Genomic DNA, 57220 nt, shown 5'->3' on the forward strand with positions numbered 1-57220 from the left:
GAATATATCCACTACTACAACCATGATCGAATCAAACAAAAACTAAAGGGATTGAGCCCAGTGCAATACCGAACTCAATCCCTTCTGGTAACCTAATCAAACTGTCCAACTTTTGTGGGTCAGTTCATTACCTAGGGGCTTTTGCTTTTATTGCTTACTGCTTTTAATCCAAGTTCAGATCCGTTACTGCACCTTTGCTGGCAGTGCTTGCTAGGTAAGCGTATTTAGCGAGTAATCCACGGGTATAGCGTGGCTTAGGTTGCACCCAAGCGCCGCGACGCTTAGCAATCTCTTCATCGCTCACATTGAGCTGAATAAGTAGCTTGTGTGCATCGATCGTGACAGAGTCGCCTTCATGAATAAGGGCAATCACACCACCTACAAATGCTTCAGGAGCGACGTGACCAACGACCATGCCCCAAGTGCCACCAGAGAAGCGTCCATCGGTAATCAGGCCTACTGTCTCGCCTAAGCCCTGACCAACTAGGGCAGAGGTAGGGGCGAGCATCTCGCGCATACCAGGGCCGCCTTTAGGGCCTTCGTAACGAATCACCATGACATCACCATCTTTGATTTTTTGCGCCATGATGGCGGCCATTGCATCATCCTCAGAATCAAATACACGGGCAGGACCAGTAATGGATGGGTTTTTGAGGCCGGTAATCTTGGCAACGCAACCCTCAGGAGAAATATTGCCCTTCAGAATAGCGAGGTGACCTTGCTTGTACAAAGGATTGTCCAGGGTGCGGATTACTTTTTGATCGGCACGGGGAACGGATGGAACATCTTTCAATGTTTCAGCAATGGTTTTGCCAGTGATAGTCATGCAGTCACCATGCAAGAGGCCGCCGTCTAGCAAAATCTTCATGACTTGCGGAATACCACCCGCTTGATGAAGATCGGTAGCTAAATATTGACCAGAAGGTTTCATATCCACGATTACGGGAACGCGTTTACGAATGCGTTCAAAGTCATCAATTGTCCAGTCGATCTCGGCAGCGCTGGTGATCGCTAAGTAATGCAGAACAGCATTGGTAGATCCACCAACTGCCATGATTACGCTGACTGCATTCTCAATGGATTTTTTAGTGATGATGTCACGTGGACGTAAATTATTTTTAATGGCCTCAACCAAAACAATCGCAGATTCATGAGCGCTAGTGACTTTTTCAGCATCTTCATTAGCCATCGTCGAGGAGTATGGCAGGCTCATGCCCAACGCTTCAAACGAGGAGCTCATGGTGTTGGCGGTGTACATGCCACCGCAAGAGCCGCTGCCTGGACAAGCATGCTGCTCAACGCCTTTAAGATCTACTTCATTCATGCGTCCTGAAGTAAATTCACCAACGGCTTCAAATGCGGAAACAATATTGAGGTCCTTACCTTTGTAATGACCTGGCTTAATGGTTCCGCCATAAACATAAATACTCGGCACATTGGTGCGGGCCATCGCCATCATGCCACCTGGCATATTTTTATCGCAACCACCGATGACGACCACGCCGTCTTGCCATAAACCATTGACACAAGTTTCAATACTGTCAGCAATCACTTCACGGGAGATGAGGGAGTACTTCATGCCCTCAGTGCCCATGCCGATGCCATCAGACACGGTAGGGGTGCCAAACATTTGCGCTTTTGCACCAGCTTCTTCTAAGGCAGTTACCGCAGCATCTGCTAGTTTTTGTAAGCCGCTATTGCATGGGGTAATGGTGGAGTGACCGTTTGCCACGCCGACCATCGGCTTAACGAAATCCTTCTCTTGGTAGCCCATCGCGTAATACATTGAGCGATTGGGTGCGCGAGCAACCCCTTCGGTGACATTGCGCGAGCGTTCATTGAGGCGTTTCATGCTGATATTGACTCCAGAAAAGAATTTGTCGAAAAGCTCTATTGTGCCGTGATAGAAGAGCAAATGCAGGGGTTTTATATAGATTTGCCCCCAATTTACTAGTGCAGCGCAGCATCAATTCTTCCATTGTATTTGCTGGTAGATGAAGCTTATTAGCTTGAGAGCTAATATCCTTGTAAATAAAGCTGCAGTACATTGCCATATCTAATACTTTTTCCTTCAAATTCAATGACTAAAGTTGGCCATATCTACCTAATTGACGACGATGAGTCGATGCGCACCTCTTTAAGCAGAATGCTGAAGGAGGTTGGATACATTGTTGAGGATTTTTCATCTGCGGCGACATTTTTAGAACATTCATTACCAGTATCCCCTGCAGTCATCTTGCTCGATATGCAAATGCCTGATGCCACCGGCCTAGATCTTCAGGAAAAATTACTGCAATTGGGGCGTAAAACCCCGATTATTTTCGTCAGCGGACAGAGTCACCCCCATCAGATTGTTAAAGGTCTTAAGAAGGGCGCACTTGATTTCTTGTTTAAGCCTTTTAATTTAGAGGACATGCTCAAGGCTGTCGCTGATGCGGTGGAATTTGATAGATGTCAGCTTAAGCGGATTTCCAAAGAGGTGGAGACGAAAAAAGACTACGCAACCTTAACGCCACGCGAGAAAGAGGTTTGCTTCTGGTTGGTAAAGGGCTTGCTGAATAAGGATATTGCCGTCAAGCTGGGAACTACCGATGCCACCATTAAGGTTCATAAGGCTAGAGTCATGGACAAAATGCAGGTTGAATCAGTTCAAACTTTAGTTGCAAAGTACCTTGAATCCGATCTTGAAAATCTCCAAAATACCTAGCTCTTAGACTAATTTCCCTTGTAGTAGATAGGTACTATGATGAGGCAACATTTTGATATATAAATCATTTAAAATACTTTTGTGACTACCAACTCCAAACTTCCCGAGATTTGCAAGGAAGCCTTTGCTCAGGCTCGCGAAAAACTGGGCTTAAGTGCCAAGGATTTGGGTGGTATGGCTTGTCTATCTACTCGCCAAATTGAGCAAATTGAAAGCGGTGAGACGAGCTCCTTCTATGGCGCTCAAATTAAAGTCACCGCCGCCAAGAAAGTAGCAAAGCTTCTCAATTTAAGTGATGAGGAAGCATTTGACTTTGGTACTCATACCCCGGAAAAAATTAGTACATCTGCAGTTGAGTTGCCCATTGCAGAGGCTAAGCTGGTAAAAACCGCTGAAGCAGAGGCGAAAAAGAATGCCACTAAAGTAAGTGAGCAGGTGGAGGGGGCTGAGCTGCCCGCAGTGGTTGCCGCGGAAGAAAACAAAGAGCCGGCCAAAAAAGTCCAGGCTAAAGAGGGACCATTCGCCAGAACAGTTGCTAAGGCAAAGCCGTCTTCACGGAAAAAATTGTTTCTTTGGCTCAGCGTGCTTGCCACCCTAGTATTTTCAGTAATTAATTTACAGCCATTGTTTTTCGCAGATAAGCCCGAAGAAATCGTCATCGTCAAGGAAGAAGTAATTGAGCCTGCCCCGTCATCGGCACCAGTAGGCGCTCCGATTGAGTCAGTTCCTGCAGCCGCACCAGTTGTAGTGGCTGCAGCACCAGCTATTGCCACGGATGCCCCTGGAGCTTGCCCCGCTGAGGAAGGAATTATTAGCTATAAACCAGAGTCACCTCGTAAGCCAGCCGATTTGGTTTATGTGCAGACCAAATCAAAGCAGACTGTATGTGTGATTGATGCCTCCGGCAAGATTCAAAATAAACTGCTTGAGCCTGGAGTGGGCGCATCCTTTTATGGCAAACCACCATTCAAAGTGCTGACCACTGGCTTGAGCCAGGTGGATGTGTTCTTCCAGGGCGCGAAAGTGCGCTTATCTAATCCCAATTCAAAAACAGTGATTTTGGAGGCTGCTGAGGTGGTTGCTCCGCCTGCTGATGGGACGGAATCTCAGTTACGCTAACCCCGAGGGAGTTAGCGTCTTCTGCTGGCGGTTTTTATACCGCTGAGTCGTTGGTTTCGCCGGTGCGAATACGAATGGCTTGTTCAATCGGGCTAACAAAAATCTTGCCATCACCAATCTTGCCGGTACGAGCGGCTTTTGTAATTGCTTCAATTGCCGCTTCTACACGGTCACCAGCAACTACTACTTCTACTTTCACTTTAGGCAAAAAGTCGACCACATACTCGGCGCCACGATAGAGCTCAGTATGACCTTTTTGGCGACCAAAGCCCTTGACTTCGGTTACAGTAAGTCCAGTAACACCTACTTCAGCTAAGGCTTCGCGAACTTCGTCAAGCTTGAACGGTTTAATAATGGATGTAATTAGCTTCATATATTCCCCTTAATACAGTAATCATACCTAGAACTGAAACCCAACACCCAGTTACGCTCTAAATTGAGAGGTAATAGGATAGCGCCAGTCGCGCCCAAAGGCTCGTGTGGTCACGCGTACGCCAGGGGGCGCTTGGCGACGTTTGTACTCATTGAGCTTAATCAGGCGGGTGACTTTTTCAACACTCTCAGGATCAAAGCCAGCGGCAATGATTTGAGCGATAGATTGGTTTTGCTCCATGTAACGCTCCACAATCCCATCCAGTACTTCATAAGAAGGCAGACTATCTTGATCGGTTTGATCGGGGCGCAATTCGGCGGAAGGTGCACGCGTCAGAATCCGCTCCGGAATAATGGGGGCAATGCTATTGCGGTATGCGCACAGGCGATAGACCAAAGTCTTGGCAATATCCTTAATCACTGCAAAGCCGCCAGCCATATCGCCATATAGAGTGCAATAGCCTACGGCCATTTCACTCTTGTTTCCCGTGGTGAGAACTAGGCGGCCAGTTTTATTGGAGAGCGCCATCAGCAGGGTGCCGCGAACTCGCGCTTGAATATTCTCTTCAGTGGCATCTGGTTTTAAGCCTTTGAATTGCTCTGCCAATGCATGCTCTAAAGCATCCACAGGCTCACTGATAGGAATTTCATCATATTGAACGCTCAGGTTCTGCGCCATTTCTCTAGCATCAATCCAAGAGATATCAGCGGTATAGCGAGAGGCCATCATGACGGTACGTACTTTATCGGCGCCCAGGGCATCCACTGCAATGGCTAGCACCAGCGCAGAATCAACGCCTCCTGAGAGACCAATAATGACCCCTGAAAAGTGATTCTTTTGAACATAGTCACGCACACCTAAAACTAAGGCTTGATAGGCCTGAGCCTCAACACTGGAGGTGGGGACTATGGAACCTTGCTCTAGATCACCAGATGCATTGACACTCACAAACCCGAGGGCGGTTTCAAACTGCGGCATGGTCATCACTACTTTGCCTGCGCTATTTAATGCAAAAGATCCACCATCAAAAACGAGCTCATCTTGACCGCCTACCGCGTTTACATAAATCAGCGGCATCCTCGTAAGTGCAATTTGTTTACGCAGCATTTCAATGCGTAAAGATTCTTTTTGGAGGTGATAAGGAGAGGCGTTGAGTACCAGCAGTACTTGAGCGCCAGCAGCATGAGCTTGTTTTGCTGGGCTTGCATGCCAAGCATCTTCGCAAAGGATAAGTCCGTATTGGATACCAGCATTTTCAAACACACACGCTTCATTGCCCGGCGTGAAATAACGTACTTCATCAAACACTTCGTGATTGGGCAACTCTTGTTTTGCGTAGCCGGCAATGACCTTTCCGTCGCGCAGAACGGAAGCGTAGTTTTGTAAACCAGCAGCAGTCTTTTTTGGGTGCCCAACAACAACTGTCAGGCCTGGAAATTTTTGGAGCTCCAGCATTAAACAACTGAGCTCACGATCTGCGGCCTCAATAAAAGCGGGGCGCAAGAGTAAGTCTTCTGGGGGGTAGCCGGTGAGCGAGAGCTCTGGCGTTAAAACAATATTTACGCCTTGTACATAGGCATCGGCCGCGGCTTGAGAGATGAGCTGCGCGTTGCCAGGCAAATCACCCAGGAGAGGGTTGATTTGCGCTAAGGCGATTTTTTGCGAGCTCACTCCTGATATCAAGTTGAGACTTAGTTAACCCTGATGCGCTTTGTTGTAGGCCTCGATGCCTTCAAGAATTTCTTTATGGGCATCAGCAACACCACCCCAACCTTTAACTTTTACCCATTTACCTGGCTCGAGATCTTTGTAGTGCTCGAAGAAGTGTTGGATTTGGTTTAAGCGCAATGGATTAATGTCTTCTGGTTTTTGCCAGTGGGTGTAGATAGGCAAAATCTTATCTTCTGGAACGGCCAACAACTTAGCATCTTGTCCGCCTTCATCTTCCATCATCAATACGCCAATTGCACGGCAGCTCACAACTACACCAGGAATCAATGGGAAGGGAGTAATTACCAGTACGTCAACAGGGTCGCCATCACCAGCAATGGTTTTGTTAATGTAACCATAGTTACAAGGGTAGTGCATTGCAGTACCCATGAAACGGTCAACAAAAATTGCGCCACTCTCTTTATCTACTTCGTACTTGATTGGATCCGCATTCATAGGGATTTCAATAATGACGTTAAAGCTTTCTGGGATTTTTTTGCCAGGTTTGACGTTGTCAAGACTCATACATACTCCGGATAGTGATTAGTAAATACCCTGATCTTAAAAAGATCGTAGGCTGGTGATTCTGTTACATACTGATAGAGCTCTAGGCTCTAGTTTATCGCTTTCAGAGAACTATCCGACATAGGCGCTGGAAGCAAAACAATTTAGATCAAATTTTAAGGGGTTCAAGCATGAGTAATGTCACTTTAGGCTTGTATTTTGCCTTGGCTTGCGGTGTTTTAGCTGTGATTTATGGGTTTGTGATGCGTAGCTGGATTCTGAAGCAAAGCACGGGTAACGCCAAGATGCAAGAAATTGCCGAGGCGATTCAGCAGGGCGCAGCAGCTTATTTATCTCGCCAATACAAGACGATTGCCATTGTTGGCGTAATCCTGACGATCCTGATAGCGCTATTTCTGGATTTTGCGACGGCCCTGGGTTTTGTCATTGGCTCGGTGCTATCGGGCGCCTGCGGCTTTATTGGTATGAATGTTTCAGTGAGAGCCAATGTGCGCACTGCTGAAGCGGCTACTAAGGGGATGAACGAGGCCCTCAACGTCGCTTTTAAGGGTGGCGCGATTACCGGCATGCTTGTTGTCGGATTGGGCTTGCTTGGTGTCGGCCTTTTCTTTATGTTCCTCGTGTCGGTTGGTGTGGGTAGGGATCTCTCATCAGTTTTACATCCCCTCATTGGATTGGCATTTGGATCTTCTCTGATTTCAATTTTTGCGCGATTAGGCGGCGGTATCTTTACTAAAGGTGCTGACGTTGGCGCCGACTTGGTTGGCAAAGTAGAGGCGGGCATTCCGGAGGATGACCCACGTAATCCGGCGGTGATTGCCGATAACGTTGGTGACAACGTCGGCGATTGTGCTGGTATGGCGGCTGACTTATTCGAGACTTACGCGGTGACACTGATTGCCACAATGGTCTTAGGTGCATTGATGATTACTGGCGCACCAGTTGCTGCGATTGTGTATCCACTGGAATTGGGTGGGGTTTCGATCATTGCCTCAATTATTGGTTGCTCATTTGTTAAGGCAACGCCTGGCATGAAGAACGTGATGCCTGCGCTGTACAAAGGCTTGATTGTGGCTGGAGGCATTTCTTTAGTGGCATTCTATTTTGTTACTAATTTCATCATGCCGGATGACTCCTTAGGGATTCCGGGAAGTCAGTGGCGCTTATTTGGATCTACCGTGGTGGGCTTAGTGCTCACTGCTGGCTTGGTATGGATTACCGAGTACTACACGGGTACCCAATTTAAGCCAGTGCAGCATATTGCAGAAGCGTCAACAAAAGGACACGGCACTAACATCATTGCAGGCTTAGGCATCTCTATGAAGTCCACTGCCTATCCCGTGTTATTTGTTTGTGCTGCGATTTATGCGGCTTATTGGTTAGCTGGCATTTACGGCATTGCGATTGCAGCTACCGCCATGCTATCGATGGCTGGAATTGTGGTGGCTCTGGATGCCTATGGACCGATTACAGATAATGCCGGCGGTATTGCAGAAATGGCTGGCTTGCCTCAGTCGGTTCGCGATATTACCGATCCATTGGATGCGGTTGGTAACACGACTAAAGCAGTTACTAAAGGATATGCAATTGGCTCAGCAGGACTTGCTGCATTAGTTCTGTTTGCCGATTACACCCATGCATTGGAAGCCATTGGACAGCAAGTATCGTTTGATCTATCCAATCATATGGTGATCATTGGCTTGTTCATTGGAGGCATGATTCCCTACCTCTTTGGTGCAATGGCGATGGAGGCGGTTGGACGCTGTGCTGGTGCAGTGGTTGAAGAAGTTCGCCGTCAGTTCCGCGATATCCCAGGAATTATGGAGGGTACCGCAAAGCCTGAGTATGGTAAGGCAGTAGATATGCTGACTTCAGCCGCCATCAAGGAAATGATTGTGCCTTCACTGTTGCCGGTGGTAGCGCCTATTGCGGTAGGTCTCTTACTAGGACCTGCTGCTCTGGGTGGTTTGCTGATGGGTACGATCGTGACAGGCTTGTTTGTTGCCATCTCCATGTGTACTGGTGGTGGGGCTTGGGATAACGCGAAGAAATATATCGAAGAAGGAAACTTTGGAGGTAAAGGTTCTGAAGCTCATAAAGCAGCAGTTACTGGCGACACTGTTGGCGACCCCTACAAAGATACTGCGGGACCTGCAGTGAACCCGCTCATCAAGATTATTAACATCGTGGCCTTATTGATAGTGCCATTGCTACCAGTGGTGAGTCGCTAGCAATAAAGCTACTTAGCGCAATAAACAAAATGCCTAGCAATTGCTAGGCATTTTTTATCCCGAGGTCTTGACAGGGGTAGTTCATTGAACTACTATGGAGGCAATGGATTTTGAATGGGATTTGGCTAAAAGTAACTCATGCCAGATCTCTCGAAATTTTGATTTTGCATATGTGATATCAATTTTCAAAGATCCTACATTGCTTATTGAGCATGATCGGCGATGGGATTACGGGGAAGAGCGATTTCAGGCTCTTGGTGTAATAGATGGAAGAGTTTTCATGGTGATCTTTACTAGTAGATCAAAGGCCATCAGAATTATTTCGGCGAGAAGAGCTAATAGTCGGGAGGTTAAACGGTATGAAAAAAATCATTCGGGTTAGCGTAGATCGAAATGAGCCCAATAGTTTCCCTAAGGGATTCGTTAATAAAAAATTACTGGATGCAACAACGGAGCGCTTAATTAAGTTGCATCAACAGCAAGATGATGCGGAAGCAATGCTGGATGCCGCTCAATATGCAAAAGGTGTGCGCGAGAGAATTGGTTTATCTCAGCAAGAGTTTTCCAAGCGCATCGAAGTTTCTTTAGAAACTATTCGAAATTGGGAGCAGGGCAAGCGGAGCCCTACTGGAGCAGCCAAGGCTTTGCTGAAAATTTTAGATAGAGCTCCTGAGATTGCATTACTTGCGCTCAGTGTTTAGAGTTTGATATCCGCCCCGTTAATAAAAATGCCTAGCAATTGCTAGGCATTTTTACTTGATTCTTCGACTAAATCTGCGCTAAGCCAAAGTCTCCAAGTAGCGTTGGGCATCTAATGCAGCCATACAGCCTGTACCAGCGCTAGTGATGGCTTGACGGTAAATATGGTCTTGCACATCACCCGCTGCAAATACGCCTGGGATATTGGTGGCAGTTGCATTGCCCTCTAGACCTGAGTGGGTCTTGAGGTAGCCGTTGTTCATCTCAAGTTGACCAACAAAGAGTTCGGTATTTGGTTTATGGCCGATGGCTATAAAGGCGCCAGTAACAGCGATGGCTTCAGTGCTGCCATCTTCTTTTTTAATTCGTACACCAGTCACCCCTTTTTCATCGCCGAGTACTTCATCGAGAGTGGAGTTCAGTTTGAGCTCGACTTTGCCTTCGGCAACCTTCGCCATGAGGCGGTCATTCAGAATTGGCTCTGCACGGAATTTATCGCGACGATGAATGACGGTCACTTTCTTGGCAATGCCAGTAAGGTAGAGCGCTTCTTCAACTGCTGTGTTGCCACCACCGACAACGCAGACGTCTTGGTTGCGATAGAAGAAACCATCGCAAGTCGCACAGCCAGAAACGCCACGACCCATGAAGGCCTCTTCACTTGGCAGGCCAATGTACTGTGCAGATGCACCAGTAGAAATAATTAAGGCATCACAAGTGTAGGTGCCAGAGTCGCCAACCAAGCGGATAGGCTTTTCAGTTAGCGCAGCAGTATGAATATGATCAAAAATGATGTTGGTATTAAAGCGCTCAGCATGCTTTAAAAAGCGATCCATCAGCTCTGGCCCCTGAACACCATCAGGGTCGGCTGGCCAGTTTTCGACGTCAGTAGTGGTCATTAGTTGACCGCCTTGAGCAATGCCAGTAATCAGGGTTGGGCTCAGGTTGGCACGGGCAGCGTATACAGCTGCTGTGTAGCCAGCGGGGCCCGAACCGAGGATGAGGACTTTAGAGTGTTTTGGAGTATTTGTAGTCATACCCAAATTATAGGATTGCTTGTTTACAATCGGTAGAACATGGCTAGAACCGCATACCCGAAGTCCAAAACCCCTTTAAACCCCCAGCCCCCCGAGAATCAAGGGCAGGGCAGGATGCCCCGCCTCTTACTAGAAGCTCGCTGGTTCATCTCCTGCGGTCTTTGCCTGGGTTTATTTGCTATTTTATTGACCTATTCCAAGGCAGATCCAGCCTGGTCGCATGCCAGTTTTGAGGTTCCTAAGAACTTAGGTGGGCGTTTTGGTGCCTATTTAGCAGATTTATTGCTCTATATCTTCGGTATTTCAGCATTTTGGTGGGTTGCACTCTTTGGTCGCCGAGTTTTGAGTGGTTGGCGGGAGCTTTGGAGCATTCCACTGCCTCCAGACCCCGATGCCAAACCAGATTCGTTGGTAATGCGTTGGTTAGGCTTTGGGCTGACTTTGCTAAGCAGTATGGGTCTTGAGTCTATTCGATTGCATTCGTTGACCTGGGAGCTTCCAAGGCCACCTGGAGGCATTTTGGGTGAGCTGATCGGTGATCCCCTGCAAATGTCTCTTGGATTTACCGGTTCTACCCTGGTTTTGCTATTTACCCTTTGCGCCGGCCTTTCTTTATTTCTCCATTTTTCTTGGTTAGATGTTGCCGAGAAAGTCGGGCGCTCCCTTGAGCTTGCCTATAACCGTTTGCGCGAGCGTCGCGATAGCGAAGAAGATAGGAAGCTGGGTGAAGCTGCCGCCGAAGAGCGTGAAGAGTTTGTTGAGGAGTTCCGTGGGCGCGTTGAAATTGCTAAACCAGTTCAAATTGTTCGCGCTCCAGTAGAGGTTGTGAAAAGTGCGCGTGTTGAGCGCGAGAAACAGCAGCCTTTATTTGTAGATATTCCGGATTCAGAATTGCCACCACTGGCATTGCTTGATCCAGTACCCGAAGCAAAAGAAACCATTTCAGCCGATGTGTTGGAATTTACTTCTCGCTTAATTGAGCGCAAGTTGGCTGAGTTCAATGTTGAAGTTAAAGTGATTGCTGCCTACCCAGGCCCAGTGGTCACTCGCTATGAAATTGATCCTGCCGTTGGTGTGAAGGGTAGTCAAATCGTTAACCTTTCTCGTGACTTGGCTCGCTCTCTAGGCGTAGTCAGCATGCGTGTCGTGGAAACCATTCCTGGTAAAACTTGCATGGCCTTGGAGTTACCAAACCCAACGCGTCAATCGGTTTACCTCTCTGAGATTTTGACTTCGCAGATCTATAACGATAGCCACTCTTTATTGACGCTTGCCTTAGGTAAAGATATTTCTGGCAGTCCCATGGTTGCTGACTTGGCGAAGATGCCGCACTGCTTAGTTGCTGGTACTACGGGTGCTGGTAAGTCGGTTGGTATTAATGCCATGATTCTCTCTATTCTCTTCAAGGCTAAGCCAGATGAAGTGCGCTTGATCATGATTGATCCGAAGATGTTAGAGATGGCAATGTATGACAAGATTCCGCATCTCTTGTGCCCAGTAGTAACGGATATGAAACAGGCTTATAACGCGCTCAATTGGGCCGTGAATGAGATGGAGCGTCGCTACAAACTGATGAGTAAGTTTGGTGTGCGTAACCTTGCTGGCTTCAATAAAAAGATTTTAGAAGCGGAAGAAAAAGGTGAAAAGCTCACTAATCCGTTTAGCCTAACCCCAGATGATCCAGAGCCAATCTATAAAGCACCGGTAATCGTAATCGTGATTGATGAGCTGGCTGACTTGATGATGGTCTCTGGTAAGAAAATTGAAGAGTTGATTGCGCGGATTGCGCAAAAGGCTCGTGCTGCAGGTATTCATTTGGTATTGGCTACACAGCGTCCTAGTGTGGATGTGATCACCGGCCTAATCAAAGCTAACGTACCAACCCGTATTTCTTTCCAAGTCAGCAGCAAGATCGATAGTCGCACCATTCTGGATCAACAGGGTGCTGAAGCGCTGTTAGGTATGGGGGACATGCTCTACATGGCTCCAGGCACTGGCTTACCCGTTCGCGTTCATGGCGCCTTTGTATCTGATGATGAAGTTCATCGTGTCGTTGAGTGGCTCAAAGAAAAAGGCGAAGCCAATTACATTGACGGCGTTCTGGAAGGTGCTGATGAATCGAATATTGATGCATTGACTGGTGAGGGCGGCGGTGAAGCTGATCCTTTATACGATCAGGCAGTTGCTATTGTTTTAGAAAATAAACGCCCATCGATTTCTTTAGTGCAGCGTCATTTGCGAATTGGTTATAACCGCGCAGCACGCTTACTCGAGGATATGGAAAAAGCAGGGCTTGTTTCGAAGATGGGCAATGGTGGTAATCGTGAAATCCTCCATCGTCCTTCTGAATAAGGCGCTTACTTTGCAAAGATTCTTATCGGTAGTCGCTGCAGTTATCTTGGGCATCACGCCCCTTTGTTTCTCAAGGGCTGCATTTGCAGATGGCGAAAGTGGCGCTGAACAGTTGCGTCAATTTGTGCGTAACTCCAAAACTGCTGAGGGTGAGTTTGTGCAGCAACAGCTACGCTCACCTAAAGCTAGCGAACCACAAGACAAAGGCTTAAAAGTGGTTCGTCAAACTCAGGGACGTTTTGTATTTCAACGTCCAGGACGCTTTATCTGGGAAACCCAAAAGCCATACGAACAAAAGCTGATTGCTGACGGTAAGCAATTGATTTTGTGGGACAGGGATTTATACCAGGCTACATTTAGACCTGCAGGGCAGGCTTTGGCTACTACACCTGCTGCCATTCTGTTTGGTGAGACCTCTTTGGATCAACACTTTGATTTGGTTGAGGGTGAAGATCGCCTGGGTATGAAATGGGTAGCCCTGGCCCCCAAGAAAAATCCCAATGCAAAAAATGGCAATGATTTGCCTTATACCAAGATCTCAGTGGGAATGGTCAACGGCCTGCCTAAAGCACTGGAGCTCATTGATGGTCTGGGCAGTGTTGTTTTGGTGACTTTAGATAAGATCCAACTCAACGTCAATTTACCTGCCAATCGTTTTATCTTTACGCCACCTGCTGGCACTGAAGTCTTACGCTTAAACTAGAGTCTATAAATCTCATTCAGACGCAATTTAGTACAAACCGAATATAAAAACTGAGCAATATATGATTGATCCGCAATTACTCCGCAAAGATATCGCAGCCGTTGCTGCACGTTTAGCTACTCGTAAATTTCAACTCGATGTTGAGAAATTTAACACCTTAGAGTCCGAGCGTAAATCCTTGCAAACTCGTACTGAAGAGTTGCAAGCTAAGCGCAACCAATTGGCTAAAACCATTGGTATGAAAAAAGGCAAAGGCGAGGACGCTGCTGCTGAGATGGCCGAGGCAACCCAGATTAACGTGGATATGGAATCGGGCGCTGCGCGTTTGGCAATCTTGCAAGCAGAGATTGCGGATTTCTTGATGGGCATTCCCAATCTTCCGGATGAAACTGTGCCGGTTGGAAAGGATGAGAAAGAGAACAAAGAGGTAAAACGTTGGGGCACCATTCCTGAGTTTTCATTTCCCGTGAAAGATCATGTGGACTTGGGCGCGCCATTGGGTCTTGACTTTGAGTCTGCTGCAAAGATTAGCGGTTCACGTTTTGTAGTTCTTAAGGGCCCTATTGCTAGATTGCATCGTGCTTTGGCGCAATTCATGATCGATCTGCATACAACTCGACATGCTTACGAAGAGCTTTATGTTCCCCTGATGGTGAACTCCGCCTCTATGCGTGGTACCGGTCAGTTGCCTAAGTTTGAGGAGGACTTATTTAAGGTTCCTCGCCAGATGGGTGGTGAAGATGGGGCAGGCGAAGCAAAAGTTGAAAACTTCTATTTGATACCGACAGCAGAAGTGCCTGTGACGAATTTAGTGCGTGACACCATTACGGCGGCGGAAGATTTGCCATTGAAGTTTGTTGCCCACACGCCATGCTTTAGATCCGAGGCAGGAAGCTATGGACGTGATGTACGTGGCATGATTCGTCAACACCAGTTTGAAAAGGTGGAGCTTGTTCAGATTGCAAAGCCAGAAGAGTCAATGGAGTTACTTGAGGAGTTAACTTCTCATGCAGAAAAGGTTTTGGAGTTACTTGAACTGCCTTACCGAAAAGTATTGCTCTGCACTGGTGATATGGGTTTTGGTAGCACCAAGACATATGACTTAGAGGTGTGGATCCCATCGCAAAATGCTTACCGTGAGATTAGCTCTTGCTCCAATATGGGTGACTTCCAAGCTAGGCGCATGCAGGCAAGATATAAATCTGGGCAAGGTAAGCCTGAGTTAGTGCATACCTTAAATGGTTCCGGTCTTGCAGTAGGCAGAACTGGCGTTGCCCTTCTTGAGAATTGCCAACAGGCCGATGGCAGTATTGCTATTCCAAATGCGCTGCAATCGTACTTGGGTGGCTTAAAGGTATTAAAGCCACTTTAAGCTGAGTTCAGGAAGAACCAAGGAATACCCGAAAGCTATAATTGCCATTCGGTTCGGAGAGATGGCAGAGTGGTCGAATGTACCTGACTCGAAATCAGGCGTAGGGTCAAACCTACCGTGGGTTCGAATCCCACTCTCTCCGCCATATACGACAGCAGAGCCTCTAACCATGGGGCTCTTTGTTTTTTTGGGCTCCTCTACCCACCACCAAAACCGTGTCTCACTTCAGCTCTAGCGCTTACCAAAACGTTTAGCCAGATAGCCAGACATAAAAGCCCAATAATTAGCATACCAAGCAGTAGAGTCACCATCATGATCGCTGGGATTTGAACAAATGTACCAACCTTTCATAACCAATCGTATGAACCCAGTCTCTAAAAGTAGGGTGCGCTCGAGCTTGGTTAGATCTATTGACTCGATTACCCCATGATGTTTATCTTGCAGCTTTTTTAAGGCCTTTAAAGCTTCGGAAAGTCTTTTAGAATTCGAACTTTTTTTACTTGACTGAGTTATCATTTTTTTATCTAAAGTATTGATTTAAATGGTTTTAAAAAAGAAAATTACTTGGTTATTCGGTAATAATTTACTTGGTTATTCCCTCACAATAACTATGTAATGTATGTAGTCCAATAGAGGGTCTAGGCGGACTATGGGCATTAATAAGGCTTCTGCCAGTACAGCTAAACCGAACTAGACAGTCAGCCTCAATAGGCATAGGATTGCATCAAGTGTTTCCCTCATGAAGGTCTTTAGGATTTCACAAGAAGGAGTGGCTTGATGAAGATATATCCAATTTCTCTTGAATTAACCGTGTGGTTTGATCTTGGCATTAATCAGTATGAAATCACTATTGATGAAAAATCATCGGTTTCGGTCAAGCGAACAGATGATGTATTTCATGCTCGAGATTTAACGCCTGCTGAAGTTAGTGAATTAATTGGCGCAATTCAGGCGGTTGATGTGCCCGTATTGAAATTGACTGATACGGATTCTGAAAAAGCATCCTCTAGTTACGAGTTGATCATCGAATCAGCCCACTTTTCTCTTGAATTTAATTGGGAGAACTTGGATATTGACGCTGATACTGCGGGATCGCTAGATTCTGTTTCTAGACTGACGCAGCTTGTCGAAAAGATTGGGCAATTTAATTAACGCCCATTGCCTGATGGCTTTGTGGGGAGCTTAATCGCTAAAGGTGACTACGTGATCAGCTACTAGGTGTATACCAATCTTTTCACCAATCGCGTGATCATGGTGGCTGGGTACAAAAGCAAAAATCTCAACACCAGATGCTAGCTTTAGCGTGTAAAGGAAGTCGGCACCCCTAAAGGTTTTTCGTACAACCTCTGCTTGCATAGTGCTACTGTCATCATGCTGAATATCATCAGCGCGCAAGAGAACATCAATTTCTTGTCCAACTTCCTTGCTACGGTCTTCTTCTAGATCCATCTCGCCCAACTCAATTTTGACTTTATTATTGGCTTGCACGACACCCTTAACAAATACTCCGCGGCCGATGAAGTCGGCAATGTAGCGATTGGCTGGCTTGTGATAAAGCTCGTATGGGATATCCCACTGGAGCACTTTGCCATCGGTCATTACCCCGACTTTATCGGCAATCGCAAAGGCCTCAAATTGATCATGAGTCACTAGGAGGGCGGTAATGTTGTTTGCCTTTAGGATCTCTCGCATCTCGCCAGCAAGACGTTCTCTAAGCTCAATATCCAAACTGGAGAAGGGTTCATCTAGCAAAATTAAATCAGGCTCTGGAGCCATTGCTCTGGCGAGTGCTACCCGTTGTTGTTGGCCACCACTCAACTCATGAGGGTAAGCATCGGCTTTGTCTGAGAGCGACACTCTTTTAAGCCACTCCATTGCCAGCGACGATCTGTGATTGCTTGGCAGATGTTGTAAGCCAAAAGCAATATTCTCTAAAACGTTCAGGTGGGGGAAGAGGGCGAAGTCCTGAAAGACCATGCCCACCTTTCTTTGATTGGGGGGGAGGTGAGTGGCGGCGGAGCTTACGACCTGATCACGTAGGAGGATTTCTCCTGCTTTCACGGGCTCAAAACCGCAAATCGCCCTCAAGACAGTAGATTTTCCGCAACCGGAGGAGCCTAATAGGCAACCAATCTCCCCCTGGCCCAGACTGAGGTTGAGGTCTTTGACGGCTGTTACACGACCATGACCATCTCGACTGGGGTAGTCAATTTCAAGTTCTTTGATGGAAAGCAGAGTGCGAGCGGAGTTCATCCCTATAATTTTCTCATTAATGCTAAGTGGTTTAATGCATAGCTAGAGTCTAAACGGATTGCCGATTTCATGAATCGTATTGTGGTGCCACTTGCCCTGCTGTTATTTTTGCCGTTGTTCGGCTTGGCAGCGCCATTCTTGTTTACCGGTGGCGATCATTTAACTACTGGCACTCTTAGCCATCTCTGGAATTTTGTACTTGGCGGATACATTGTCTCGACCTTAATCCTTATTCTGGGTGTTGGAATAGGGATATTTATTCTTGGGGTGGGTAATGCTTGGATTATTGCTAGATATGATTTTCCGGGTAAAAAAGTATTTGAGTGGGCTTTAATTTTGCCTTTAGCTGTACCCACCTATGTCATGGCGTATCTGTTTGTTGATCTCTTGCAATTTTCAGGTCCAATACAGAGCGCGCTACGCGCTTTGCTCGGGATGGATTCACTCTGGTTCTTTCCGGATCCAAGATCCTTGAGTGGGGCTGTCTGGTCCTTTTCATTCTGCCTCTTTCCCTATGTCTATCTTATTACGCGCACTGCATTCTTAGAGCGCAGCGGTCGATTGATTGAAGTTTCAGAAACACTTGGTTATAGCCCACTTCAAGGTTTTTTAAGGTTGGTGTTACCAATGGCAAGACCAGCCATCTTTGCTGGTATGGCTTTGGCGTTGATGGAGGTCTTAGCGGATTTTGGCGCAGTGTCTTACTTTGGCGTACAGACATTTGCAACGGGTATCTTTAAGGCCTGGCTCTCATTTGGTGACCGTGTGGCGGCTGTTCAGCTTGCTTTAGGCCTTTTGAGTTTTGTCTTACTCATCTTCTTTATTGAACAAAGTAGCCGCTCAAAATTACGTTACGCATCTTCATCGCGTGATAGACCGCTAGCGAAGTCGTTGCATGGCAAGAATGCTTTTTTTGCTTTTGCATTTTGTGGTGCAACTTTGCTATGTGGATTTCTGCTTCCAGCATTTGCGCTTTTACAGCTGCTGATTAAGCAGGGTCTCACCATTGATATTCGATATCTGGATTGGTTGAGTAATTCTTTATCAGTTTCGGTTCTCACTGCACTAATTTCGGTTGCGCTCGCCGTATTCTTTGCTTACTCAGTGCGCTTGAATTCACGCTTAAGTTGGGTTAATCGATTGCTAGGATTTGGTTATGCGCTGCCTGGGGCAGTATTGGCTATTGGCATCCTCTCCTTTCTAGAGATCTTTCAGCTTGCCTGGTGGATGTCAGCCAGCGTATTGGTGCTGGTTTACGCTTATTTAGTCCGGTTTCTTTCCTCCAGCTTGCAAAGCGTAGAGGCAGGTCTTACGCGTATCACCCCATCTATGGATGCTTCAGCCGCGCTGCTTGGCCTTTCTAAAGCACAAATTCTGAAGCGGGTTCATGTGCCATTGCTAAAGCGTAGCCTCCTTACTGCAGGCCTTTTTGTCTTTGTAGATGTCATGAAGGAGTTGCCAGCAACCCTCTTATTGCGCCCATTTAACTTTGATACCTTAGCCGTAGCAACCTATCAGTTGGCGGCGGATGAGCGCCTAGCCGAGCTCGCACTACCCTCCTTAACAATTGTTTTGGTTGGGCTTTTCCCAGTATTGCTGCTTTCCAGGGTGATCTCTAAATCTTAATTGATAATCATTCGTATTTGTGATACATTAGATTTAATCTAATTCTGATCGTAAATACAGCAATGGCCATTCAACAAATACGCAAATTTCTATGCACTTACGCACTATTGCTGAGTGGTTTTTTATCACCATCACTACATGCTCAAGAAGCTAAAGAGTTAAATCTCTATTCGGCTCGTCACTACCAAACTGATGAAGCGCTTTATGGTGAATTCACCAAAAAGACAGGAATCAAAATTAATCGCATTGAGGCTGATGACAATGCATTGGCGGAGAGATTAAAAAGCGAAGGCGCCAATAGTCCAGCAGATGTGATTTTGATGGTGGATGCAGCGCGATTATGGCGCGCGCAAATTGATGGCTTCTTTAAGCCAATTCATTCGAAATACTTAGAGAGTCGTATTCCAGCAAATTTACGCTCCAAGCCTGAACCAGAGGGGTCGACTTGGTTTGGCTTTTCAACCAGAGCCCGTCTCGTGGTCTATAACAAGGCAAAAGTGAACCCACAGGATGTCGACACTTATGAGAAATTAGCCGAACCTATGAACAAAGGAAAGGTGTGTACGCGCTCAGGTGCCCACCCCTACATGCTGTCATTGATCGGCGCCATGATTGAACGTCGTGGCGAGGCAGCTACTGAAGAGTGGGCAAAAGGAATGGTGGTCAATATGGCACGCCCTCCAAGAGGCGGCGATACCGATCAGATCAAAGCGGTTGCTTCAGGTGAATGTGGCGTTGCACTAACCAACTCTTATTATCTAGTTAGACTATTGCGCTCAACCAAGCCAGAAGATCAGGCCATCGCTTCAAAGATCGGATTTGTTTGGCCTAATCAGCAGACGACTGGCACGCACATCAATATTGCGGGTGGTGGGGTTGCCAAGAATGCACCGCACTCCCAAGCTGCCGTTCAGTTTCTGGAATACCTTGCTAGCGATTCTGCGCAGGAATATTTTGCCAATGGAAATAACGAGTGGCCTGCAGTGAAGTCGGTCAAGATTGAAAATGAAGGACTCAAAATATTGGGGTCATTCAAGGCTGAAAACATTTCGATTGCAGCGATTGGTAAGAATCAAATTGCCGCCCAACGATTGCTCGATCGGGTGGGTTACAAGTGAAATATATTAGGGAAAACCCTTGACTTTTAGGGGGTTTTCGTTTATATTAAAAATTCGCTGAGAGCCGGCTTTCAGCATAAGAAGCGTACAGACTAGAGTTTTACCGCAGTTGTGGAGACTGTCAGTACGCTTCTTAGAAACATCTTCATAAGCAGCAGTCAGGTCGCATCAGTGACCATCTGAAAATCAGAAATGAGCTGTTGTAAATCAAAAAGCATTTAAAAAACGAATTCAAATAACAGCAGGGTCTCTGCTCGTCTGAAATTTTTGGATCTAGAATGAATCTATTCTTTGAAAGACTTGGACTCACCCATGAAAATCATATCGAGTGCTTTGATATTTTCTGTCGCACTGGCCGTGCTGGCCTGCTCAACCCCGCCAAGCGAGTTTGGAGTCTATCGACAGTCTGATGGAACGGTTGGGGTACATGCCCCTAAATCCGCTAAAGATACTGAGGCTCAGGCGGCTGCAGTAGAAGAGTGTAAAAAACTAGGAAAGCGAAGCGCCACTATTCTTGAAACTCGTAAAACAGTGAACGATCGCTTTCCTATCACCTACATTTATATGTGTAATACCTATTAATTCAATGCAACTTAGCTAAGTAGCCATTTCTTAATCGATTTATTTACGCACATTGCATCTATAGCTAGGCCAAAGAACTCTGAACCATTGGTAACCATGCTTTCAATGGCTTCCACCTTGCCAGATTTCACGCCACGTAAATACGTTGCAGCACGATAGCGCAGGAAGTGTTCATTTTCACCTTCCTCGTTGTCCGTAGAGCAGATTTCTAAGCTGCCATAGCGGGTTTCTGGGTTGATATTCAGAATAGAGAGGCCAAGTGCGCCAATGAGCTTTTCTGGCACAGGGATTGGAACGTAAGAGTAGAGGGAAACCAACTGCTCCTGTTCATCAACTTCAATAATGTGGTCAACATCGAACACATCTTTTTCTGTCAACTCGGTTTCACCAGAATCGCCACCACCAAAAGTGGACTCAAACTGCAGCATCGCTGTATTGCTGTCCTTGGAGATCTCGATCATGTCAGGGTAGCCAAGCAAACCTTTCCACCAGTACATCAATGAGAATGTGCAAGGTTTTACTTCAACTAAACCCTTTTTGGTTGATTTGGCAAAGTACAGGCCATAAAACTCATCATCTTCTTCGAGTCCGTATTGGTCGACTTTCAGCTGCTTTGGTGCGGCTGCTTTAGTGGACTTCTTGGCAGCTTTCTTTGGTGCGGGTTTTTTAGCTGCAGGCTTTTTGGCCACAACTTTCTTCACCGCTTTCTTAGCTGCTGGTTTTTTAGTAATCGCCTTCTTGGCAACTACCTTCTTCGTGGCTGGTTTTTTCACTACCTTCTTTACGGCCTTTTTGGCTACCACTTTCTTTGTGGCAACCTTCTTAACGGCTTTCTTTGCAGGGGCTTTTTTTACCACCTTGGTAGCTACTTTCTTTTTTGCTGGAGACTTCTTTGTAGCCATGGTCTATTACCCTTCCTATTGGTAGTTAATGTGCTTAGAGCACAAGAGGATATTACTTCAGTTTCTACCCTCTATTGCTTATACCTATATGGGGATTTACCTTGCAAACTCAAGGGCGAAAGCCCAATCGTTTTTTAAGGGCTTTAAAAAAGATCGGGGCGCTTGAATTTAGCTCCTAAGTTGCTACACTGGAGCGGTGCAATTATGAATAACCTCAACCTAAAGAGAATCCATGTTCCCTGAATATCGCGAGTTAATTAGTAAGCTGAAGACATCAGATCGTCACTTTTCTCATTTATTTGATAAGCACAACAACCTAGATCAACAGATTCAGAGAATGGAAGCCCATGCGGAGCCTAGTACTCCCGAGGAAATCGAGACATTGAAAAAAGAAAAGCTCTTGCTAAAAGATCAGATCTACGCCGTCTTAAAAAAAGCTAGCGCCTAAAAATTTAAAGTCATCAGACTTCAATTTGGATCTGATGACTTTTTATTCAGAATTACGCTTTCTTCAAAAAACAGGCTTTGAGCAACATGTTGCCAGCTTCTGTTTTGCAATCGACCTCATGGTCGCCTGAAACCAGACGAATGCCTTTAATCTTGGTACCCACCTTCAGGGTGGTTGATGAGCCTTTTACCTTAAGGTCTTTGATGAGGGTCACGGTGTCGCCATCAGCTAATAAAGTGCCATTGGCATCCTTCACAATTAATCCACCTTCATCTTCTTCGGTAGCAGCAGCCATTGGCCACTCGTGACCGCATTGAGCGCAAACAAAATTTTCACCGTCAGGGTAGGTCATATCCTCCTGGCAGGCCGGGCATTTTGGAAGATTGGTAGTTGTATTCATGATTGGTAGCAGGTGAGGGTGATGTAAAGGGTAATTTTAGTCTAGCGGAGACTATCTAAAGTTAGAATTAAAGGCAATGAATCCAAAACTCAAAGTTATCCTCGCTACCCTTGGTGGGATAGTTATCCTGCTTGGAATCGGGACTTGGTACGCCGCCTCAAAGGTCGACCCAGTGACCTTGACGAAATTGCTTGCCAGCTCGGTTAAGACCGCTACTGGACGAGACTTAAAAATTACCGGGCCAGTAACCCTCAGTTTTTTCCCCAGAATTTCAGTATCAGCAGAGCGCCTAAGTTTAAGTAATGCGCCGTGGGCGAGCACTCCTGAGATGCTAACTCTCAAACGCATTGAATTAGATATTAAGACTCTGCCGCTACTGAGTAAGCGAATTGAGGTTGATCGTGTCAAGCTCTCTGGCATGGAATTGTTCCTGCAGAAAAATGCATCTGGTAAAACAAATTGGGATATGAGTGTGGAGGCATCCAATACCACTGCAGCCGCTAATGGTGGGGCTGTGGATTCTGCTTCGGCAAGTGATGATCTCATCTTCATGGAGAGTGTGTCAGTACTCGATGCCAAGATCCAATATCAGGATGGCATTAGCCCAGCTTCAAACTATCAAATCAAGCGTTTGGTATTGGTGGAGAGTGGCGATAAAACTGCCGTCTCTCTTAGCATGAGCCTACAAGAGCAGGCTTTGGAGCTCAGTGGAAAAACAGGCTCTCTTTCAAGATTATTTAAGCAGTGGGACGTTTCCCCAAGTCACTTTCCGATGGATCTCAATCTCACCTTGAATGGCAAATCCATGTTGATTAAGGGTGAGGTTGATAAGAGCCCAAAAGCTTTACCTGAAATTAAAGTGGCGCTCACTTCAAAAGCATTTGACTGGCCTTCTTCAAGCTCCCCAACTCAGGCCTCTCAAGTGCGAGGCAGCGAAAAGCCGCAGCCGCAGCCGCAGCCACAAGTAGTGCAGCAAGCTAGAAAGCCGCAGTCCAACTATTTATTTAGCAATGAAGCTATTCCCTTTGACGTATTGCCACAAGCCAATGGACAGATTGTTTTGAGTATTGATGAGCTTGGTTTGCCAAATCGCAAGCCCATACAGAATTTAAAGGCTACCGTGCAAATGAGCGGAAATGCGATTGATGTTCCGCATCTGACATTGCAATTGGGTCAAGGTCAGGCAGATATTCAATTCCATCTCTCTGAATTTACTAGCGCATCACCCGTGTTGTCCTTAAGGGGGGTAACTAAGAATTTCACTCTTGAGAATTTGCTGGCACGCATTGATCCACATTCAAAAGTTACCGGCGGAAAAATGAAATTGGCATTTGACTTAAAGGCGACGGGAAAAAGTCTTCACGAGATTGCCGGTAATTCAACCGGAAAAATTCAGCTCAATATCGATCAGGCAAGAATGGGCACTAACTTCTTGAATGATGCAGGTGATTTTGTGATTACCGTGCTGGATTCCATGAATCCATTGCGTAAGAAATCTAGCGAAACGCTTCTAGAGTGTGCTGTTGCTTATCTGCCAATTAATAGCGGACAAATTAACATCGCCAAAACGGTGGGCGCTGAAACTGACCGCTTAAATGCAGTAATGGCGGGCTCAATTAATCTGAAAACTGAAGCAGTGAATTTGACGATTGATCCCCAGGAAAAATCAGGGCTGACAACGGGCTTGGATCTGGCTGGTTTGGTAAAGGTGGGTGGCACGCTGGCAAACCCTAGGGCAGGCATTAACCAGGCTGGGGTGGTCAATAGTGCCGTTTCTATTGGCCTTGGAATCTTGACCGGTGGCGCTACTATTCTGGCAGAGAATGCGAGATCAATGACATCAAAAGGCCACCCATGCAGTAATGCACTCCACCCTTGGTCCGATATTTATCCTGGGGCGGAGTAAGTCTTAAAACAGCATTCCGCTAATAAACAGGCTGAATAAAGAAATAAAAATGCTGGCAAAGAAGGCGGTCCAGAAGCTGGAGATTGTAAAGCCACTCACTAGCGCAGAAACTAGCATCAGAACTAAGGCATTTACAACTAGCAAAAACAATCCCATAGTGAGGACCGTTAGTGGCAGCGTAAAGAGGATTAATAAAGGCTTCACTACGGCATTTGCAAACCCTAGCAGTAGGGCGGCGATTAGCAGTGAACCGCCATCCGCAAAACGTAAACCGCTAAAGAGGTAGCTTGCAACCCAGAGGGATAAAGAGGTTAGGCCCCATTGGACTAAAAACGGTACTAAGTTACCCATGATGAGTTTCCCTTTTTGAAATTGGTTATCTAATGTAAGTCAAATGTTATCAGGGCTTTAGTAGTGAGGAGGGATTTCATCTTTTGGGCTGCTACCTCCTCCGCCATCTCCACCACTGGCTTGTTCCTTAATGGATTTCAGTTCTCGATATAGAAATTCAATTTGCTGCTGTTGCTTGTAAATGGTCTGATTGAGTTGATCAATCAGATCTTCTGTAAAGCTCAGCTTGATTTCGAGGTTGGTGATGCGATCTTCAGTCATTTCAATTTCCCTATCTTAGGCATTCACTAACTCAAAACGACCATCTTCCATTTCCGCTTTTGGTCTGATCCAAAAGTCGCGTGACTGGAGTGACTCATATACGTATGCTGGCTCTAGGTTAGCTTCAACGTTAGCTAGTAACACCACCTTATAAAAGCCGCCTGTCTTCATGTGCCTAAGCTTGTTGCCTGGCTTAAAGAGGCCGTCATCGGCATCTGCCATTTTGGGTTTACTCATGTCAAAAAAGTGCTTTCTCAGTATGATCTACGAATGACCAATTCAGTCCCGTACTCCATTCTAGATATATCTCCAATTCCTGAGGGATTTACTGCTGCGGATGCCTTGCGAAACTCTTTGGACCTTGCGCAGCATGCAGAGGATTGGGGCTACACCCGCTATTGGGTGGCGGAGCATCACAATATGACTGGTAATGCTAGCTCTGCAACTGCAGTCTTAGTTGCTTATATTGCTGGGGGTACAAAAACGATTCGAGTTGGCTCAGGCGGTGTAATGCTACCAAATCATGCTCCATTGGTCATCGCAGAGCAATTTGGCACGCTGGCATCGATCTATCCTGGCCGCATTGAATTAGGTTTGGGCCGTGCGCCAGGCACTGATCAAATGACCGCTAGAGCCTTGCGTCGAGATTTGCTGGGTAGCGATGATCGCTTTCCGCAGGATGTGCGAGAGTTGCAGCATTACTTTGGCCCTATTCAAGAAGGGCGGGCGGTAAGAGCTATTCCTGGCGCCGATACAGAGGTGCCCATTTGGATCTTGGGTTCTAGCTTATATGGCGCTCAATTGGCCGCCCACTTTGGTTTGCCTTATGCCTTTGCTTCACACTTTGCGCCTGAGCAATTGCTGGATGCGATGTCTACTTATCGCGAATTATTTAAGCCTTCCGATAAGCTAGAAAAACCTTATTCAGCTTTTGTGATGAATGTGGTCGCTGCAGATACAGATGAAGAGGCTGCGCATCTATTCACGACCTTACAGCAGAACGTTGTGCGCATGCGTCGCAACACCCGCGGTCAATTACCGCCGCCAATTGATAATCTAGATGAGTTTTGCGAGCCCCATGAAAAGACTACTGCTGCACATGCTTTAAGGTGCTCTGCTGTCGGGTCTCTGCAAACAGTCAGAAAAGAGATGCAGTACTGGCTTGATCAAACTGGCGCTAACGAAATAATGGTCGCTGGTCAAATATTTGATCACCAAGCACGCTTGCGATCATTTGAGATTGCTGCTGAAGCAGCCAAGGGATTGCGCTTTAGCTCTAAAGGTTGAAAGCGTTGTAATCACCGGTAATGAGAATGTTCTCTTGAATGGCTCGATTCGCTATCTCGAGCACCGCATTGTCTTTGCTAATGAGTATCGCTGGCCTGAGTTGATAGGTTAGATCTAAAAAGATCTGATCATCGGCGTCCTTGCATTGCCAAGGAGCGGGGGCTAGATTGGAATCATCATGTTGCCGTGCAATGGATTTCCATTGAGCCAGAATACCTGCTTGAGTTTTCTCATCAAGCTTAAAGAGAGGGCGTGAGATGACATCGGCGAACTCTTCAAATGTCTTTTGGCTGGCCACAACTTGAATGCTGCGACCTACAATTGCTTCTTTTAAACTGGCGGCCCTTTCATCATTAAAGACAAAAATATCCAGCAAGATATTGGTGTCCAAAACGACGGGCTTCATTGCTGCTGGTTGCGCCAAATTTCTGGGGTAATGGTGACTTGGCCCATATCTGAAGAAACATACGCCTCTCCATCTTGAATATTCACATGCAGGACCATGCTGCGCTCAACTAACTTCTTGAGTTCTTTAGCTTGTTCTGCTGGAATGGAAATCACCTGGAGGTTGCGTGCTCGAGTCAACTTATTGGCAATGCCATCCCACCAGATCTTGCTAGTATGTCCACCATAGCAATAGACGATAACTTGGTCTGAGCGCCCACAGGCCTTCAGAATGCGGCGCTCATCTGGTTGACCAATTTCAATCCAGAGCTGAATAGCATCAGTAAGGTCTTTTATCCAGAGGTCCGGCTCATCTGTATCGCTTAAGCCTTTGGTAAAGACTAATTCCTCCTGAGCTTGCAGGGCAAACGCAATAATCCGAACCATCATCCGCTCTTCAGTTTCTGAAGGGTGTTTGGCGATGGTAAGGGAGTGACTGCCGTAATAGTGGCGGTCAGAATCTGCGACGTGGAGGTCGGCTTTGTGGATAGTTGCGCGTAGAGCCATGGCGCATTATCGCCTTTTAGCCGAGAGATCCTGCCTATCCCAGTATTATTTGGAAAATTGCTCCTATTTACTGTGTATCGTAGAGTCCCATGATCCGTATTACCGAACTTCGTCTGCCAATTAGCCATGCCCCCGAGGCTTTGGAGGAGGCGATCTTGAAGCGATTGAGCATTCAAGCTCAAGACTTGATTCGGACGGATGTATTTAAGCGGAGTTATGACGCCAGAAAAAATGTGGCCCTTGCCTTTATCTACACCGTCGATTTATCGGTAAAGGATGAAGAAAAGTTGCTCAAGCAATTTTCTAACGATGTGCATATCAGACCTTCTCCCGATACCAGCTATCACTTTGTCGCAAATGCTGCGCAAGTTCAGGCTGATAACTTCGAGCGTCCAGTAGTGATTGGTTTTGGACCTTGCGGAATTTTCGCGGCCCTAGTGTTAGCTCAAATGGGATTTAAGCCGATTGTTTTAGAGCGTGGCAAGAAGGTGCGTGAGCGCACGCAAGATACCTGGGGTCTATGGCGTAAGAATGTCTTGAATCCTGAGTCCAACGTTCAGTTTGGCGAGGGTGGTGCAGGTACGTTTTCTGATGGCAAGCTGTATAGCCAAATTAAAGACCCGAAGTTTTATGGGCGCAAGGTGATTAATGAGTTTGTCAAAGCTGGTGCTCCTGAAGAGATTCGATATGTAGCCAAGCCACATATCGGCACATTTCGATTGGTTGGCGTAGTTGAAAAAATGCGTCAAGAAATTATTGATCTTGGCGGAGAAATTCGTTTCTCACAAAAGGTGATCGGCTTTGATATTCAGAATGATCAGATTGTTGGCGTCAAAATAGAAGGGCAGCCTGATCTAGCTGCCAATCATGTCGTGCTCGCCTTAGGCCACAGCGCGCGAGATACCTTTGAGGCCTTGCATGCGGCAGGTGTTTATATGGAAGCCAAACCATTTTCGGTAGGCTTTCGAATTGAGCACCCCCAGTCTCTAATTGATAAAGCTCGCCTAGGGCCACATGCTGGCAATGAGCTCATTGGCGCAGCAGATTACAAGCTAGTTCACCATGCCAAGAATGGCCGTGCGGTCTACAGCTTCTGTATGTGTCCAGGTGGAACGGTTGTTGCTGCCACTTCCGAGCCAAACCGTGTGGTGACAAATGGCATGAGTCAGTACTCGCGTAATGAGCGCAATGCCAATGCGGGCATCGTGGTCGGAATTACTCCTGAAGACTATCCCGGCGGCCCCTTGGCTGGTATTGAGTTTCAGAGGGCGCTGGAGTCAAAAGCCTATGAGTTGGGTGGGTCGACCTATGAGGCTCCTGGGCAATTGGTTGGAGACTTCTTGCTAGGCAAAGCATCTACTGAGTTCGGTAGGGTGATGCCGTCTTATAAGCCGGGCGTTCATCTAACTGATCTTGCTGATTGTTTACCCCCTTATGCTATCGAAGCGATTCGGGAAGCTATTCCAGCTTTTGAGAAGCAGATCAAGGGATTCTCAATGAAGGATGCGGTACTCACAGGAGTGGAGACCCGCACATCCTCTCCGTTACGCATTACGAGGGGTTCAAACTTTCAGAGCTTAAATATCAAAGGCCTATATCCTGCGGGCGAAGGCGCTGGCTATGCGGGCGGAATCTTGTCGGCAGGCGTTGATGGGATTAAAGTAGCAGAAGCAGTTGCGCTTGACTATCTTTCCCAATAATTCAATAAGCTGATTTCTGATGAGTTCTGTAGTTCCTATGTCCACCCAAAATGAAAAAGAGGCTCTTTTTCATCCAGAGCTATTGCAGAAGTTTGACATCAATGGTCCACGCTATACGTCTTATCCCAGTGCCGATCGTTTTCATAATGAATTTAGTGAATCAGATTATTTGGGCGCATTGCAACGCGTAGCTAAAGTCAATGAGCCACTCTCTTTATATTTTCATTTGCCGTTTTGCCCCAATATTTGCTACTACTGTGGTTGCAACAAAATCATTACCAAAGACCATGGGCGCAGCGCTAAGTACATCAAGTATTTAGCTAAGGAAATGGCAATGGTTTGCACTGCGATGGGTGCGCAGCAAAAGATTCCGGTGACCCAGTTGCACTGGGGTGGTGGCACACCTACGTTTTTATCTCACGAAGAGATGATCGAGTTAATGCACCATACGCGCGAGCATTTTGATTTGCTTCCTGGTGGCGAATATTCTATTGAGATTGATCCGCGTCGCGTGACTGAGGCAGACATTGCCTTATTAGCCGAGCTGGGCTTTAATCGGATTAGTCTTGGAGTGCAAGACTTTAATTTAGAAGTTCAGCAAGCAGTGCATCGCGTGCAGACCATTGAGGAAACCCAAGCGGTGATGGATTGGTCCAGAAAGTATGGCTTTAAATCCAGAAGCGTAGATCTTATTTATGGCCTACCAAAACAAACCCCTGCGACCTTTAAAGAAACAGTTGATGCAGTACTCAAGATGAGTCCTGATCGTCTCTCTGTTTATAACTATGCGCATTTGCCCCATATCTTTAAACCCCAGCGCAGAATTGCTGAAGCAGATTTACCGGGCGCTGCAGATAAGTTGGACATACTTTCTAATACGATCGAAAGATTGGGTGAGGCGGGCTATGTATTTATTGGTATGGATCACTTTGCTAAGCCGGATGATGAATTAGCGATTGCGCAAAAAGAAGGAAAACTGCATCGGAACTTTCAGGGATATTCAACTCAAGCAGAGTGCGATCTATTGGCTTTTGGAATCTCCTCAATTGGCAAGGTGGACGATAGTTACTCTCAAAACGTCCGCACTCTAGATGAATACTATGCGGCGATCGATGATGGTCATCTGCCTACCCTCCGGGGTCTGCAGTTAGATAAAGACGATTTACTGCGTCGCGAGTTAATCGGTGAGTTGATGTGCCAATTTGCTCTGGATACAGGTCAATTTGCCAAGTCTCATCAAATTGACTTCAAAAGCTATTTCAAAACGGAAATTGAAGAGTTAAAGCATCTGGAGGAAGCTGGCCTTTTAGAGTGGCAGGGCGCCACCATGCTTGTCCCAATCAAGGGCAGATTATTGGCAAGGCGGGTTGCGATGACTTTTGATCGTCACCTGCGGGAATCCCAAGCAAGGGGCACTTATTCCAAGGTTCTTTAAGCAAAGTAGCTTCAAAAGCCTATCAATTTGATCTAGATCAAAAACCCATAAAAAGAGTGTTGCTTTTAAACCAATAAAAAATTTCAGCAGCCCTTACATTTGATTTACATCAAATGACTACCCCAGTATCACTTTGAAAATAGACTCATCAAATTGATAACAGAAAAGGGGTACATCATGCGTATTAAAACTCTAGTAGCAGCCATGGCAGCAGTAGCTTCATTGGCTCCAATCGCCGCTCAAGCACAGGCAGCAGCAGAAAATCCATGGATGATTCGTGTTCGTGCTGTTGATTTACTTTGGGCTAATGGTCAAACTGGCGCCGTTCAAACATTGGATGTAAAGGCTAAAGATCAAATCATTCCTGAGTTTGACGTTTCTTACTTCTTTACTAAAAATATTGCTGCTGAGTTAGTGTTGACTTATCCACAAAGCGTTCAGATTGATGCCGGTGGTAATAAATTGGGCACGATCAAGGCGCTTCCTCCATCATTGGTTCTTCAATATCACTTTACTGATTTTGGCGCCTTTAAGCCTTATGTTGGCGCTGGTGTGAACTACACAATTTTCAGCAGTCGAAATAATTTGGGCAATGGCACATACTCTGTTGACAGCTCTAGTGTTGGTGCTGTTGGTCAAATTGGTATGGACTATATGTTTGATAAAAACTGGGGTCTAAACGTTGATGTGAAATATGCAACGATGTCGACCAATGTTTCTAGTCCTGCATATGGCCCAAGCGCAGGTAAGTTGACTTTAAATCCTTGGATGCCAGCGGTTGGTGTGACTTACAAGTTCTAAGAATTCAGTTCTTAGTTCTTGAGATAGGGCCCCTAAGGGGCTCTATTTTTTTGTCTGCTCTTTATTGAATAAGGTGATCGATTAATTTCTCGAACTTCGCTTCATCAAAATGTAGATTATCAAAGCGCTGTATTGCGATATGTTTTGGTGGATCAATTCTGCGTTTGATGTATTGATCCCAATGCTGGAGTTTGTATTCATCTCTGGGGTCAGCGCGCATTTCCATGCGATGTTTTGCTTCATTCTCATTTAGATCAATCCAGGCAATTTTGATGCTTGATACGCTTGGGACACCTAACTCTTCTGGCTTGAACATTCTGCCGCTTTGGATCTCATTGGAAAATGGACCCACCAGAATGACATTCACCCCAAGTTGAAGATTTTCTTTGGCGATGGCTATGAGCCCCTCATACTCCCAATCCCTCAAGTTCTTGAGGTAAAAAGGACTATCTCGATCGTTGGGATTGTTGGTGGTGAGCTCCATGACATGGGCGCTATAGGCGCCGTACACCGTATCTTTATCGAGAAAGAAAAAATCTTCACCAGTTTTTTCCACAATCAGAGGCAATGCCTTTTTGGCAAGCGTGGATTTGCCTGTCCCCGCATGGCCTGCAAAGAGGATGAGTCGTGGTGCGGCAGGGCTAAGCTTGCAGGTCATTTATCTCTTTATTAGGGGATCTTGCTTGAGTAAATTCTACTTCTCCATCCCATGTTTATTGGAAATATCACCACTTTGACTGAAGTGACGATAATGTCGCCATGGCTTTAATCGTACTCACTGATGCAAAACTGGCTTTTGGCCACGTTGACCTCCTCGCAAACACTGCTTTCTCATTGGAATCTGGGGAGCGGGTTGGCTTAATTGGCCGTAATGGCACTGGCAAATCCTCTTTATTGAAGATCTTGGCTGGCATAGAAAAAATGGATGATGGTCTGCTGCAATACCAGCAAGGCCTTCGGATTGCCTATGTTCCACAAGAGCCGATATTTGAGGCTGAAGAGACTGTCTTTGATGCGGTATCCAAAGGCGTAGCTCAAGCCAAAGCTCTACGTGAAGAGTATGAAGCTCTCAGCATTGGGGAGTGGGATGATGCCGCTCATCATCGCTTGGATGAAGTGCAGTCCCAATTGGAGGCGCTCAGTGGTTGGAATTGGGAGCAGCGCGTTTACGAAACTTTAGATCGTTTACATTTAGATGCTGACCTGAAGATCAATACTTTATCGGGTGGAACTAAGAAGCGTGTTGCTTTGGCTCGCGCTTTAGTTGAAATGCCTGATGTATTGCTCCTGGATGAGCCAACCAACCATTTGGATTTAGATTCGATTTCTTGGTTAGAGGATTTGCTAAAAGAATATAAAGGCTCTGTCATTCTGGTTACCCATGATCGCGCCTTCTTGGATAACGTTTGCACACAGATTGTGGAGCTAGATCGCGGAATCTTGCGTACTTATCCAGGGAATTTCTCGGCCTATGAAGTATTAAAAGATCAGGAAATGAATTCTGAATCTTTGGCTAATGCGCGAGCAGATAAATTACTTGCTCAAGAAGAGGTTTGGATTCGTAAAGGCGTTGAAGCAAGACGTACTCGCAGCGTTGCACGTATTGCTCGCCTAGAAAATCTGCGGGCTACTCGCTCACAAAGACGGGATGCGGTTGGGCAAGTTAAGCTGGCAGTGTCATCCGGGGATAGAAGCGGCAAGATCGTAGCTGATCTTCAGAATGTCTCCAAGTCTTATGGCCGCCCGATTGTGAAGGATTTCACAGCAACGATATTGCGTGGCGATAAAGTAGGTCTGCTTGGGCCAAATGGTGCTGGTAAGACAACGCTATTGAAATTAATCCTCGGAACCATTGCACCGGATTCTGGCACGGCAACTATGGGCACCCGGATTGAGGTTGCCTATTTTGATCAGATGCGCGAAGGTCTTGATCTTAATGCTTCGCTTGAAGATTACATCAGCCCAGGTAGCGAGTGGATTGAAATCAATGGCAATAAGAAGCACGTCAAGAGCTACTTAAGTGATTTTTTATTCGCACCAGAGCGAACTAATTCACCGGTAAGTACTTTATCTGGTGGAGAGCGCAACCGCTTATTGTTAGCGCGTTTATTTGCGCGACCTGCAAACGTATTGGTTTTGGATGAGCCAACCAATGACTTAGATATCGATACCCTAGACTTGCTTGAGCAATTACTCCAAGACTATAAGGGTACCGTGTTTTTAGTCAGCCATGATCGCTACTTCTTAGATAATGTGGTGACCAGCATCATTGCCAATGAAGGTGATGGGTTCTGGCGCGAGTATGAGGGTGGTTACGAAGACTGGAAGATTCAAAAAGCACGCTCAGATAAAATTCGAGCTGCCAATGGTGGCAGCAAGGCGACAGAGAAGTCTGAGTCAAAGTCGGATGTAAAAACCGAATCTAAGATCGAGCCCAAGCCTGCAGTTGCAAAGGGTGGCGTACAAAAGCTCAATGGCAAGGAGCGCTTGGAGTTGGAGGCTTTGCCTTTGCAAATCGAAGTGCTAGAGACGGAGCAAGCCGAGATCGGTATTTCTATGAGCAATCCAGATCTTTACAAGAATGAACCTGAGCTAGCAGCAAGCATGCAAGCGCGCTTATCAGAAATTACGGCTGATTTAGAGGTGAAGTTGCAACGCTGGGAATTGCTCTTAAGTCGCTCAGAATCTTAATCTGCTTTAAGGCGCCTAGATTTAAGGCGTGAAAATCCTTCAATCGCGAAGGATCCGACTAGCGCAATCAATAGGGCGATCGCACTAGATGGTGCCGTCTTAATTGTATTGATGAGAAGCGCAGCGAATAAGCTTAAGTTAATCACAATCGCACACCACAGAATTTTTGGCTTAGCGCCTGTCTGGTGGTGAACGCGGAGATGCCCATAGGTAATCACGGCGTAAACCAAGAGAAACGCCAGGCTAGCCATTTGACCTACTTCGCTTAAGGGAAAAATCAAGGCTAAAAAAATCACCCCAATGGATGACATAGTGAGCGCGTGTAAATTATTCTTCAGCACTGTATTGCCCAGAGCACTTGAGATTTCTTTCTTTTCTGCAACATCAGCCGCGATATTAGAAGCGGCAAAAATAGTGGCATTCACCGCTGCCGCGCAGGCTAGTAGGGCGGAAATACTAATTACGATAAAACCCAGTTTCCCGGCTACCAGTTTTGCTGCATCAGCCAAGACATGTCCATTGTCAATTTGCATGACATTGAGTGGCATGAGCAGTACCACTACGATGCTGACTGCTAAGTAGGCAACCGTCACTAAGACGAGTGCGCTAAACATGGCTAGAGGTAATTCTTTTTGAGGGCTTTTCATGGCGGATGAAGAGTTAGTCACCACCCCAAATCCCTGGAAATTAATATAGAGAATGCCGGCAGCTACTGCAATTCCCTCAATGGATCCGCCACCCATGTGAAAACCTTTGAAATCTGCCTGATTAAATCCCATAGCGGAAAATACGAGCAGGCTAATCACAACCAAACCAATTGCAATCATTTCTGCTTTGCCGACCAAACTCGGGCCCAGCAGGTTAAGAAAAGTACAAGTCAGAATGATTGCTGCGGTAATGCACTTCAATAAGATTGGCGATAGGTCTCCACCAAATAGGGTATTGGTGTACTCCACAAAGCCTGCGGCATATAGAGCGGCAGCAATGAGGTAGGCGATGTATTGAAAGAGATTAATTCCGCCAGAAATAATCCCTGGCCCAAAACTCATCACCGTGAAGGTGGCAGCTCCACCACTACTCGGAAATGCAGCCCCTAGCTTGGCGTAAGAGTAGACCGAAAATGAAGCTGCAATAGCTCCGATCAAAAAAGCTAAGGGAACATGTGTGCCAGCATGTGAGCTAGCCAATCCTAGTAATGAGTACAAACCTGCACCCATCATGCCGCCAATGCCTAAGGCGGTGGCGGAAAAAAGACTAATGTCCTTGGCTTGCTTGGGATTACGTTTAAGTAAGTCTGAGCTCAACCGAACTTAACCTAAATTCGTTCGAAGCAGTTGATTGCGTAGGCGCGTAATCTCATCTAGAAGATCGAGAGCTAAGGCAACCCCGGGAGTATTGAGTTCTAAGTCATGTGTGAGGTGAGCAGCTGTTTTTGCACGCTTGAGTGAATCTCCGCTAAAGCGCCAGTCTTCTGGGGATGAGCCAGCAGGACTTAAGACGCCTTCCGATACCCAGGACATGATGAGCTCTTCCGGTGCGCGTGTGGCTTGTGATATCTCCACAATGCTCATATGCACCTCATCATCAATAACTGTACCCTCGATCCAGGTGATTTGTGTTTGGGTCATGTTGATCATCCCTTCAAATGGGTTCTGGGGTTGAAGTCAAATGCCTTTTCTAGGGCTTGATAGGCTTCTTTTTGTGCGTCGGTATCCGCGCTTGGTAAAACAATATTTGGTACGACGTATAAGTCGCCAGCCTCTTTGCTGGGGATGCCTTTTCCTTTTAGTCGCATCTTGCGACCACTCGCTGTGCCAGCCGGAATTTTTAATTCCAGAGTGGAGCCTGCGGGAGTGGGGATGTTGACTGTTGTTCCTAGTGCAGCCTCCCAGGGTGCGAGTGGCAAATCCAAATAGACATCTTTGCCATCTACGCGATAAATAGGATTTGGGTGGAAATCAATTTCAAGGTAGAGGTCACCAGCGCCCCCTGCGCCCATGCCGGGTCCACCTTGACCGGCTAGGCGTAAATTTTGCCCAGCCTTGATACCTTTCGGAATGCTGACATCGAGTTTTCGCTCTTGAGTGCTGACATGACCATTAGCATCTTGGGTCGGCATGTGAAGGGCAATAGTGCGTTTAGCGCCGTTGTAGGCATCAGCAAGATCGATGAGTATTTTGGCGTGGTGATCTTGACCCTTTAAGTCCATGCCTTGTCTTGGGTTCCCACTGCGTCCACCTTGGCGATGTTTGCCTCTACCAAAGAGTGACTCAAAGAATTCGCTTTGATCGCCTTCATAGCCACCACCAAAGCCGCTGTCTGAATATTCAAAACCTTCATTCCAATTCGGTGGAGGGGTGAAGTCTTGGCCATTCTTCCAGTTGGCACCCATACGATCGTAAGCAGCGCGTTTCTCGGTATCTTTTAAAACGGAGTAGGCTTCACCAAGTTCTTTGAACTGGTCTTCTGCGCCAGCCTCTTTATTGACGTCTGGATGATATTTACGCGCCAACTTGCGGTAGGCCGTTTTAATTTCTGCTTCGGTAGCGCTGCGTGCTACACCAAGTGTCTCGTAGTAATCCCTGAATTTCATAATCCTGATGGAGTCCTGATTGAATCAATAAGCTTAATTCTACAGTCCTTACTGCTGATTTCTATCTTCTGGCTGACTTAGCTCATCACTCCAATTTGCCAGGGTACGAATTCGTAATCCCCTAGGCCCAATAATTCACTTTTAGAGGCTTCCCCTGAGGTTGTCCTGAGAAACAGCTCAAAAATACGTTGTCCCGATATTGTCATTGGGATGGAGTCGAATAATCACCCCTATTAAGCGCTTTTCTGAGATTTCAATCATGGGGCTTTAATTAGGTTTCAGGTTGATCAGTGAGCTAGTAATCGTATGACTCAAATGACAAATTTTTAATGACTCAGGTCAAAGATAATGACTTCAGCATCCTTACCCTTGCTGATGAGTAGATTGTTCTCATTTTCTATCAAGAGGGCATCTCCACCGGAGAGGGGTATGCCGTTGATATGAAGGACGCCCTTTACAAGATGAACATAAGCCTTGCGCTGTGGGTCAAGTTCTATTTGCTCTGATTGGGCCCCATCGAAAAGACCCGCGTACATCCTGGCATCCGCATGAATTTTGACGGAATGGCCCACACCATCCGGGGAGGCAATGAGGCAGAGTTTCCCTTGTTTGGCTTGCGTGGGAATCGATTTTTGCTCGTAAGTTGGAGTAATTTCCATGGCGTTTGGCTCGATCCAAATTTGTAGGAAATGGGTAACTTGATTTTTAGCGTGGTTGAACTCGCTATGGGTAACGCCACTTCCGGCGCTCATGCGTTGAACATCGCCTGGCGGAATGCCTTTGATATTCCCCATGCTGTCCTCATGAGCCAATTCGCCAGATAAAACATAGCTAATGATTTCCATATTGCGGTGACCGTGCTTGCCAAACCCCATGCCCGCCGCTACTCGATCCTCGTTGATCACTCTTAAATTGCCCCAGCCCATGAATTTGGGATCATGGTAGCCAGCAAACGAGAAGGAGTGAAAGCTTTTGAGCCAGCCATGGTCTGCAAAGCCACGGTCATGTGCTTTTCGGAGAGTTAGCATGATGAAGATCTTTTATGGAGGGGGTAAGCACATTATCATTAGCTTTTGACATATTTGCCGATTGGCCTTCCATGGGAAGCATCAAACAAGACATTAATGAAACCTTCCTCGGTCTCTATGAGACCGCCCAGGAAAAGTGGGGCGACTTTACTCAGTTCTTAAAAGAGGCTTGGCCCCTTTTAACGATTTTGTTATTGGTTTTAATGGGGATTTGGTGGTACGCCGATCCGCCACCGCCCCGGCATGTTGTGATGGCAACGGGCCAGCCCGGCGGATCCTATGATGCCCTGGGCAAGAAGTACGCTACTTTTTTTAAGAAAAAAGGAATTTCCCTTGAGTTACTTGCAACTAAGGGGGCTGAAGAGAATATTGCGCATTTAGTCGATCGCAAAGATCCCGTGCAGGCTGCTTTTGTGCAAGCTGGTGTATTTAATCCCCATGGTGTTCGGGGTGTGGAATCTTTGGGGGCAATTTCTTACGATCCGATTTGGTTGTTCTATCGCGGCCCTGAGGTCAAGGCAAATGATTTTCAGGAAATTAAGGAGCGCTCCAAATTTTTCCTGAATTCTAAAATGTCTGTAGGTGCAATGGGCAGCGGAACTTATGCCCAGGCGATGCACATCCTTAAGGCCAACGGATTTGAGGAGGGCGCTCATTTCCTAAATCTCTCTGGCGCCCAATCAGTAGAGGCTTTAAAAAAAGGGGTAATTGAGGCAGCGTTTATTGTGGATGCCTATGAAGCGCCCAATGTGCAAACATTGCTAGCAGATCCGAACTTCCATTTAGCCGCCTTCCCTCGGGCAGAAGCGTATTCTCGTTTGCTGCCTTATATGCAAATTCTGAATGTCCCGGCAGGTGCGTTTAGTTTGTCGCGAAACTTTCCAGCAACGGACATCAAACTCATGGCCTCAACAACTAATTTGCTGATCGATGACAGAATGCATCCAGCCCTTCAGTTTTTATTCCTTGAGGCTGCACGAGAAATCAATGGTAATACCTCCTTCTTTGCGGAGCGTGGCGAGTTTCCATCATTTAAAAATACAATCATGCCTGAGAGCCCGGTGGCACTTCATTACGAAAAAAATGGCTCACCTTTATTAATGACCTATTTGCCATTTTGGTTGGCTGAGTTGATTAACCGCCTAGTATTTGTATTGCTACCATTCTGCGCATTGGCTTACCCGGTGCTGTTGACGTTGCCGGGTTATCGCAATAAACGCATGCGCCGGAAGATAGATCTGCTCTATGGTGTTCTTAAGACGTATGAGCAAGAGTTAGCTACTAACTTCGACCCAGAATCAAAAGATGAATACCTTAAGAAACTTGATTTACTCGAATATCAAGCTCTTCAGTTAAGGGTTTCAAAAAGCATGTCCGGTGATTACTTCGCTTTGCGGACTAGCATTGATTATGTACGGAGTTGCTTAAATCGAGGCTTTCATCCCATTCAGTTCCAAGAGGGCCCCAGTGGCGTATAGTTTGTTAATACTTATTAACACGTAATTCTGATGAAACCTTACGATCACCCTGCTCGAAAACAGTTACACGAAGAGGTACATGCGCGTCCGCCAATTGCTCTCTGGCCGAATGAAAGGGTGCTCTCGCAATCCTTTTTGCTAGATGCCAATTCTCGCCAGACTCAAATTGAGTGGATTCAAAAGCTTAGCGCTGCATTGGGTATTTCTAGCGATAATGAACAAGACCATTCTTTTAAGATGCTCACCTTGGCGCCAGAGCCGGAGAGGGTGCTTATCAAATGGGAGTTGCATGGTGAGTTTGCAACTATCGCAGCGATTGTGCATAACCCCATCAAAATTACTGGACCACTCCTAGAGTCTCGCCTTGCTCTTGAAAAGGATTTGGATGCACTATTTCAAGGCTTAGGATGCCCCACCATTGTTGAAGCGGGGGGTGAAAGAATTTCTGCCTTAGATCTAGCATTTGAACATCGCGCACTATTTGCGGAGGCTCAAGAAGTATCTGCCATTTTTAGTGGAAATACTGTATTGGGTAGCTACATTCTGTCGAACAAGAAGGCTCAGCTGTGGACGGATTTGCGCTTGGATGAGGATGGGTTTATCTCCTACTTTATTCCGCATGATGTTTTAGGTTCACGCCAGGCTGGCCGTGTGGCGCGAGCGATCGCTGAAGCAGAAACCTATCGTATGGCAGCCATGATTGCCTTTCCCGTTGCCAAGAGTCTATCTATGCCGCTGAGAAGTGCGGAGTCGGAATTAGCGGACTTGTCTAAAAGCATCTCCCAGTTACAAACCGAGCCCGGTGTACATACTGAAAAAGACGGGCAGTTTTTGGGTGAACTTTCTCATTTGGCATCAAGGGCTGAGCAGTGGATCTCGGGATATGGACTGCGCTTTACTGCTTCTGAGGCCTATAGCCAATTGCTCAGTAAGAACTTGTATGAGCTAGCTGAATCCCCGATAGCTGGAGTGCAGTCCCTCTCCGAGTTTATGGATCGACGTTTTCAACCCGCTATGGGTACCTGTATCTGGACGCAACGAAGATTAAAGGAATTGTCTGATCGCATTTCAAGAACAACTCAAACCTTAAGAACGCGTATTGAGTTTGTGAATGAAGAGCAGACACAAAAATTACTCGCTAGCATGGATCAGCGCGCACGTTTGCAATTGCGATTGCAGGAGACTGTAGAGAGTCTGTCAGTCCTGGTCTTAACTTACTATGCCGTGAGTTTATTGGCCTATGTTGCCAAGGGCGGCAAAGAGGCTGGCTTTGCGATTCATCCAGAAATTGTTGCTGCAATTGCTGCTCCCATAGTGGCGATCATCTTCTTATTCATTAGCAAGCGAAGACGCAAGCGAATTATTGATATGGGCAAATCTCTGTAGACATTAAAAAAGAGGCCGAGGCCTCTTTTTTAATAAGCGGAAATACTCTTAACCCAAACTATCAGCCCAGATGTTGTGCGCCCAGCCCCAAGCATAAACGCCTTCAAGCGTAGTTGGAGCAGGTGAGAGGCCACCAGAACCAGGAACGGTCTTGAAGGTTTTCTCAGCAGCGTTGTATTGGTGAACGCTGGCAACGTGAACCACTTCTCGATCATTCACAAAGCTGTAGCAGGTGTTGGTGAGTACTGGTGCTGGATTCACTTCCCAGCCACTTAACTCTGCAACGATAGCTGCAGCTGCCACTTTGGCATGTTGGTTAGCCATGTGGCCAGACTTCGGCATTAATGGTGCGATTTGAATCGCATCGCCCAAGACGTGGATGTCCTTGCGGGCAGTTGATTCAAAGTTGAGGAAATTGACGTTCACCCAACGACCATTGGAATTGGCTAATCCGGATTTAATCGCAATCTCACCAGCAGCCATTTGTGGAAGGACATTCAAGACATCGGCTTTCACATCATCCTCAACTTCGAGTTTGAGTGTTTTGGTTTTGGCATCAACACCAACTACATTACTCTTTGGTCGGTACTCAATGATTCCGGCATATTGCTCAGCCCAAACCTTTTTGAATAATGCCCCTTTAGAGGTGACATCTTGGTTGGCATCCAAAATGACTACCTTGCCTTTAGGATTACGTTGTTTAAGGTAGTTCGCCACTTGGCAAGCCCGCTCATAAGGGCCGGGAGGGCAACGATATGGAGCCTCTGGAATGGTAATTGCAAAAGTGCCACCTTCACGCATAGCGGCAATCTGCTTATGCAGTGCCACAGTTTCTGGTCCTGCTTTCCAGGCCTGCAAAGTCACGCCATCCTTGTTGGCTTGAGCAAGGCCTTCAATACTTTTGAAGTTCAGTGAAACGCCAGGGGATACAACGGCTTTGTCGTAACGCAATGTTTTGCCAGAGGCGAGCGTAACTGTTTTCTTATCTGGATCAATACTGCTGACGCTATCTTGAATAATCTTGATGCCATGACGCTTGCTGAGAGTGTCATACGGAGAGGTAATTTCAGCTAAAGTGCGCGAGCCGCCAATAACTAAATTGGACATTGGGCACGAGATAAATGAAGTATTTGGCTCGATGAGAGTTACTCGCGCAGTGTTATTGGAGAATAAGCGTAAATATTTAGCAGCAGTAGCGCCACCATATCCACCACCGATAACGAGGATTTCTGCTTTTTGTAAAGAAGCTGCTTTTGTTTGGCTAGAGAGCCCTGCGAGTAGACCTACTGCTGCAGCGCTCTGACCTATAAAATGTCGACGATCCATGGCGCCTCCTTATTGTTTCTTGCCAAGTTGATTGGCAATAGTGGTGAGTTGTTCTTCTGTGTAGCCTTTTGTTAGCTGAGGCATGATGGTGCCTTCAAGTGCACCGCTCTTGTATGCCTTGAGCTTAGCCAGCATCTCTTGACTAGTGAGATTGTTAATCAGCGGCATTCCGCCATCAACCACACCCTTACCATCAGTACCATGACAATTAGCGCAGGTTGCAGCAAGGCTGCGTTTATATAGTTGGTCGGCAGTTTGGGCGTGGCTTAGCCCGCTCCACTGGCTAAGGCCAATCATGGCGCTAGCCACCAAAATAGGTTTTAAGTACTTCACTCGCATAGGGATAGTCTCCGTCATACATAAAGCTGTTCTTGGGATGTTGCTGATATATCCTATCTTAATCAGATAATGGCCGGATTAGTAATTTTACTTAGATTGATTTTCAATAAGCTCAGAGCAAAAAGCGAGGTTATTGCTGCCGATAGTTTTTAGCATTTAAACCCAAGACCTATAAACTAGCAGTATGCGAGGCTCATTCACTTACCGAAATGCAATTTTTATCCTACTTCTAGGTGTATTTACCTATCTATATGGTTTGGATAGTCGCTTTGCTCCTAAAAATGGGGATGAGTATCCCTATATGCACATCGTCAGGATGACTGCAGATTCCGGAGCTTGGTTGCCTCTGCAGTCTGAGATGGATGGTATAAAAAATACCAAGCCTCCCTTGGTATTTTGGGAGGGTATTGCTAGTACTGGCTGGGGTAGTGATTGGACTCTTCTAGCGCTGCGTTGGCCCAGTGTTTTATATACCGGCTTAACAGCATTTTTCTTATTTTTGGCGGTGGCTCGTTTTAGCGGCAAAAAACAGACCGGCTTATTAGCAGCTTTAGTATGGCTCTCCTTTTTTGCGACTTACCGCTATGGACGCCCATTTCTGACGGATCCCCCTGAAGTATTTTGGTTAAGTTTGCCATTTTTTGCGCTGCTCTATTGGGGCAGGGCAGCGTTTGAGTCGAAACTATTATTTCCAGTATTGGCGGGCGCCTGCTTTGGTATGGCCTTGCTATCAAAATCGTTTGCTTATATTGTTCCTGCCACATTTGCGCTGGGATTATTCTTCTGGCGCTGGCGTAAATGGAGTCTGCCAAAGGTCTTATTGCAAGATTTGTATAAAGTGATTTTGGTTGCCATTCTGGCCTTGGGTGTATTTGCTCTCTGGTTTTTGCTGGACCCCTTTCCAGAGGCGGTTTGGAAAGAATTTGTTCTTGGTGAGAATGCGGGCAAGTTTGCTGCGCGTAGCTCAAGCTACCTTTTAGATTTAGTGCGTGGCGGGGATAGCATTTGGATGCTGGCCTTAACGACCCTAGCGAATGCGGGTCTGTTCACCTTTGTATTGATTTCTACATTGATTCAATGTTGGCGAGAGCGGCGTTTTATATCGATTGAAGAGTGCCTGTTGCTACTCATGGTGTTGGCTTTTTTCATTGTGTTTAGTTTGCCAAGTCAGCGCTCTGGTCGTTATCTACTTCCAGTGATGCCAGCATTTGCTGCTTTAATCGCAATGTACTGGGATCGATTGCCTTTGTGGGGATTTCGGATTGCATTGCTACTGCAGTTGGTCTTACTTTCAGCTCTCACTTGGGTTGGTGGAAATTTACAGTTATCGAATTTCTTGGGTCAGCCCGACATTTGGAGTTATTCCCCTTGGCACTGGGGGTTCATGGGAGTCTCGATTGCCTTCATACTGCTCGGCATATTCAATCGAGAGAGAAGCAAAGCAATCGCTTTGGCTGGATGCTTTCTTTGCTACTGTGCGCTGACAACTAGCCTATCTCCTTTGGAGGGTTCTTTGGGTCGATATTCACAAAGCACTATTCAGGATGTTGCTGGAAAAGATGTTTGGGTGCCTTGCGACTATCGCGCCAAGGATGAGGAGTATCGGCTCTTATTGCCAGGAGCAATATTGCATGGTTACTTAGCCAAGGATGCTGGCCAAATTGATTTGCTGACTAGTACTTATCCGTTGCTAGCAGCGCAGTCACCGATTGGCGTGGATCCCGTGCTGTGTGAATCTTGCAAGATCGTGGGTAAACGTATGGAAATGCGAGCCCGTCATTCTGAAGCTGAAATTCAGGCGATACTCAGAGGTCATATTGGGGAACACCTCTTTGTGAATGAATATTTAATTTCTACGCCAGCAACAATTGCGTTGCCCTTAATAGGTAAGGATGCTTGTCGATGAGCCGTGTCATTGCTTTTAGTTTTTTATTACTTGCTTCAGTGCTCAGTTACCTTCACATTGATAGTCGTCCGACATGGGCGCTGTTCGCAAACGACGTTCCAGTCAGCAATGCCAATCCACTGGATGATGTATTGGAACCAAACGAAATCAGCAAGCCAAGTAAGAATGTAAAAAATTCTACGCCAGTAAAAATTGCTCAGCCAAGTTTGCGGAGTGATTGGCTGCCGGATACTGGGGCGCCATCAGTGCATGCCGCCTCTTTAATTGCGCTCAGGGATGGTGGAGTCAGAGCTTTTTGGTTTGCAGGAAGTCGTGAGGGTGCGCCAGACGTTGTCATTAATACATCTGTTTTTGATCCTCAGGCATCGAGGTGGAGTGCTCCAACTGTAGTAATGGATCGCGTTAGTGCTGAGAAGGGCTTATCCCGTTACATTGCCAAGCTAGGCAACCCGGTTCCCGCAAGAATGGCTGATGGTCGCATGCAGTTATTTTTTGTGACTGTATCTATTGGGGGTTGGGCAGGCAGCTCAATCTCTTCAGTGATTTCAGATGACGAGGGTTTGACTTGGGATCGGCCTCAGCGACTTATTAGCTCACCATTAATTAATCTCAGCACCTTAGTGAAGTCTCCAGCCATTGCATTTGCGGATGGACGTCTTGGTCTGCCGGCATATCACGAGTGGATTGGCCGCTTTGGTGAGTTCCTCAGAGTCGAAGCGAGTCAGGTGATAGATAAACGCCGTATGAGCTCTGGTAGAGGTGCGATTCAGCCCGTAGTCTTTACCGATGGACCGCAAGAGGCAAGTGCTTTTTTCCGTCAAACTCGATCAAGCTCACAGCCAAAGCAAATTCCAGTTAGTGAAACAAAAGATGCTGGGCAGTCTTGGGTAGCAATAGGGGATCTTGAGATTCCAAACCCAAATTCAGCAGTTGCTGCACTCACTTTAGCTAATGGTACGCGATTAATGGTGCTCAATAATATTGAAGCAGGGCGCTACCGCTTGGTCATGGTGATGCGTGAATCAAACTTCCTTCAATGGAAGGTGATTCAAGTCCTCGAGGATGATGAGTCCTTGGTGAATGATTTGCATCGAGAGTTCTCTTACCCGTATTTAATTTCTGCCAGCGGTGAAGATGTCCATCTTGTCTACACCTGGGAACGAAAAAAGATTAAGCATGTTTATTTCCCTGCGAATTGGCTTAAGCATGCTGCAAGTAATCTCAAGGAAAAGGAAGTGCAATGATGACCCCATACTTACAAATCATTGCTTTGCTTGAGATGTCGCTTACCTGTGCGGTAGTGCTCATGATTCTCGTGCAAAAAGTATCCTCAACAGAGATCCCATTTGTAATTCGCCTAGCTGGAATCTTGTTATTGGGAAATCTATTTTTCTGGCCCCTAGGAATGTCGCTTGAATTACCTTTATCGGCCTATGTGCGTGGCGTTACTGGTGAGCTCAGTATTGTTTCTATGCTCTTATTGTGGGGGTCCATACTGCCATCTGCTAAAAAGACGCCGCTTGGATTTAAGGTGTCATTAGCGCTGATTGCGATAGCGTTTTATCCCCTAGCTCTTGGTTTCGGAATGGTGGATCCCTATGCGTGGGGTTACGGCTCTATTACGCTGTTGATTGCCGTCATTCTCTTTGCTGTTGCCTGTGGACTAGCGGGCTGGACCAAAGGTGTTTGGATTATTTCATTCGCGATGATTGCCTGGGCGGCTCATTGGCATGAATCTGCAAACCTCTGGGACTATCTACTAGATCCCTTCTTGGCAATCTGGGCGCTGATTGCAATACCGAATGCGATGTATCGCAAGCGTCGTGAAAAGGCGCAGTCGGGTTACCTCTTTAGAGCAGGTTAATTATTGGTGATCTAGTAACTGAGTCAATTTTCAGGTAACAAAAAAGCCAGCAGATCGCTGGCTTTTTTGTTGACTACTATTCCGAGAATTAATCTGGAATATTGGCTTTACGAATGACTGGACCCCATACGTTGATTTCGCTTTCAAGATGACTCTTGAGGCCTTTGGCGGATACTTTATCCATTGGTACGATATCGATATTGGAATCGTTCAAACGCTTTTGAACGTCTGGTGAATTCAAGGCTTTCTTCAAAGCAGCATTGATCTTATCCAGAATTGGCTGTGGAGTACCTTTTGGAGCGTACACACCATGCCAAACTTTCACTTCAAAACCTTTGAGGCCTTGTTCGTTCAATGTTGGCACATTAGGAATTGCGGGCAAACGCTTCATGGTTGTTGTACCAAATGCTTTTACACGACCGTCCTTGATGTAAGGAATGGTTTGTGTAGTTTGATCGCACAAGAGATCAACCTGACCACCCAAGAGGTCGGTCAAAGCAGGACCAGTTCCTTTGTAAGGGATGTTAGTTAACTTAACGCCTAAACGACTTTGGAACAATAGGCCGCATAGTTGTGACACTGCGCCAGGACCAGCGTTAGCCATCGTTACTTTAGAGCCATTAGTTCTGATGTAGGCTTCGAGCTCTTTAAAGTTGTTGGCAGGCAAATCTTTTTTACCCAGCAATACCATTGGTACGTCAGCTACTTGGCCGATGTATTCAAAGCTGGTCATTGGGTCATATGGGAGTTTGTCGTACAGCGCGTTTGCTGTAGCCATGCCCATATGGTGAATGTAGATGGTGTAGCCATCTGGAGCTGCGCGAGAAACTTTAGTAGACGCAATCGTGCCACCAGCGCCGGGAACGTTTTCAACTACAACCGTTTGACCTAAAGCTTGACCCATTGGCACTGCAATTAATCGTGCGATAGAGTCAGTAGGGCCACCAGCTGAAAATGGAACAACCAATTGAATGGATTTAGTTGGCCAATCTTTTTGGGCAGAAGCAATGTTGCTTCCTAATAAAGTACTGGCGCTGATAACAGCAGCTATTCCAGCAAATAAAGTTTTCTTTAATTTCATGTATGTCTCCGTTAATTTGTAAAACGTGCTAATTTTGCCACTTTTAAATACTATCGGCTTTAGGGTTTACCAGCAACTGCCAGTGTTCTTTGAGCCAATAAAACTACCGGCCGATCAATCATGCGGCCATCTAATTTCACGGCACCACCTTTGGATGCTTTATCGGCTTCAATGACTCGATGAGCCCAAGAGACCTCAGCCGCTGTAGGCATAAAGGCACTCTTAACCAAGGCAACTTGTTTTGGATGAATGCAAAGTTTTCCCCCAAACCCCATTCTTTTAGCGCGCTCTGCATCATCGGTAATGCGCTCAATGTTGTCGGTGGAAGGAGTAACCCCATCTATTGGAGGGGCAATTTGCGCCAAGCGAGAGGCCAACACAATCTGAAAACGGGCAGTTTGCAATTCAGTTTCCTGGGCATCACACACCATTCCGAGGTCGGCCTGTAAATCAAGGTTGCCTATTGCTAAGCGTAGCACTTGCTCTGAGTTCGCTATTTCATCTAGGTTGTGTAAGCCCAGCGCGGTCTCGATCATCGGGATGATTGCGGTGTTGGGAAGAATGAGTGCGGCCCCATTAATTTGGTCTAGCGACTCACTTTTAGGAATGAGTAAACCGGCGGCATTGAGCTCCTGGACCAAGATGAGGTCTGCCGCGTAAAACTTGCTGCCGGGAGAGTTTGAGCGAATGATCAGGCGCTTTTTTTGTTCCGCGGTAAATGTGGGCCAAGCGGTGCGGATAGCATCCCGCGCCTCCTCTTTATCTTCTTCAGTAACCGCATCCTCTAAATCGATGATGACGCTGTCGGCAGCACTATCTAGGGCTTTGGCAAAACGCTCTGGGCGAGTGCCTGGAACGAATAGGAAGGTACTGCTAAAGCCAGTGGGTGTATCGAGTGGGTTCATGTGAGGGGCTAATAAAGTAAGGGGCTAGGAGATTAACAAGCCCATCTTGGCTTGTTTGCGGATATTCCACAAGCGCTCAATGGCGGCGCTCATTTCAGTCGGAGTGGCGCCCTCACTAAATGCAGCGAGACGCATCGCCTTATCAGTTATCTCGGCGCGGCTGAGCGTATTACCGGGGTCACCCTTGGGTTCATCAACGCGACCTTCTAAAACTTCGCCATTATTTAAAGAGACTTTGACTTTTCCAATCCAACGTTGTGGATAGGCCTTATCCACTTCGGAATCCAAAGCCATGGTGACGCGATCGCGGAAAGCGCAAATTGCTTGATCATGAAAGTGTTGATCAAATTCCTGCAAGCCTGCAAATTGATAGTGGGCAATCAATGCCAATACAGTGCCCATTGAAAATTTGGATTGATGCACTGTTGCTGGATCAGTCACGGGGCCAAGCACATCAATTGCACCTTGATGAACTAAGGTTTCTACTTTGGCGATATCGCTGGGTTTGAGCTGATGTGCAAGCATGACTTGCAGCAAGGCATCTGCAGCAGGGTGGGTGTGACGACATGAGGCGTGATACTTAAAGCTGGTTTCAGCAATGGTCCAACGACTCCCCAAGCGATCAATCAGCTTGCTCGGATCTGCATCGTTCGACATGCCGGCTGCTAAGCCTTGTTTACCTTCTAGGATGTGCTCCGCACCAGTAAAGCCCGATTGAGCTAAGTAGGCCGACATGAGTCCGGTAGAGGCGGCATGTGCGGTGTGCAACTGTTTAGAGTCTGCAGCATCGCGGAGAAACTCCCAAAGGCCTGCAGACTGCGTACCGGCAGAGCCGAAGGCATGCAACATTTGCGTAGGGTTGAGTTTGAGTAGATGCCCTACGGCAGCGGCAGCAGCCAAAGTGCCCGCAGTTCCTGTGGTGTGAAATATTTTGTAATGTGAGCGCCCCAGAAATTCTCCAACGCGAATACCAACCTCATAACCAGCAACAGCAGCGACTAGCAGATCTTCGCCTGAGGCGCCAATCGTTTGCGCAGTCGCTAGCGCTGCAGGAAACACAACCGTGGCCGGATGAAAGACAGAGCCATTATGAACATCATCTTGCTCGGCTACGTGTGAGGCAGCTGCGTTGGCTAGCGCGGCCAAGAAGGGGCTCGAGCTCGTGCGGTTAATCAGAATTTCAGCACTGCCAGGATTGGTGTTGTTAAAGCCACCCATGCTTTGAGCAAACTGCGTAATCGTTTCAACTGGACGCGAACCTTTACCAGCAATAGCTGAGCCAAACCAATCCACCAGTAAATCTTCAGCGCGATTCATGACATCATTTGGAATATCTGCTGCCCTTAGATTGGCTGCAAAGGTCGCAAGCTCGCGGGAAAGATCTTGAGTCGTCTGAGTAGTCATGGATAAATTATCTTTTGATTACGCCAATACGGCAGTCGCCTGCATCGTGAGCCATCCTTCATGATCCTCGGCCCAGATGGAAATTGTTTTTCCGGACGAGTCTTTCGCAAGATCAGGCTTAGCACTCACTTTGAAGATATTGATGTCAAAGGTGGGGCGAATGGCACGGAACTCAAAACTCTTGAGGGTGCAACCTGGAATGCTTTGACGTACCAGGTCTACCAATAAGGTAGCAATCAAAGGGCCGTGAACAATCAAACCCGGATAGCCTTCAACCTCAGTAACATATTGGCGATCGTAATGAATGCGATGACCATTAAATGTCAGCGCTGAATAACGAAATAACAAAACATCATCCGGCGTAATGGTCTTTGTCCACTTAGCATCCGTAGGTGCTGGCGTTGGCGCAACGGGTTTGTCGTCTGGGCCTGGAGCATCGCGGTAAACAATATCGTGCTCTTCAACGATCGCTAAGCCATGTTGATTGGAGATTTGATGTTTGACCAAGACAAAGATGAGGTCGCCAGTGCGGCCTGCTTTATGGGTAACGGATTCAATTTTGGAAACACGTTCAATTTGATCTCCCACCGACAATGGCGCTAACCACTGAACACGACTTCCGGCCCACATACGTCGTGGCAATGGTACGGGGGGTAAAAAGCCCCCACGCTTTGGATGTCCATCTGGACCAATTTCAGATTGAAGGGCGCAGGGCAAAAAATACAGCCAATGCCATAACTCTGGAAGAAAGGTTCCATCAGTGGGTGCAGGGTCAGGTCGATCTAGTGTTGCTGATAATGCCTTGACGGGTGCAGCAGTAACGATATCTTGAAGGGTCTCAGTTTTCCCGAGCCATTCTTGGAGATGGGTGATGGTTTGAGCTTCGATTCGCATAGCTTCCATTATGCCAATTTCATCCCAAAATAAAGCGTTGCTAGGTCAATAAACTAGCAACTAAATAACTCAGTAAACCTGCCAGAGCAGATCCAGTCAAAACGGAGAGCACCCCTTTTTGAAATTTAAAGAGGGCGAGGCCAGCAAACAGGCTGATGGCGATAGAAATCCAGGAGATCGAGCCACCAAGACCATGTGGAAAGAAGACGTGATAAGCAAAGAAGAGGCCTAGGTTGGCAATGACGCCGACTACGGCTGCGGAGATGGCGGTTAGAGGTGCGGTAAAGCTCAGCTTGCCATGGGTAGACTCAATTAAAGGCCCGCCAACTAGCACCAAGAAGAAGGACGGTAGAAAAGTGAACCAGGTGGCAACGCAGGCGCCCAGCACCCCAAACCAAAATGGATTGGTATTACCAATGAGGTTTTGAATATGTCCAGCTAGGTAGCCAACAAAGGCTACTACCATGATGAGTGGTCCAGGGGTGGTTTCACCAAGTGCTAAACCATCTATCATTTGGCCAGCACTAAGCCAATGAAACTGATCGACCGCACCTTGGTAAACATAAGGTAGTACTGCATAGGCACCACCAAAAGTCAGAAATGCTGCCTTGGTAAAAAACCAAGCAATTTGTGGGTAGAGTGTTTTCCAGCCAAAAAGCAGGGCAAGAGCCAGAAATGGAATTAACCAGAGTGCTATAAAAACAGAACTCTGCTGCATCAATCTCTTAGAAGAAAACTTGGCATGGTCTGGAGTGGGGGTGTGATCGTCAATCAAGGCGGTGCCGTAATGTTTGTCCTTGCCATTGCCGTGCGATGGGGTTTGTTGAAAATATTCTGGATAGCGTTTACCGCCCCATATGCCAATTAAGGCGGCGCATAAGACAATGATGGGGAAAGCAAGATTGAGGATGAAGATTGCCAGAAACGAGCCAAACGCAATCCATCTCAATACTTGATTGTGGATGGTGCGTTTACCAATTCGGACGGCTGCATGTAAGACGATGGCGGTTACTGCGGGTTTGATGCCAAAGAAGATGGCGGCAATCCAAGGCACTTGTCCAAAGGTCATGTAAACCCAAGACAAGCCAATCAAAATAATGAGTGATGGCAGCACAAAGAGGGTGCCCGCGAGCACGCCGCCCCAAGTGCGATGCATGAGCCAACCGATATAGGTCACTAGCTGCTGGGCTTCTGGCCCGGGGAGGAGCATGCAGTAGTTCAGTGCATGTAAAAAGCGCCGCTCAGAAATCCAGCGGCGCTTCTCAACAAGCTCTTGGTGAAGGACTGCAATTTGTCCTGCAGGCCCCCCAAAACTAATAAAGCCAAGCTTGGCCCAAAACTTCAGGGCCTCGCTAAGTGGAACACTCAAACCTCTTCCATTCCGCCGACGACTTGACTAAAGCCGTTGTCGACGTAAATGATTTCAGCGGTAATGCCGTTTGCCAAATCAGATAATAAGAAAGCAGCAGTATTGCCAACATCATCAATCGTCACATTGCGACGCATTGGGGCGGTTTGCTCAACTGCTTCCAAAATCTTGCCAAAGCCTTTAATGCCAGCAGCAGCCAAAGTTTTGATTGGGCCGGCAGAAATGCCGTTGGCGCGAATCCCTTTTGGTCCCACTGAGCCGGCGATATAACGCACTGAGGCTTCGAGTGAGGCCTTAGCCAGACCCATGGTGTTGTAGTTCGGCACGTTGCGCATGCTGCCTAAGTAAGTCAGCGTCAGCAGGGAAGATTTATCGCGCAACATTGGTAAAGCTTCTTTTGCCATTGCTGGGAAGCTGTAAGCAGAGATATCGTGGGCAATTTTGAAGCCTTCGCGAGAAAGGCCTTCTAAAAAGTCACCGGCAATGGCTTCGCGTGGTGCGAAACCGATTGCATGGACGAAACCATCAAACTGAGGCCAGGATTTTGCTAAATCCTTAAATAGGGCGGAAATTTGCTCATCACTACCAACATCACAGTCAAAAATCAGCTCGGTATTGAATTCTTTGGCGAAATCGACAATCCGGTCTTTAAAGCGCTCACCAACGTAGGTAAAGGCTAGTTCAGCCCCTTCGCGGTGACATGCCTTGGCAATACCATAGGCAATAGAGCGGTTAGAAAGAAGGCCGGTAATCAGAATTTTTTTGCCAGCGAGAAAGCCCATGTTGTGTCCTTTGCTTCAAATGTGGTTTGCTATCTACAATTGTTGCATATATGCCCATGTTCCCCGCCATCCGCCAAATCCCCACTTTCCTGCTCTTAGCCATTCTGGCTGGGGTAGCGGTTGATTTGGCCTCTGCTGCTCAGGGGATTGCTCAGTACGGGAAGCCTAAATATGCAGACGGATTTAGCCATTTTGACTATGTCAATCCGCAAGCTCCCAGGGGTGGAACATTAATTCTGCCTAATCCAGATCGCCGTACCAGCTTTGATAAATTCAACCCTTTTACCTTGCGGGGTGTCGCCGCCCCTGGTGTGGCTCAGTTGATGTTTGAGTCTTTAGCGGTTGGCAGTGCCGATGAGGTCTCTAGTGCCTATGGATTGATTGCAGAAGATATCCAAGTAGCAACAGACAAGATGTCTGTCGTGTTTCGGATTCGTGCTGAGGCCAAGTTCTCAGACGGTAGCGCTATCTTGGCGGGTGATGTGAAACACAGCTTTGACACCTTGATGAGCTCACTGGCAAATCCGCAATTCAAAACCGTCTATGCCGATGTGAAGCAGGCAGTAGTCGTTTCTGATCGAGTAATCCGCTTTGACTTTAAGAATCGCAATCCGGAGCTGCCAGTAATGGTGGGTACCTTGCCTGTGTTCTCGCGCAACTGGGGCAAGAAACCCGATGGCACGATGACCCCTTTCGATAAGCTCACATTTGAATTGCCATTAGCTAGCGGCCCTTATGTGATTGAGTCTTACAAGGCGGGTAAGACCATGATCTTTAAGCGCAACCCAAACTACTGGGCTGACCAAGGCGGTAAGACTCTCAATGTTCGCGTCGGTTTTTATAACTTTGATCGCGTGAACTACAAACTTTATAGTGATGATGCAGTTCGCCTAGAAGCCTTTAAGGCAGGGGAGTTCGATGCTTTAGTGGAATACCGCGCTAAGAATTGGGCGAAGAGTTATGTGGGCCCTAGGTTTAATGATGGCACCCTAGAAAAGAAGGCGTTCTTAAATCACAATGGTGCAGGTATGCAAGGCTTTGCTATGAATGTGCGTCGACCGATTTTTCAAGATCCACGCGTACGTCAAGCTTTGGGTTATGCGCTCGACTTTGAGTGGCTCAATCGCCAACTCTTTTTTGAGCAATACAGTCGTATCAATAGCTATTTCACGAACAGTGATTTGAGTGCTAATTTCGATGGCTCACGCAAGCCTACTGAAGCGGAATTGAAATTACTCAAACCGTTGAAGGCGCAATATCCAAAGTGGGTGCCTGATGCAGTCTTTGGCCCGATGCCTGCAGCACCTTCCACTGTGTCGCCGGATAGCTTGCGTCAGAACCTTCGTAAAGCGCGTGACTTATTGGCGCAGGCTGGTTGGCAATACCGAGATGGCGCCCTACGTAATATGCAGGGCGAGCCTTTCCGTTTTGAGATGGTCGAAGACGGTCCATTTTTCTTAAGAGTGATTTCATCCTACGTACGTAATTTAGAGAAGCTGGGTATTCAGGTGGATATTCGGACAAGTGATTTTGCTTTGCATCAGAAGCGCATGGACGAATATGACTTCGATATGACTACCATTCGTTTTCCGGATTCTCAAAGTCCTGGCAATGAGCTGTGGGATCGCTTTGGAAGTCAAGCCGCTAAAGAAAAGGGTTCTGACAATGTGATTGGGGTTCAGTCTCCGGTAGTTGATGCCTTGGTAGATGCTGTTGTTAAAGCCCAAACCCGTGAAGAATTGCGTGCTGCGACTAGGGCCTTAGATCGAGTGCTATGGAATAGTTATTACGTGATTCCCCAGTGGTACAACCCGACCCACCGAATCGCGTATCGTAAGGAGATGCGCTACCCAGAACCTCCTTTATATTACAGTGCTGAATCTTGGATTTTGCTCAATTGGTGGAAAGAAGGGGCGCGCTAATGCAGGGGCAAATGTGGTCGTATATTTTCAAGCGCGTGCTTTTAATGATTCCTACTTTGCTAGGGGTGTTAACTCTCACTTTTGCAGTGGTGCAATTTGTGCCGGGTGGTCCGGTTGAGCAGTTGATACTGGAGCTAAAAGGTAAGGGTGATGCCGCTGTCAGTGGTGCGGAGTCTTCTGGTGGTGGCAGCAATTATCGCGGGCGTCAAGGAGTGGATGCAGAGCGTTTAGCCGAGGTCAAAGCCTTGTATGGTTTTGATAAGCCTCCAGTAGAACGCTATTTCATGATGCTTAAGCGTTTTGCGCAATTTGATTTGGGTGAGAGCTACTACCAGCACCAAAGTGTTTGGCAGTTGGTGATTTCAAAATTACCAGTGTCTATCAGTATTGGTCTATGGACCTTCTTCTTAACCTACTTAGTATCGATCCCCTTGGGCATTGCTAAGGCAGTCAGAGATGGTTCGCGCTTTGATGCTATTACCAGCACCATGATTTTGGTGGGTTATGCCATTCCTGGATTTGTCTTAGGTGTCTTGCTGTTGGTGATCTTTGGCGGCGGTAGTTTCTTGCAAATCTTTCCTCTTCGAGGGCTGACTTCGGATAACTGGAGCGAGCTGAGCATGATGGGTAAGGTGATGGATTATTTATGGCACCTCGTGTTGCCAATCACTGCATCTGTTTTGGGTAGTTTTGCCGTAATCACGATGCTCACCAAGAATTCATTCTTGGAAGAAATTCGTAAGCAGTATGTTTTGACGGCCAGAGCAAAAGGCCTCACAGAGAAGCAGGTTCTTTGGAAACACGTTTTCCGTAATGCCTTGCTGCCTTTGGTAACGGGCTTCCCGGCGGCATTTATTGGTGCCTTCTTTACCGGTTCACTCTTGATAGAAACCTTATTTTCTCTGGATGGACTCGGCTTACTCTCCTATGAATCAGTGATGCGCCGCGACTACCCAGTAGTTTTTGGAACGCTCTATCTATTTACGCTGATTGGCTTGTTTACTAAGTTAATTTCTGACCTTTGTTATGTCTACATTGATCCGCGCATTCAGTTTGGTGCAGGGGGTGGGTCATGAGTCGCTGGTATCGCTTTAAAAACAGCCGCATGGGTTATGCCAGCCTCTGGATCTTCATGGTGTTGTTTGGCCTCTCCATGTGCGCTGAGTTTATTGCAAATGACAAGCCATTAATCGTGCGCTATCAAGGCAAGTTTTATTTCCCGATCGTAAAGACGCAACCAGAACGAGTCTTTGGTGGAGACTTTGCTACCCCAACCGATTTTTTAGACCCCGATATTCGGCACAATATTACGAGCGATGGCAATTGGGCGATTTATCCCCCTATCCCTTATAGCTATGAAACTCTGAATTACTTTTCAAAGGTGCCAAATCCCGCGCCACCATCTTTTGATAACTGGCTAGGTACCGATGATCGTGGGCGCGATGTCTTGTCACGTCTCATTTATGGATTCCGCTTATCGATTTTGTTTGGCTTGGCACTCACCATTGTGGGCGTGAGCGTGGGCATCATCACCGGCTCTTTAATGGGCTTTTTTGGTGGTAAGTTTGATCTCATCTCTCAGCGCTTAATTGAGATTTGGTCTGCTATGCCAGAGCTTTATTTGCTTATTATTTTTGCCTCTATCTTTAACCCCAGCATTTGGCTCCTCATTATTTTGTTGGCAGCTTTTGGTTGGATGGGTTTATCAGACTATGTGCGTGCAGAGTTCTTCCGTAATCGCGCTCTCGAGTATGTGCGCGCTGCAAGAGCTTTGGGATTAACCAATTTACAAATCATGCGTCGCCATATTCTTCCCAATAGCTTGACGCCAGTCATTACCTTTCTTCCCTTCAGAATGAGTGCGGCGATTTTGTCGCTGACGAGTTTGGATTTCTTGGGCCTAGGTGTTCCGCCTGGAACCCCTAGTCTTGGAGAGTTACTCTCGCAAGGCAAGAGCAATTTAGATGCGTGGTGGATTTCACTATCGACCTTTGTGGTCTTGGTGGCGACTTTGCTCTTATTGACATTTATGGGTGAAGCTTTACGCGATGCCTTTGATTCTCGTAAGGCTAGCAATATGAGTGGAGGGCGCTCATGAGTAGTGCAACCAACTCAAACAAACCGGCCACCCCATTGCTGCGCTATGAAGACTTCTCCATTTCCTTTGGCTCTGGACGTCGTGAGAAATTTGCCGTTAGCCATCTTGATCTAGAGATTGGGGTAGGTGAACGGGTTGCTTTGGTAGGTGAGTCGGGTTCTGGAAAAACACTTACTGCACTTGCCCCGCTAAGGCTTGAGCCTGAAGGTGCTAAAACTTCTGGGCGGATTTTATGGAGTGGCAATCAAGCTAGCGCCACACCTGTCGATCTATTGACGCTGCCGATACAAGATATTCGAGACATTCGTGGTCGTGAGATTGCGATGGTGTTTCAGGAGCCCATGACTGCGCTCAACCCTTTATTTACAGTAGGCAATCAAATCGTCGAGGCGGTGCAGGTATATCAACCTCTGATCTCTAAGGCAGACTGCATGTCTGCGGCGATTGATTTACTCAAAAAGACAGGTATTCCCGAGCCAGAAAAACGCTTTCACTCTTACCCCCATCAATTGTCTGGCGGGCAACGTCAGCGAGCGATGATTGCGATGGCTTTGGCTTGCAAGCCAAGATTGCTGATTGCGGATGAGCCTACAACCGCGCTTGATGTGAGCTTGCGTTTGCAGATATTAGATTTACTTAAAGAATTGCAAGAAGAATCTAAAGATCATGGCGGTATGGCCATATTACTCATTACGCATGATCTCAATTTGGTAAAGCACTTTGCTCAGAGGGTTGCCGTATTAAATCAAGGCAATCTCATGGAGGTGGGGTCGACCAAGCAAGTGTTTAATCATCCCGAGAATGCGTACACAAAAGCCCTGGTCAATAGCGAACCCGTGCGTGGCCTAGCACCGGTCATGCCTTTGGCGCCAGTGTTATTGAAGGTAGACAATTTATCGGTTTCTTACCCGGGCACAGAATCTGCTGCTTGGTTTAAAAAGCCTGCACGTAATCTGGTTTTACGTAAGGTTGGTTTTGAACTAAAGCAAGGTCAAACCATTGGCGTCATTGGTGAATCTGGCTCCGGCAAAACCACTTTAGGAATGGCCGTCTTAGGTTTGCTGGGGGACTCTTCTGCAGAAATTACGGGCGATGTAGATGTGCTTGGTAATGATTGGCAAAAATTAAAACCTGCAGAACGTCGCGCAATGCGCTCAAGTTTGCAGGTGATTTTTCAAGATCCGTTTGGCTCACTTTCTCCGCGCATGAATGTGCTGCAAATTGTTTCGGAAGGGTTGGATGTTCACTTTCCTAAATTATCTATGGCAGAGCGTGAGTCCCGCGTTTTAGATATTTTGCGAGAAG

Annotated in this window: 55 protein-coding genes and 1 tRNA gene (1 of these 56 cut by a window edge); 30 read left to right on the top strand and 26 right to left on the bottom strand. The window is 46.8% G+C overall.

The annotated features are described in order from the left end of the window. On the top strand, positions 1-96 hold a 96-nt coding region (locus ICN12_RS07220), incomplete at its 5' end, for an IS3 family transposase (protein ID WP_216217816.1). Positions 97-163: 67 nt separating this feature from the next. On the opposite strand, the gene ilvD is transcribed toward ICN12_RS07220, so the two are convergent. Continuing rightward, positions 164-1852 carry a dihydroxy-acid dehydratase gene (gene ilvD / locus ICN12_RS07225; RefSeq protein ID WP_216271835.1) on the bottom strand — a complete coding sequence of 563 codons (1689 nt, stop codon included), beginning with the start codon at positions 1850-1852 and terminating at the stop codon, positions 164-166. A gap of 228 nt (positions 1853-2080) precedes the next feature. On the opposite strand from ilvD, the gene ICN12_RS07230 reads away from it, so the two are divergent. Beyond that, positions 2081-2707 carry a response regulator transcription factor gene (locus ICN12_RS07230; protein WP_216271836.1) on the top strand — a complete coding sequence of 209 codons (627 nt, stop codon included), beginning with the start codon at positions 2081-2083 and terminating at the stop codon, positions 2705-2707. Positions 2708-2788: 81 nt separating this feature from the next. After that, positions 2789-3826 (top strand): helix-turn-helix domain-containing protein, encoded by a 1038-nt coding sequence (locus ICN12_RS07235; protein ID WP_216271837.1) that lies wholly within the window; start codon positions 2789-2791, stop codon positions 3824-3826. A gap of 34 nt (positions 3827-3860) precedes the next feature. On the opposite strand, the gene ICN12_RS07240 is transcribed toward ICN12_RS07235, so the two are convergent. The 3 genes from ICN12_RS07240 to ppa are packed head-to-tail and all read right to left on the bottom strand — an operon-like array spanning position 3861 to position 6434. Then, positions 3861-4199 (bottom strand): P-II family nitrogen regulator, encoded by a 339-nt coding sequence (locus ICN12_RS07240; RefSeq protein WP_216271838.1) that lies wholly within the window; start codon positions 4197-4199, stop codon positions 3861-3863. Between the two features lie 51 nt (positions 4200-4250). Further along, the gene (locus ICN12_RS07245; RefSeq protein WP_216271839.1) at positions 4251-5870 is read right to left on the bottom strand and encodes an NAD+ synthase; all 1620 of its coding nucleotides are present in this window, start codon (positions 5868-5870) and stop codon (positions 4251-4253) included. A gap of 24 nt (positions 5871-5894) precedes the next feature. Then, positions 5895-6434, bottom strand: a complete 540-nt coding sequence (gene ppa, locus ICN12_RS07250; protein WP_216271840.1) for an inorganic diphosphatase — start codon at positions 6432-6434, stop codon at positions 5895-5897. A gap of 170 nt (positions 6435-6604) precedes the next feature. Here ppa and ICN12_RS07255 point away from each other — a divergent pair, with 170 nt between their 5' ends. From ICN12_RS07255 to relB, 3 genes are all read left to right on the top strand, one after another. Further along, positions 6605-8665, top strand: coding sequence for a sodium-translocating pyrophosphatase (locus tag ICN12_RS07255; RefSeq protein WP_216271841.1), 2061 nt, complete (start codon positions 6605-6607; stop codon positions 8663-8665). 103 nt (positions 8666-8768) lie between these two features. Next, positions 8769-9047 (top strand): BrnT family toxin, encoded by a 279-nt coding sequence (locus ICN12_RS07260; RefSeq protein WP_216271842.1) that lies wholly within the window; start codon positions 8769-8771, stop codon positions 9045-9047. Then, positions 9025-9366, top strand: a complete 342-nt coding sequence (relB, locus tag ICN12_RS10915) for a type II toxin-antitoxin system RelB family anti-toxin transcriptional regulator (protein WP_255537746.1) — start codon at positions 9025-9027, stop codon at positions 9364-9366. Before ICN12_RS07260 ends, relB begins: the two co-directional genes overlap by 23 nt. Positions 9367-9444: 78 nt before the next feature. On the opposite strand, the gene trxB is transcribed toward relB, so the two are convergent. Further along, positions 9445-10401 carry a thioredoxin-disulfide reductase gene (trxB, locus tag ICN12_RS07270; RefSeq protein WP_216271843.1) on the bottom strand — a complete coding sequence of 319 codons (957 nt, stop codon included), beginning with the start codon at positions 10399-10401 and terminating at the stop codon, positions 9445-9447. 114 nt (positions 10402-10515) lie between these two features. On the opposite strand from trxB, the gene ICN12_RS07275 reads away from it, so the two are divergent. The 5 genes from ICN12_RS07275 (at position 10516) to ICN12_RS07295 (ending at position 15980) form a co-directional block, all read left to right on the top strand. Continuing rightward, on the top strand, positions 10516-12753 hold the full coding sequence (locus ICN12_RS07275; protein WP_370624987.1) for a DNA translocase FtsK: 2238 nt from the start codon (positions 10516-10518) through the stop codon (positions 12751-12753). Beyond that, on the top strand, positions 12725-13456 hold the full coding sequence (gene lolA / locus ICN12_RS07280; protein ID WP_370624979.1) for an outer membrane lipoprotein periplasmic chaperone LolA: 732 nt from the start codon (positions 12725-12727) through the stop codon (positions 13454-13456). Before ICN12_RS07275 ends, lolA begins: the two co-directional genes overlap by 29 nt. Positions 13457-13517: 61 nt before the next feature. Then, positions 13518-14828 carry a serine--tRNA ligase gene (gene serS, locus ICN12_RS07285; protein ID WP_216271846.1) on the top strand — a complete coding sequence of 437 codons (1311 nt, stop codon included), beginning with the start codon at positions 13518-13520 and terminating at the stop codon, positions 14826-14828. A gap of 55 nt (positions 14829-14883) precedes the next feature. Next, positions 14884-14973 (top strand) — tRNA-Ser (locus tag ICN12_RS07290). A 632-nt stretch (positions 14974-15605) separates the two neighbouring features. Further along, complete coding sequence (locus ICN12_RS07295) at positions 15606-15980, top strand: hypothetical protein (RefSeq protein WP_216271847.1); 375 nt, start codon at positions 15606-15608, stop codon at positions 15978-15980. 30 nt (positions 15981-16010) lie between these two features. On the opposite strand, the gene ICN12_RS07300 is transcribed toward ICN12_RS07295, so the two are convergent. Next, positions 16011-17081 carry an ABC transporter ATP-binding protein gene (locus ICN12_RS07300; protein WP_216271848.1) on the bottom strand — a complete coding sequence of 357 codons (1071 nt, stop codon included), beginning with the start codon at positions 17079-17081 and terminating at the stop codon, positions 16011-16013. A 69-nt stretch (positions 17082-17150) separates the two neighbouring features. On the opposite strand from ICN12_RS07300, the gene ICN12_RS07305 reads away from it, so the two are divergent. The 3 genes from ICN12_RS07305 to ICN12_RS07315 all read left to right on the top strand — a co-directional run bounded on the left by ICN12_RS07305 (position 17151) and on the right by ICN12_RS07315 (position 20407). Further along, positions 17151-18707 carry an ABC transporter permease gene (locus ICN12_RS07305; RefSeq protein WP_216271849.1) on the top strand — a complete coding sequence of 519 codons (1557 nt, stop codon included), beginning with the start codon at positions 17151-17153 and terminating at the stop codon, positions 18705-18707. A gap of 62 nt (positions 18708-18769) precedes the next feature. Then, positions 18770-19825, top strand: coding sequence for an extracellular solute-binding protein (locus ICN12_RS07310; protein WP_216271850.1), 1056 nt, complete (start codon positions 18770-18772; stop codon positions 19823-19825). Positions 19826-20137: 312 nt separating this feature from the next. Further along, entirely contained in the window at positions 20138-20407 is a 270-nt protein-coding gene (locus tag ICN12_RS07315) for a hypothetical protein (protein WP_216271851.1), read from the top strand. Between the two features lie 11 nt (positions 20408-20418). Here ICN12_RS07315 and ICN12_RS07320 read toward each other — a convergent pair whose 3' ends face one another. After that, a complete protein-coding gene (locus ICN12_RS07320; RefSeq protein WP_216271852.1) occupies positions 20419-21309 on the bottom strand; it encodes a hypothetical protein in 891 nt (296 codons plus the stop codon). 232 nt (positions 21310-21541) lie between these two features. On the opposite strand from ICN12_RS07320, the gene ICN12_RS07325 reads away from it, so the two are divergent. Further along, on the top strand, positions 21542-21757 hold the full coding sequence (locus ICN12_RS07325; protein WP_216271853.1) for an HP1242/YdcH family protein: 216 nt from the start codon (positions 21542-21544) through the stop codon (positions 21755-21757). Positions 21758-21809: 52 nt separating this feature from the next. Here the strand turns inward: ICN12_RS07325 and ICN12_RS07330 are convergent, their stop codons facing one another. Next, positions 21810-22157 carry a zinc ribbon domain-containing protein YjdM gene (locus tag ICN12_RS07330; protein WP_216271854.1) on the bottom strand — a complete coding sequence of 116 codons (348 nt, stop codon included), beginning with the start codon at positions 22155-22157 and terminating at the stop codon, positions 21810-21812. Positions 22158-22233: 76 nt separating this feature from the next. On the opposite strand from ICN12_RS07330, the gene ICN12_RS07335 reads away from it, so the two are divergent. Then, on the top strand, positions 22234-24063 hold the full coding sequence (locus tag ICN12_RS07335; RefSeq protein WP_216271855.1) for an AsmA family protein: 1830 nt from the start codon (positions 22234-22236) through the stop codon (positions 24061-24063). A 3-nt stretch (positions 24064-24066) separates the two neighbouring features. On the opposite strand, the gene ICN12_RS07340 is transcribed toward ICN12_RS07335, so the two are convergent. From ICN12_RS07340 to ICN12_RS07350, 3 genes are read right to left on the bottom strand one after another with little or no spacing between them, the layout of a single operon-like run. Beyond that, positions 24067-24417, bottom strand: a complete 351-nt coding sequence (locus ICN12_RS07340) for a phage holin family protein (RefSeq protein ID WP_088528284.1) — start codon at positions 24415-24417, stop codon at positions 24067-24069. Positions 24418-24471: 54 nt separating this feature from the next. Beyond that, positions 24472-24675: a SlyX family protein gene (locus ICN12_RS07345; protein WP_216271856.1), complete on the bottom strand. Its 204-nt coding sequence runs from the start codon at positions 24673-24675 to the stop codon at positions 24472-24474. A gap of 15 nt (positions 24676-24690) precedes the next feature. Next, a complete protein-coding gene (locus ICN12_RS07350) occupies positions 24691-24912 on the bottom strand; it encodes a hypothetical protein (protein ID WP_216271857.1) in 222 nt (73 codons plus the stop codon). 33 nt (positions 24913-24945) lie between these two features. Here ICN12_RS07350 and ICN12_RS07355 point away from each other — a divergent pair, with 33 nt between their 5' ends. After that, complete coding sequence (locus tag ICN12_RS07355; protein ID WP_216271858.1) at positions 24946-25962, top strand: LLM class flavin-dependent oxidoreductase; 1017 nt, start codon at positions 24946-24948, stop codon at positions 25960-25962. Here ICN12_RS07355 and ICN12_RS07360 read toward each other — a convergent pair. Continuing rightward, positions 25952-26368: a putative toxin-antitoxin system toxin component, PIN family gene (locus ICN12_RS07360; protein ID WP_216271859.1), complete on the bottom strand. Its 417-nt coding sequence runs from the start codon at positions 26366-26368 to the stop codon at positions 25952-25954. The two genes, ICN12_RS07355 and ICN12_RS07360, sit on opposite strands and share 11 nt — an antisense overlap. After that, positions 26365-26913 carry a YaeQ family protein gene (locus tag ICN12_RS07365; protein ID WP_216271860.1) on the bottom strand — a complete coding sequence of 183 codons (549 nt, stop codon included), beginning with the start codon at positions 26911-26913 and terminating at the stop codon, positions 26365-26367. The genes ICN12_RS07360 and ICN12_RS07365 overlap by 4 nt, the downstream gene beginning before the upstream one ends. A gap of 89 nt (positions 26914-27002) precedes the next feature. Between ICN12_RS07365 and ICN12_RS07370 the strand changes: the two genes are divergently transcribed. The 3 genes from ICN12_RS07370 (at position 27003) to ICN12_RS07380 (ending at position 30849) form a co-directional block, all read left to right on the top strand. Next, a complete protein-coding gene (locus tag ICN12_RS07370) occupies positions 27003-28613 on the top strand; it encodes an NAD(P)/FAD-dependent oxidoreductase (protein WP_216271861.1) in 1611 nt (536 codons plus the stop codon). A gap of 37 nt (positions 28614-28650) precedes the next feature. Beyond that, positions 28651-30048 carry an oxygen-independent coproporphyrinogen III oxidase gene (gene hemN / locus ICN12_RS07375; protein ID WP_370624980.1) on the top strand — a complete coding sequence of 466 codons (1398 nt, stop codon included), beginning with the start codon at positions 28651-28653 and terminating at the stop codon, positions 30046-30048. A gap of 177 nt (positions 30049-30225) precedes the next feature. Further along, a complete protein-coding gene (locus tag ICN12_RS07380; protein ID WP_216271863.1) occupies positions 30226-30849 on the top strand; it encodes an OmpW/AlkL family protein in 624 nt (207 codons plus the stop codon). A 61-nt stretch (positions 30850-30910) separates the two neighbouring features. Here the strand turns inward: ICN12_RS07380 and ICN12_RS07385 are convergent, their stop codons facing one another. Then, complete coding sequence (locus ICN12_RS07385) at positions 30911-31507, bottom strand: P-loop nucleotide/nucleoside kinase family protein (protein ID WP_216271864.1); 597 nt, start codon at positions 31505-31507, stop codon at positions 30911-30913. Between the two features lie 101 nt (positions 31508-31608). Between ICN12_RS07385 and ICN12_RS07390 the strand changes: the two genes are divergently transcribed. Further along, positions 31609-33540: an ATP-binding cassette domain-containing protein gene (locus ICN12_RS07390; RefSeq protein WP_216271865.1), complete on the top strand. Its 1932-nt coding sequence runs from the start codon at positions 31609-31611 to the stop codon at positions 33538-33540. Here ICN12_RS07390 and ICN12_RS07395 read toward each other — a convergent pair. From ICN12_RS07395 to ICN12_RS07410, 4 genes are all read right to left on the bottom strand, one after another. Further along, positions 33537-34844, bottom strand: coding sequence for an APC family permease (locus tag ICN12_RS07395; RefSeq protein ID WP_216271866.1), 1308 nt, complete (start codon positions 34842-34844; stop codon positions 33537-33539). The genes ICN12_RS07390 and ICN12_RS07395 overlap by 4 nt on opposite strands. 6 nt (positions 34845-34850) lie before the next feature. Continuing rightward, positions 34851-35168, bottom strand: coding sequence for a chaperone modulator CbpM (locus ICN12_RS07400; RefSeq protein ID WP_216271867.1), 318 nt, complete (start codon positions 35166-35168; stop codon positions 34851-34853). 5 nt (positions 35169-35173) lie between these two features. Beyond that, positions 35174-36133, bottom strand: a complete 960-nt coding sequence (locus tag ICN12_RS07405; RefSeq protein ID WP_216271868.1) for a DnaJ C-terminal domain-containing protein — start codon at positions 36131-36133, stop codon at positions 35174-35176. Positions 36134-36459: 326 nt separating this feature from the next. After that, positions 36460-37161: a pirin family protein gene (locus ICN12_RS07410; RefSeq protein WP_216271869.1), complete on the bottom strand. Its 702-nt coding sequence runs from the start codon at positions 37159-37161 to the stop codon at positions 36460-36462. Between the two features lie 71 nt (positions 37162-37232). Here ICN12_RS07410 and ICN12_RS07415 point away from each other — a divergent pair, with 71 nt between their 5' ends. Together ICN12_RS07415 and ICN12_RS07420 are read left to right on the top strand one after the other, a co-directional pair. Then, a complete protein-coding gene (locus ICN12_RS07415) occupies positions 37233-38639 on the top strand; it encodes a TAXI family TRAP transporter solute-binding subunit (RefSeq protein WP_216271870.1) in 1407 nt (468 codons plus the stop codon). 30 nt (positions 38640-38669) lie between these two features. Beyond that, on the top strand, positions 38670-40025 hold the full coding sequence (locus ICN12_RS07420; RefSeq protein WP_216271871.1) for a DUF3422 domain-containing protein: 1356 nt from the start codon (positions 38670-38672) through the stop codon (positions 40023-40025). A gap of 48 nt (positions 40026-40073) precedes the next feature. On the opposite strand, the gene ICN12_RS07425 is transcribed toward ICN12_RS07420, so the two are convergent. Together ICN12_RS07425 and ICN12_RS07430 are read right to left on the bottom strand one after the other, a co-directional pair. After that, positions 40074-41351 carry an NAD(P)/FAD-dependent oxidoreductase gene (locus ICN12_RS07425; protein WP_216271872.1) on the bottom strand — a complete coding sequence of 426 codons (1278 nt, stop codon included), beginning with the start codon at positions 41349-41351 and terminating at the stop codon, positions 40074-40076. Positions 41352-41360: 9 nt separating this feature from the next. Further along, positions 41361-41708, bottom strand: coding sequence for a c-type cytochrome (locus ICN12_RS07430; protein WP_255537748.1), 348 nt, complete (start codon positions 41706-41708; stop codon positions 41361-41363). A 166-nt stretch (positions 41709-41874) separates the two neighbouring features. Between ICN12_RS07430 and ICN12_RS07435 the strand changes: the two genes are divergently transcribed. Genes ICN12_RS07435 through ICN12_RS07445 form a run of 3 tightly spaced genes read left to right on the top strand, consistent with a single transcriptional unit; the run spans position 41875 to position 45460 of the window. Then, positions 41875-43596, top strand: coding sequence for an ArnT family glycosyltransferase (locus ICN12_RS07435; protein WP_216271873.1), 1722 nt, complete (start codon positions 41875-41877; stop codon positions 43594-43596). Beyond that, a complete protein-coding gene (locus ICN12_RS07440; RefSeq protein ID WP_216271874.1) occupies positions 43593-44840 on the top strand; it encodes a sialidase family protein in 1248 nt (415 codons plus the stop codon). Before ICN12_RS07435 ends, ICN12_RS07440 begins: the two co-directional genes overlap by 4 nt. Beyond that, a complete protein-coding gene (locus ICN12_RS07445; RefSeq protein WP_255537749.1) occupies positions 44837-45460 on the top strand; it encodes a hypothetical protein in 624 nt (207 codons plus the stop codon). Before ICN12_RS07440 ends, ICN12_RS07445 begins: the two co-directional genes overlap by 4 nt. Before the next feature lie 88 nt (positions 45461-45548). Here the strand turns inward: ICN12_RS07445 and ICN12_RS07450 are convergent, their stop codons facing one another. The 6 genes from ICN12_RS07450 to fabI are packed head-to-tail and all read right to left on the bottom strand — an operon-like array spanning position 45549 to position 51895. Continuing rightward, positions 45549-46541, bottom strand: coding sequence for a Bug family tripartite tricarboxylate transporter substrate binding protein (locus ICN12_RS07450; RefSeq protein ID WP_216271875.1), 993 nt, complete (start codon positions 46539-46541; stop codon positions 45549-45551). 59 nt (positions 46542-46600) lie between these two features. Continuing rightward, on the bottom strand, positions 46601-47446 hold the full coding sequence (locus ICN12_RS07455) for an HpcH/HpaI aldolase/citrate lyase family protein (RefSeq protein ID WP_216271876.1): 846 nt from the start codon (positions 47444-47446) through the stop codon (positions 46601-46603). Between the two features lie 24 nt (positions 47447-47470). Next, positions 47471-48850, bottom strand: a complete 1380-nt coding sequence (locus ICN12_RS07460; protein ID WP_216271877.1) for an MmgE/PrpD family protein — start codon at positions 48848-48850, stop codon at positions 47471-47473. Between the two features lie 18 nt (positions 48851-48868). Then, positions 48869-49753, bottom strand: coding sequence for an HTD2 family dehydratase (locus tag ICN12_RS07465; RefSeq protein WP_216271878.1), 885 nt, complete (start codon positions 49751-49753; stop codon positions 48869-48871). Positions 49754-49784: 31 nt separating this feature from the next. Continuing rightward, complete coding sequence (chrA, locus tag ICN12_RS07470; RefSeq protein WP_216271879.1) at positions 49785-51113, bottom strand: chromate efflux transporter; 1329 nt, start codon at positions 51111-51113, stop codon at positions 49785-49787. After that, positions 51110-51895, bottom strand: a complete 786-nt coding sequence (gene fabI / locus ICN12_RS07475; protein ID WP_216271880.1) for an enoyl-ACP reductase FabI — start codon at positions 51893-51895, stop codon at positions 51110-51112. Before fabI ends, chrA begins: the two co-directional genes overlap by 4 nt. A gap of 50 nt (positions 51896-51945) precedes the next feature. Here fabI and ICN12_RS07480 point away from each other — a divergent pair, with 50 nt between their 5' ends. The 4 genes in view from ICN12_RS07480 to ICN12_RS07495 are tightly spaced (at most 11 nt apart) and all read left to right on the top strand, a layout consistent with a single transcriptional unit that may run on beyond the window. Next, positions 51946-53817: an extracellular solute-binding protein gene (locus ICN12_RS07480; RefSeq protein WP_216271881.1), complete on the top strand. Its 1872-nt coding sequence runs from the start codon at positions 51946-51948 to the stop codon at positions 53815-53817. 11 nt (positions 53818-53828) lie between these two features. Then, complete coding sequence (locus tag ICN12_RS07485; RefSeq protein WP_216271882.1) at positions 53829-54893, top strand: microcin C ABC transporter permease YejB; 1065 nt, start codon at positions 53829-53831, stop codon at positions 54891-54893. Then, positions 54890-55915: an ABC transporter permease gene (locus ICN12_RS07490; protein WP_216271883.1), complete on the top strand. Its 1026-nt coding sequence runs from the start codon at positions 54890-54892 to the stop codon at positions 55913-55915. Before ICN12_RS07485 ends, ICN12_RS07490 begins: the two co-directional genes overlap by 4 nt. Next, positions 55912-57220 carry the 5' portion of an ABC transporter ATP-binding protein gene (locus tag ICN12_RS07495; protein ID WP_216271884.1) on the top strand. The gene runs 365 nt beyond the window's last position, so the window shows 1309 of its 1674 coding nt (coding positions 1-1309); the start codon lies at positions 55912-55914; the stop codon falls past the right edge of the window. Before ICN12_RS07490 ends, ICN12_RS07495 begins: the two co-directional genes overlap by 4 nt.

The sequence above is a fragment of the Polynucleobacter sp. AM-25C3 genome (assembly GCF_018882335.1).
Taxonomy (GTDB): Bacteria; Pseudomonadota; Gammaproteobacteria; order Burkholderiales; family Burkholderiaceae; genus Polynucleobacter.

Bases quoted from the DNA above. Each gene is read 5' to 3' on its own strand.
- ilvD (WP_216271835.1), bottom strand. From the start codon at position 1,852: ATGAAACGCCTCAATGAACGCTCGCGCAATGTCACCGAAGGGGTTGCT.
- ICN12_RS07230 (WP_216271836.1), top strand. From the start codon at position 2,081: ATGACTAAAGTTGGCCATATCTACCTAATTGACGACGATGAGTCGATG.
- ICN12_RS07240 (WP_216271838.1), bottom strand. From the start codon at position 4,199: ATGAAGCTAATTACATCCATTATTAAACCGTTCAAGCTTGACGAAGTT.
- ppa (WP_216271840.1), bottom strand. From the start codon at position 6,434: ATGAGTCTTGACAACGTCAAACCTGGCAAAAAAATCCCAGAAAGCTTT.
- ICN12_RS07255 (WP_216271841.1), top strand. From the start codon at position 6,605: ATGAGTAATGTCACTTTAGGCTTGTATTTTGCCTTGGCTTGCGGTGTT.
- ICN12_RS07260 (WP_216271842.1), top strand. From the start codon at position 8,769: ATGGATTTTGAATGGGATTTGGCTAAAAGTAACTCATGCCAGATCTCT.
- relB (WP_255537746.1), top strand. From the start codon at position 9,025: ATGAAAAAAATCATTCGGGTTAGCGTAGATCGAAATGAGCCCAATAGT.
- trxB (WP_216271843.1), bottom strand. From the start codon at position 10,401: ATGACTACAAATACTCCAAAACACTCTAAAGTCCTCATCCTCGGTTCG.
- ICN12_RS07275 (WP_370624987.1), top strand. From the start codon at position 10,516: ATGCCCCGCCTCTTACTAGAAGCTCGCTGGTTCATCTCCTGCGGTCTT.
- serS (WP_216271846.1), top strand. From the start codon at position 13,518: ATGATTGATCCGCAATTACTCCGCAAAGATATCGCAGCCGTTGCTGCA.
- ICN12_RS07295 (WP_216271847.1), top strand. From the start codon at position 15,606: ATGAAGATATATCCAATTTCTCTTGAATTAACCGTGTGGTTTGATCTT.
- ICN12_RS07300 (WP_216271848.1), bottom strand. From the start codon at position 17,081: ATGAACTCCGCTCGCACTCTGCTTTCCATCAAAGAACTTGAAATTGAC.
- ICN12_RS07305 (WP_216271849.1), top strand. From the start codon at position 17,151: ATGAATCGTATTGTGGTGCCACTTGCCCTGCTGTTATTTTTGCCGTTG.
- ICN12_RS07310 (WP_216271850.1), top strand. From the start codon at position 18,770: ATGGCCATTCAACAAATACGCAAATTTCTATGCACTTACGCACTATTG.
- ICN12_RS07315 (WP_216271851.1), top strand. From the start codon at position 20,138: ATGAAAATCATATCGAGTGCTTTGATATTTTCTGTCGCACTGGCCGTG.
- ICN12_RS07320 (WP_216271852.1), bottom strand. From the start codon at position 21,309: ATGGCTACAAAGAAGTCTCCAGCAAAAAAGAAAGTAGCTACCAAGGTG.
- ICN12_RS07325 (WP_216271853.1), top strand. From the start codon at position 21,542: ATGTTCCCTGAATATCGCGAGTTAATTAGTAAGCTGAAGACATCAGAT.
- ICN12_RS07330 (WP_216271854.1), bottom strand. From the start codon at position 22,157: ATGAATACAACTACCAATCTTCCAAAATGCCCGGCCTGCCAGGAGGAT.
- ICN12_RS07335 (WP_216271855.1), top strand. From the start codon at position 22,234: ATGAATCCAAAACTCAAAGTTATCCTCGCTACCCTTGGTGGGATAGTT.
- ICN12_RS07345 (WP_216271856.1), bottom strand. From the start codon at position 24,675: ATGACTGAAGATCGCATCACCAACCTCGAAATCAAGCTGAGCTTTACA.
- ICN12_RS07350 (WP_216271857.1), bottom strand. From the start codon at position 24,912: ATGAGTAAACCCAAAATGGCAGATGCCGATGACGGCCTCTTTAAGCCA.
- ICN12_RS07355 (WP_216271858.1), top strand. From the start codon at position 24,946: ATGACCAATTCAGTCCCGTACTCCATTCTAGATATATCTCCAATTCCT.
- ICN12_RS07360 (WP_216271859.1), bottom strand. From the start codon at position 26,368: ATGAAGCCCGTCGTTTTGGACACCAATATCTTGCTGGATATTTTTGTC.
- ICN12_RS07365 (WP_216271860.1), bottom strand. From the start codon at position 26,913: ATGGCTCTACGCGCAACTATCCACAAAGCCGACCTCCACGTCGCAGAT.
- ICN12_RS07370 (WP_216271861.1), top strand. From the start codon at position 27,003: ATGATCCGTATTACCGAACTTCGTCTGCCAATTAGCCATGCCCCCGAG.
- hemN (WP_370624980.1), top strand. From the start codon at position 28,651: ATGTCCACCCAAAATGAAAAAGAGGCTCTTTTTCATCCAGAGCTATTG.
- ICN12_RS07380 (WP_216271863.1), top strand. From the start codon at position 30,226: ATGCGTATTAAAACTCTAGTAGCAGCCATGGCAGCAGTAGCTTCATTG.
- ICN12_RS07385 (WP_216271864.1), bottom strand. From the start codon at position 31,507: ATGACCTGCAAGCTTAGCCCTGCCGCACCACGACTCATCCTCTTTGCA.
- ICN12_RS07390 (WP_216271865.1), top strand. From the start codon at position 31,609: ATGGCTTTAATCGTACTCACTGATGCAAAACTGGCTTTTGGCCACGTT.
- ICN12_RS07400 (WP_216271867.1), bottom strand. From the start codon at position 35,168: ATGACCCAAACACAAATCACCTGGATCGAGGGTACAGTTATTGATGAT.
- ICN12_RS07405 (WP_216271868.1), bottom strand. From the start codon at position 36,133: ATGAAATTCAGGGATTACTACGAGACACTTGGTGTAGCACGCAGCGCT.
- ICN12_RS07410 (WP_216271869.1), bottom strand. From the start codon at position 37,161: ATGCTAACTCTCCGAAAAGCACATGACCGTGGCTTTGCAGACCATGGC.
- ICN12_RS07415 (WP_216271870.1), top strand. From the start codon at position 37,233: ATGGGAAGCATCAAACAAGACATTAATGAAACCTTCCTCGGTCTCTAT.
- ICN12_RS07420 (WP_216271871.1), top strand. From the start codon at position 38,670: ATGAAACCTTACGATCACCCTGCTCGAAAACAGTTACACGAAGAGGTA.
- ICN12_RS07425 (WP_216271872.1), bottom strand. From the start codon at position 41,351: ATGGATCGTCGACATTTTATAGGTCAGAGCGCTGCAGCAGTAGGTCTA.
- ICN12_RS07430 (WP_255537748.1), bottom strand. From the start codon at position 41,708: ATGACGGAGACTATCCCTATGCGAGTGAAGTACTTAAAACCTATTTTG.
- ICN12_RS07435 (WP_216271873.1), top strand. From the start codon at position 41,875: ATGCGAGGCTCATTCACTTACCGAAATGCAATTTTTATCCTACTTCTA.
- ICN12_RS07440 (WP_216271874.1), top strand. From the start codon at position 43,593: ATGAGCCGTGTCATTGCTTTTAGTTTTTTATTACTTGCTTCAGTGCTC.
- ICN12_RS07445 (WP_255537749.1), top strand. From the start codon at position 44,837: ATGATGACCCCATACTTACAAATCATTGCTTTGCTTGAGATGTCGCTT.
- ICN12_RS07450 (WP_216271875.1), bottom strand. From the start codon at position 46,541: ATGAAATTAAAGAAAACTTTATTTGCTGGAATAGCTGCTGTTATCAGC.
- ICN12_RS07455 (WP_216271876.1), bottom strand. From the start codon at position 47,446: ATGAACCCACTCGATACACCCACTGGCTTTAGCAGTACCTTCCTATTC.
- ICN12_RS07460 (WP_216271877.1), bottom strand. From the start codon at position 48,850: ATGACTACTCAGACGACTCAAGATCTTTCCCGCGAGCTTGCGACCTTT.
- ICN12_RS07465 (WP_216271878.1), bottom strand. From the start codon at position 49,753: ATGGAAGCTATGCGAATCGAAGCTCAAACCATCACCCATCTCCAAGAA.
- fabI (WP_216271880.1), bottom strand. From the start codon at position 51,895: ATGGGCTTTCTCGCTGGCAAAAAAATTCTGATTACCGGCCTTCTTTCT.
- ICN12_RS07480 (WP_216271881.1), top strand. From the start codon at position 51,946: ATGCCCATGTTCCCCGCCATCCGCCAAATCCCCACTTTCCTGCTCTTA.
- ICN12_RS07485 (WP_216271882.1), top strand. From the start codon at position 53,829: ATGTGGTCGTATATTTTCAAGCGCGTGCTTTTAATGATTCCTACTTTG.
- ICN12_RS07490 (WP_216271883.1), top strand. From the start codon at position 54,890: ATGAGTCGCTGGTATCGCTTTAAAAACAGCCGCATGGGTTATGCCAGC.